This is a genomic window from Mucilaginibacter mali, assembly GCF_013283875.1.
Lineage (GTDB): Bacteria > Bacteroidota > Bacteroidia > Sphingobacteriales > Sphingobacteriaceae > Mucilaginibacter > Mucilaginibacter mali.
On the sequence record NZ_CP054139.1, the window covers coordinates 4,259,948 to 4,317,618 of the forward strand.

At 46.2% G+C, this 57,671-nt stretch carries 53 protein-coding genes and 1 tRNA gene (2 of these 54 running past the window's edge); 28 read left to right on the forward strand and 26 right to left on the reverse strand.

Annotated elements, in window-relative coordinates:
- Positions 1-146, reverse strand: the beginning of a protein-coding gene (gene panB, locus HQ865_RS17850) for a 3-methyl-2-oxobutanoate hydroxymethyltransferase (RefSeq protein ID WP_173416205.1). It extends 670 nt beyond the left edge of the window; the window shows 146 of its 816 coding nt (coding positions 1-146); it begins with the start codon at positions 144-146; the stop codon falls past the left edge of the window.
- A 257-nt stretch (positions 147-403) separates the two neighbouring features.
- On the opposite strand from panB, the gene carA reads away from it, so the two are divergent.
- Positions 404-1,504: a glutamine-hydrolyzing carbamoyl-phosphate synthase small subunit gene (carA, locus tag HQ865_RS17855; protein ID WP_173416206.1), complete on the forward strand. Its 1,101-nt coding sequence runs from the start codon at positions 404-406 to the stop codon at positions 1,502-1,504.
- A gap of 91 nt (positions 1,505-1,595) precedes the next feature.
- Here carA and HQ865_RS17860 read toward each other — a convergent pair whose 3' ends face one another.
- Together HQ865_RS17860 and HQ865_RS17865 are read right to left on the reverse strand one after the other, a co-directional pair.
- A complete protein-coding gene (locus tag HQ865_RS17860) occupies positions 1,596-2,354 on the reverse strand; it encodes a glycosyltransferase family 2 protein (RefSeq protein WP_173416207.1) in 759 nt (252 codons plus the stop codon).
- Positions 2,354-3,616: a glycosyltransferase family 4 protein gene (locus HQ865_RS17865; protein ID WP_173416208.1), complete on the reverse strand. Its 1,263-nt coding sequence runs from the start codon at positions 3,614-3,616 to the stop codon at positions 2,354-2,356. The genes HQ865_RS17860 and HQ865_RS17865 overlap by 1 nt, the downstream gene beginning before the upstream one ends.
- Before the next feature lie 109 nt (positions 3,617-3,725).
- Between HQ865_RS17865 and HQ865_RS17870 the strand changes: the two genes are divergently transcribed.
- The 5 genes from HQ865_RS17870 to HQ865_RS17890 all read left to right on the forward strand — a co-directional run bounded on the left by HQ865_RS17870 (position 3,726) and on the right by HQ865_RS17890 (position 9,824).
- Positions 3,726-4,250, forward strand: coding sequence for a serine acetyltransferase (locus HQ865_RS17870; RefSeq protein ID WP_173416209.1), 525 nt, complete (start codon positions 3,726-3,728; stop codon positions 4,248-4,250).
- A 183-nt stretch (positions 4,251-4,433) separates the two neighbouring features.
- The gene (locus HQ865_RS17875) at positions 4,434-5,177 is read left to right on the forward strand and encodes a class I SAM-dependent methyltransferase (protein WP_173416210.1); all 744 of its coding nucleotides are present in this window, start codon (positions 4,434-4,436) and stop codon (positions 5,175-5,177) included.
- 163 nt (positions 5,178-5,340) lie between these two features.
- Positions 5,341-8,520, forward strand: a complete 3,180-nt coding sequence (locus HQ865_RS17880) for a S41 family peptidase (RefSeq protein ID WP_173416211.1) — start codon at positions 5,341-5,343, stop codon at positions 8,518-8,520.
- Positions 8,521-8,771: 251 nt separating this feature from the next.
- Positions 8,772-9,233: a peptidylprolyl isomerase gene (locus HQ865_RS17885; protein WP_173416212.1), complete on the forward strand. Its 462-nt coding sequence runs from the start codon at positions 8,772-8,774 to the stop codon at positions 9,231-9,233.
- Between the two features lie 78 nt (positions 9,234-9,311).
- Positions 9,312-9,824, forward strand: a complete 513-nt coding sequence (locus tag HQ865_RS17890) for a DUF5606 family protein (RefSeq protein ID WP_173416213.1) — start codon at positions 9,312-9,314, stop codon at positions 9,822-9,824.
- Positions 9,825-10,019: 195 nt separating this feature from the next.
- Here HQ865_RS17890 and HQ865_RS17895 read toward each other — a convergent pair whose 3' ends face one another.
- Positions 10,020-10,946 (reverse strand): cation diffusion facilitator family transporter, encoded by a 927-nt coding sequence (locus HQ865_RS17895; protein ID WP_173416214.1) that lies wholly within the window; start codon positions 10,944-10,946, stop codon positions 10,020-10,022.
- A 113-nt stretch (positions 10,947-11,059) separates the two neighbouring features.
- A complete protein-coding gene (gene rlmH / locus HQ865_RS17900; RefSeq protein ID WP_173416215.1) occupies positions 11,060-11,533 on the reverse strand; it encodes a 23S rRNA (pseudouridine(1915)-N(3))-methyltransferase RlmH in 474 nt (157 codons plus the stop codon).
- Positions 11,534-11,629: 96 nt separating this feature from the next.
- On the opposite strand from rlmH, the gene HQ865_RS17905 reads away from it, so the two are divergent.
- Positions 11,630-13,438, forward strand: coding sequence for a MutS-related protein (locus tag HQ865_RS17905; protein WP_173416216.1), 1,809 nt, complete (start codon positions 11,630-11,632; stop codon positions 13,436-13,438).
- A gap of 440 nt (positions 13,439-13,878) precedes the next feature.
- Here the strand turns inward: HQ865_RS17905 and HQ865_RS17910 are convergent, their stop codons facing one another.
- Complete coding sequence (locus HQ865_RS17910; RefSeq protein ID WP_173416217.1) at positions 13,879-15,135, reverse strand: prephenate dehydrogenase; 1,257 nt, start codon at positions 15,133-15,135, stop codon at positions 13,879-13,881.
- A 116-nt stretch (positions 15,136-15,251) separates the two neighbouring features.
- Here HQ865_RS17910 and HQ865_RS17915 point away from each other — a divergent pair, with 116 nt between their 5' ends.
- Positions 15,252-16,043, forward strand: coding sequence for a hypothetical protein (locus HQ865_RS17915; RefSeq protein ID WP_173416218.1), 792 nt, complete (start codon positions 15,252-15,254; stop codon positions 16,041-16,043).
- A gap of 168 nt (positions 16,044-16,211) precedes the next feature.
- Here HQ865_RS17915 and HQ865_RS17920 read toward each other — a convergent pair whose 3' ends face one another.
- The 9 genes from HQ865_RS17920 to HQ865_RS17960 form a co-directional block, all read right to left on the reverse strand.
- The gene (locus HQ865_RS17920) at positions 16,212-18,263 is read right to left on the reverse strand and encodes a M1 family metallopeptidase (RefSeq protein ID WP_173416219.1); all 2,052 of its coding nucleotides are present in this window, start codon (positions 18,261-18,263) and stop codon (positions 16,212-16,214) included.
- 101 nt (positions 18,264-18,364) lie between these two features.
- Positions 18,365-18,709, reverse strand: a complete 345-nt coding sequence (locus HQ865_RS17925) for a Spx/MgsR family RNA polymerase-binding regulatory protein (RefSeq protein ID WP_173416220.1) — start codon at positions 18,707-18,709, stop codon at positions 18,365-18,367.
- A 12-nt stretch (positions 18,710-18,721) separates the two neighbouring features.
- Positions 18,722-21,118: an outer membrane beta-barrel family protein gene (locus tag HQ865_RS17930; RefSeq protein WP_173416221.1), complete on the reverse strand. Its 2,397-nt coding sequence runs from the start codon at positions 21,116-21,118 to the stop codon at positions 18,722-18,724.
- Between the two features lie 51 nt (positions 21,119-21,169).
- Positions 21,170-21,733: an aminoacyl-tRNA hydrolase gene (pth, locus tag HQ865_RS17935; protein ID WP_173416222.1), complete on the reverse strand. Its 564-nt coding sequence runs from the start codon at positions 21,731-21,733 to the stop codon at positions 21,170-21,172.
- Positions 21,734-21,847: 114 nt separating this feature from the next.
- Positions 21,848-22,495 (reverse strand): DUF4276 family protein, encoded by a 648-nt coding sequence (locus HQ865_RS17940; protein WP_173416223.1) that lies wholly within the window; start codon positions 22,493-22,495, stop codon positions 21,848-21,850.
- Positions 22,492-23,601 (reverse strand): AAA family ATPase, encoded by a 1,110-nt coding sequence (locus HQ865_RS17945; RefSeq protein WP_173416224.1) that lies wholly within the window; start codon positions 23,599-23,601, stop codon positions 22,492-22,494. The genes HQ865_RS17940 and HQ865_RS17945 overlap by 4 nt, the downstream gene beginning before the upstream one ends.
- 178 nt (positions 23,602-23,779) lie before the next feature.
- Positions 23,780-24,364, reverse strand: coding sequence for a 50S ribosomal protein L25/general stress protein Ctc (locus HQ865_RS17950; protein WP_173416225.1), 585 nt, complete (start codon positions 24,362-24,364; stop codon positions 23,780-23,782).
- Positions 24,365-24,499: 135 nt separating this feature from the next.
- Positions 24,500-25,450: a ribose-phosphate pyrophosphokinase gene (locus HQ865_RS17955; RefSeq protein ID WP_173416226.1), complete on the reverse strand. Its 951-nt coding sequence runs from the start codon at positions 25,448-25,450 to the stop codon at positions 24,500-24,502.
- Between the two features lie 138 nt (positions 25,451-25,588).
- Positions 25,589-25,659 (reverse strand) — tRNA-Gln (locus HQ865_RS17960).
- Between the two features lie 659 nt (positions 25,660-26,318).
- Here HQ865_RS17960 and HQ865_RS17965 point away from each other — a divergent pair.
- From HQ865_RS17965 to HQ865_RS17990, 6 genes are all read left to right on the forward strand, one after another.
- A complete protein-coding gene (locus tag HQ865_RS17965) occupies positions 26,319-29,450 on the forward strand; it encodes a glycosyltransferase family 117 protein (RefSeq protein ID WP_173416227.1) in 3,132 nt (1,043 codons plus the stop codon).
- A 485-nt stretch (positions 29,451-29,935) separates the two neighbouring features.
- Positions 29,936-32,356: an ABC transporter permease gene (locus tag HQ865_RS17970; RefSeq protein WP_173416228.1), complete on the forward strand. Its 2,421-nt coding sequence runs from the start codon at positions 29,936-29,938 to the stop codon at positions 32,354-32,356.
- A 305-nt stretch (positions 32,357-32,661) separates the two neighbouring features.
- Entirely contained in the window at positions 32,662-32,874 is a 213-nt protein-coding gene (locus HQ865_RS17975) for a cysteine-rich CWC family protein (RefSeq protein ID WP_173416229.1), read from the forward strand.
- A 19-nt stretch (positions 32,875-32,893) separates the two neighbouring features.
- Complete coding sequence (locus HQ865_RS17980; protein ID WP_173416230.1) at positions 32,894-33,109, forward strand: hypothetical protein; 216 nt, start codon at positions 32,894-32,896, stop codon at positions 33,107-33,109.
- Entirely contained in the window at positions 33,102-33,446 is a 345-nt protein-coding gene (locus HQ865_RS17985; RefSeq protein WP_173416231.1) for an addiction module toxin RelE, read from the forward strand. The genes HQ865_RS17980 and HQ865_RS17985 overlap by 8 nt, the downstream gene beginning before the upstream one ends.
- A gap of 1 nt (position 33,447) precedes the next feature.
- Positions 33,448-33,849 (forward strand): hypothetical protein, encoded by a 402-nt coding sequence (locus HQ865_RS17990; RefSeq protein ID WP_173416232.1) that lies wholly within the window; start codon positions 33,448-33,450, stop codon positions 33,847-33,849.
- 146 nt (positions 33,850-33,995) lie between these two features.
- Here HQ865_RS17990 and trxA read toward each other — a convergent pair whose 3' ends face one another.
- Together trxA and HQ865_RS18000 are read right to left on the reverse strand one after the other, a co-directional pair.
- Complete coding sequence (trxA, locus tag HQ865_RS17995; protein WP_173416233.1) at positions 33,996-34,292, reverse strand: thioredoxin; 297 nt, start codon at positions 34,290-34,292, stop codon at positions 33,996-33,998.
- Between the two features lie 60 nt (positions 34,293-34,352).
- Positions 34,353-35,048 (reverse strand): ComF family protein, encoded by a 696-nt coding sequence (locus HQ865_RS18000; protein ID WP_173416234.1) that lies wholly within the window; start codon positions 35,046-35,048, stop codon positions 34,353-34,355.
- Between the two features lie 52 nt (positions 35,049-35,100).
- On the opposite strand from HQ865_RS18000, the gene HQ865_RS18005 reads away from it, so the two are divergent.
- The gene (locus HQ865_RS18005; protein ID WP_173416235.1) at positions 35,101-35,310 is read left to right on the forward strand and encodes a DUF2683 family protein; all 210 of its coding nucleotides are present in this window, start codon (positions 35,101-35,103) and stop codon (positions 35,308-35,310) included.
- Positions 35,292-35,573, forward strand: a complete 282-nt coding sequence (locus tag HQ865_RS18010; protein ID WP_173416236.1) for a Txe/YoeB family addiction module toxin — start codon at positions 35,292-35,294, stop codon at positions 35,571-35,573. The genes HQ865_RS18005 and HQ865_RS18010 overlap by 19 nt, the downstream gene beginning before the upstream one ends.
- Before the next feature lie 127 nt (positions 35,574-35,700).
- Here the strand turns inward: HQ865_RS18010 and HQ865_RS18015 are convergent, their stop codons facing one another.
- Genes HQ865_RS18015 through upp form a run of 3 tightly spaced genes read right to left on the reverse strand, consistent with a single transcriptional unit; the run spans position 35,701 to position 37,239 of the window.
- Complete coding sequence (locus HQ865_RS18015) at positions 35,701-36,102, reverse strand: hypothetical protein (protein WP_173416237.1); 402 nt, start codon at positions 36,100-36,102, stop codon at positions 35,701-35,703.
- 15 nt (positions 36,103-36,117) lie between these two features.
- Positions 36,118-36,567 (reverse strand): YybH family protein, encoded by a 450-nt coding sequence (locus tag HQ865_RS18020; protein ID WP_173416238.1) that lies wholly within the window; start codon positions 36,565-36,567, stop codon positions 36,118-36,120.
- A gap of 27 nt (positions 36,568-36,594) precedes the next feature.
- Positions 36,595-37,239, reverse strand: coding sequence for a uracil phosphoribosyltransferase (gene upp, locus HQ865_RS18025; protein ID WP_173416239.1), 645 nt, complete (start codon positions 37,237-37,239; stop codon positions 36,595-36,597).
- A gap of 212 nt (positions 37,240-37,451) precedes the next feature.
- On the opposite strand from upp, the gene uvrB reads away from it, so the two are divergent.
- The 4 genes from uvrB (at position 37,452) to HQ865_RS18045 (ending at position 42,766) form a co-directional block, all read left to right on the forward strand.
- Positions 37,452-39,482, forward strand: a complete 2,031-nt coding sequence (gene uvrB / locus HQ865_RS18030) for an excinuclease ABC subunit UvrB (protein WP_173416240.1) — start codon at positions 37,452-37,454, stop codon at positions 39,480-39,482.
- Positions 39,483-39,635: 153 nt separating this feature from the next.
- Positions 39,636-39,899 carry a DUF4834 family protein gene (locus tag HQ865_RS18035; RefSeq protein WP_173416241.1) on the forward strand — a complete coding sequence of 88 codons (264 nt, stop codon included), beginning with the start codon at positions 39,636-39,638 and terminating at the stop codon, positions 39,897-39,899.
- A 9-nt stretch (positions 39,900-39,908) separates the two neighbouring features.
- Positions 39,909-40,199 carry a hypothetical protein gene (locus HQ865_RS18040; protein WP_173416242.1) on the forward strand — a complete coding sequence of 97 codons (291 nt, stop codon included), beginning with the start codon at positions 39,909-39,911 and terminating at the stop codon, positions 40,197-40,199.
- A gap of 89 nt (positions 40,200-40,288) precedes the next feature.
- Positions 40,289-42,766 carry a YfhO family protein gene (locus HQ865_RS18045; protein ID WP_173416243.1) on the forward strand — a complete coding sequence of 826 codons (2,478 nt, stop codon included), beginning with the start codon at positions 40,289-40,291 and terminating at the stop codon, positions 42,764-42,766.
- 132 nt (positions 42,767-42,898) lie between these two features.
- On the opposite strand, the gene HQ865_RS18050 is transcribed toward HQ865_RS18045, so the two are convergent.
- A complete protein-coding gene (locus HQ865_RS18050; protein WP_173416244.1) occupies positions 42,899-43,774 on the reverse strand; it encodes a hypothetical protein in 876 nt (291 codons plus the stop codon).
- 115 nt (positions 43,775-43,889) lie between these two features.
- On the opposite strand from HQ865_RS18050, the gene HQ865_RS18055 reads away from it, so the two are divergent.
- The 4 genes from HQ865_RS18055 to HQ865_RS18070 all read left to right on the forward strand — a co-directional run bounded on the left by HQ865_RS18055 (position 43,890) and on the right by HQ865_RS18070 (position 49,886).
- Positions 43,890-44,171, forward strand: a complete 282-nt coding sequence (locus tag HQ865_RS18055; protein WP_173416245.1) for an ATP-dependent Clp protease adaptor ClpS — start codon at positions 43,890-43,892, stop codon at positions 44,169-44,171.
- Between the two features lie 133 nt (positions 44,172-44,304).
- Positions 44,305-47,079: a TonB-dependent receptor gene (locus HQ865_RS18060; protein WP_173416246.1), complete on the forward strand. Its 2,775-nt coding sequence runs from the start codon at positions 44,305-44,307 to the stop codon at positions 47,077-47,079.
- 22 nt (positions 47,080-47,101) lie between these two features.
- The gene (locus tag HQ865_RS18065; protein WP_173416247.1) at positions 47,102-48,466 is read left to right on the forward strand and encodes a hypothetical protein; all 1,365 of its coding nucleotides are present in this window, start codon (positions 47,102-47,104) and stop codon (positions 48,464-48,466) included.
- Positions 48,467-48,542: 76 nt separating this feature from the next.
- Positions 48,543-49,886, forward strand: coding sequence for a histidine-type phosphatase (locus tag HQ865_RS18070; RefSeq protein ID WP_173416248.1), 1,344 nt, complete (start codon positions 48,543-48,545; stop codon positions 49,884-49,886).
- 39 nt (positions 49,887-49,925) lie between these two features.
- Here the strand turns inward: HQ865_RS18070 and HQ865_RS18075 are convergent, their stop codons facing one another.
- On the reverse strand, positions 49,926-51,098 hold the full coding sequence (locus tag HQ865_RS18075; RefSeq protein WP_173416249.1) for an amidohydrolase family protein: 1,173 nt from the start codon (positions 51,096-51,098) through the stop codon (positions 49,926-49,928).
- A 174-nt stretch (positions 51,099-51,272) separates the two neighbouring features.
- On the opposite strand from HQ865_RS18075, the gene rlmN reads away from it, so the two are divergent.
- From rlmN to HQ865_RS18095, 4 genes are all read left to right on the forward strand, one after another.
- On the forward strand, positions 51,273-52,319 hold the full coding sequence (gene rlmN / locus HQ865_RS18080) for a 23S rRNA (adenine(2503)-C(2))-methyltransferase RlmN (protein WP_173416250.1): 1,047 nt from the start codon (positions 51,273-51,275) through the stop codon (positions 52,317-52,319).
- Positions 52,320-52,537: 218 nt separating this feature from the next.
- Positions 52,538-53,107, forward strand: a complete 570-nt coding sequence (locus tag HQ865_RS18085; RefSeq protein WP_173416251.1) for an RNA polymerase sigma factor — start codon at positions 52,538-52,540, stop codon at positions 53,105-53,107.
- Positions 53,104-53,442 carry a hypothetical protein gene (locus HQ865_RS18090; protein ID WP_173416252.1) on the forward strand — a complete coding sequence of 113 codons (339 nt, stop codon included), beginning with the start codon at positions 53,104-53,106 and terminating at the stop codon, positions 53,440-53,442. The genes HQ865_RS18085 and HQ865_RS18090 overlap by 4 nt, the downstream gene beginning before the upstream one ends.
- Positions 53,443-53,454: 12 nt before the next feature.
- Complete coding sequence (locus HQ865_RS18095) at positions 53,455-54,186, forward strand: periplasmic heavy metal sensor (RefSeq protein WP_173416253.1); 732 nt, start codon at positions 53,455-53,457, stop codon at positions 54,184-54,186.
- 16 nt (positions 54,187-54,202) lie between these two features.
- Here HQ865_RS18095 and HQ865_RS18100 read toward each other — a convergent pair whose 3' ends face one another.
- The 4 genes from HQ865_RS18100 to secA all read right to left on the reverse strand — a co-directional run.
- Positions 54,203-54,697 carry a hypothetical protein gene (locus tag HQ865_RS18100; protein WP_173416254.1) on the reverse strand — a complete coding sequence of 165 codons (495 nt, stop codon included), beginning with the start codon at positions 54,695-54,697 and terminating at the stop codon, positions 54,203-54,205.
- A 21-nt stretch (positions 54,698-54,718) separates the two neighbouring features.
- Positions 54,719-55,903: a M20 metallopeptidase family protein gene (locus HQ865_RS18105; RefSeq protein WP_173416255.1), complete on the reverse strand. Its 1,185-nt coding sequence runs from the start codon at positions 55,901-55,903 to the stop codon at positions 54,719-54,721.
- A complete protein-coding gene (locus HQ865_RS18110) occupies positions 55,900-56,355 on the reverse strand; it encodes an SPOR domain-containing protein (protein ID WP_173416256.1) in 456 nt (151 codons plus the stop codon). Before HQ865_RS18110 ends, HQ865_RS18105 begins: the two co-directional genes overlap by 4 nt.
- 323 nt (positions 56,356-56,678) lie before the next feature.
- Positions 56,679-57,671, reverse strand: partial view of a preprotein translocase subunit SecA gene (gene secA, locus HQ865_RS18115; protein WP_173416257.1) — the 3' portion only. Its footprint extends 2,322 nt past the window's final position; 993 of the gene's 3,315 nt are visible here — the last part of the coding sequence; its start codon lies off the right edge, out of view — the gene reads right to left on this strand; its stop codon occupies positions 56,679-56,681.

Genomic DNA, 57,671 nt, shown 5'->3' on the forward strand with positions numbered 1-57,671 from the left:
ACCAGTATCACGTCGATACCCGCGTCATCCACCACCGTGGCCATCGAATAATCGTAGGCGGTTAGCATAGCTATCTTCTCGCCACGGTTCTTCATTTCCTGTAAAACGTGGGTGGTAATGCGCTTAACTTCCTTGTGTACTGACATAGCGGTAGGGTTTGTTGCTGCAAAGGTGCAATTTTATGTGCAGATGTGCGAATATGCAGATATGCAAATAATTGTTTAGGTATCGTCATATTTAATTATTTGCACATTCGCACATCTGCACACTTGCACATCAAAAACAAAAACCGTACTTTTGCGGCCGTGAAATACGAATTAACAAGTCATACTTCACCTGCCCATTTTACGGAAAGCACTCCAGCCAAACCGGCCCAATATCCATTTTTAAATTTTTTAGCAAAATGACGAATTACACCAAACTTCCGGCTGTATTATTACTTGACGACGGCACCGTTTTTCACGGAAAGGCCGCAGGCAAAATTGGTACCACCACCGGCGAAATTTGTTTTAATACGGGCATGACCGGTTACCAGGAGGTATTTACCGATCCATCGTACTTTGGCCAGATCATGGTTGCCACCAACTCGCACATTGGCAACTACGGTGTTAACCACGACGAGGTGGAGTCTGAAAAAATACAGATAGCCGGCCTGGTTTGTAAAAACTATAATATCGCCTACAGCCGTAAACAGGCCGATGGTTCTATCCAGGATTACTTCCAGCAGCAAAACATCGTATCGATATCTGATATCGATACGCGCGAACTGGTACGCCACATCCGCGATAAAGGTGCCATGAACGCCATCATCTCGTCTGAGATACTGGATATAGATGAGCTTAAGACTAAACTTGCCGAAGTACCTTCAATGGACGGGCTTGAACTATCATCGCAAGTGTCAACTACCGAAACTTATACTTTTGGCGATGAAAGCGCTCCCCTGCGTGTGGCCGTGCTTGACCTTGGTGTAAAGAAAAACATCCTGCGTAACTTTAGCGACCGCGGCGTATACGCCAAAGTATATCCTGCTAAAACTACTTATGCCGAAATGGAGGCCGACCTTGCCCCTAACGGATACTTTATCAGCAACGGCCCCGGCGATCCTGCCGCTATGCCTTATGCTATTGAAACCGTGAAGGAGATCTTAAAAGCCGATAAGCCAATGTTTGGTATTTGCCTTGGCCACCAATTACTGGCTTTGGCTAACGATATCCCAACTCAAAAAATGTTTAATGGCCACCGCGGTTTAAACCACCCGGTAAAAAACATTATTAAAAATCATTGCGAGGTAACATCGCAAAACCATGGTTTTGGTGTGGTGCCTGAAGCTGTTCGCGCATCAGACAAGGTAGAGATCACCCATATTAACCTTAATGACCAATCGATAGAAGGTATCCGTGTGAAAGATAAAAAAGCCTTCTCGGTGCAATATCACCCTGAATCATCTCCGGGCCCTCACGATTCGCGCTACCTGTTTGATGATTTTGTGGAAATGATCAAATAAGGTAAAAGGATAAAGGCGAAAGCTGAAAGGTTTTTGAAAGGCGAAGTGTTTAACATTTCGCCTTTTTGATTGTACACTGGCAGTTACGAAATCAATCGTTAGTTGTTTTATGCCATAATCTATGCCAGGCCAGGTTAAAGGCAATCACTACGTGATTAAACAGCGTAGGTATCAACCCATAATGCCGCTTCATAATATCAAAACGCTCCTGCAAGCTTTGGCGGTGCCGGGCTTTCGACATCCCTCCAACCAGGTATTTGGCTACATAACCATCAACCTTGACAATCTTCCTTGCTTTCTTAGCTGCGCGGATGATCCAGTCGATATCGGAACTTAACTGGTAACGGCGATCGTATGGATCGGCCAGCGAGCGGCGGATATAAATGGCCTGGTGGCTCACGCTCATACCATAATTAAAGCTTCGCCAGGTAAAATTATCGGGCGCTTTATGCCGGCGCTGCCCAAGGCTTTGCAGCTCGTCGTTTATCATTTCGGTCTCGCCATAATAAATATCGGCATTGGGCGCGGTAGCAAAAACGTTGACAACGGTGGTGTTATCGTAAAACTCGTCGCCGCTGTTCATAAATATTACGTAATCGCCGGTGGCGGCAGCAAGGCCCTTGTTCATGGCATCGTAAATACCCTCGTCCTTTTCGCTGATGAGTTTGCTTATTTGATCACGGTATTTGGTTATCACATCCAGCGTGCCATCGTGCGATAAACCATCCACCACAATATATTCCATATGCGGATAGCTTTGGTTAACAACCGAAAGCATCGTGCGTTCGATATCGTGCACGTTGTTGTAAACAATAGTAATAACCGATAAAACAGGATTTGGAACCGCCATTAATATTCGAGTAACGAGCGGTAAAGTTCGGTATATTTTTCGGCAACTATCTCATTGCTGAAGTTTACCAGCACTTTATTACGGGCGTTAGTGGCTAATACCGAAGCCAGGGGATTATCCAGCACAAAGCGGATGCCCGCCGCAAAATCAGCGCCCGATTTATATTCGGCAAGATAGCCGTTTTGCATGTGGTCTACCATATCGGGGATGCCGCCGGTATTAAAGGCAACCACTGGCGTTCCGCAGGATAGTGCCTCCATCACCGTATTGGGCAGGTTATCCTCGATAGCCGGGGTCACGAAAACATCGGCGAGACTGTACAGTTCAGCAATATCCTGTTGTGAGGTAAGGATGCCGATATCGTGAACCTTAAAAGGCAGCATTGCCAAATCGAAACTTTTATTTTTACCAAATACCACGATATCTACTTCATCGCTGTGGGTTTTACGCAGATCGTTAAGCGCTTCCACCAGGTAGGCCATACCCTTGCGGCGGTCCAGGATATTGGCGGCACCGAAAAGGATGATCTTTTTATCAGTACCGACATTCCACTTCACACGCAATGCGTCGTTATCCATCGGCAAAAACATTTCGGTATCGATAGGATTAGGAATGGTCTCTATCCGGTAACCTTGCAGCAGCGAACTGGTGCGTGCCACATCGGCCAGCCAGTGGCTGCAGGTTACAAAAACAACGCTGTCCGGATCGGAAAACAGGTGCATCTTGCGTTGCCAGCCTTTGTTGGATATGTCCTTGGCCTCGGGATCTCTCAACATCCAGCAATGGCCGCACTGGTGCAGGTAATGATCGCAATCGCCGGCATAATGGCAGCCTCCGGTAAAAGTCCACATATCGTGCAGGGTCCATACTACAGGTTTACCCATGCGGCTTAACGCTATCAGGTTATTGATGGATTGAAAGCCCTGGCTGGTCCAATGCAGGTGCAGCAGATCGGCAGCGGTCACCAATTGGTGATCCGATATATCGGTGCCGGTATTGGCGGTAGAGAACGCAAAGCGCACCGCTTTGCTATCGGCATTAAATATGATAAACGGGACGCGCTCGGCATAAAAATTATATTTTGCCTGCAATTTGCTCCATAGGCCCCGGATGGTTGAAGTTACGCGCTCATCGCCGGTTTTTTTATCCTGTACCAGCAAATTAGCATCTACCTTATTTTGCCGCAGGGCTTTTAAAAGGCGCATACAAGCGGCAGGAGCACCACCTCCGGCATCGGATGTATTAATAAGCGTAACTTTCATGCAGACAGGTGTGCTATATTGGCGACAATTATAATAATTATAAAAATGAAAATTTTACTTTTGATGTTTGGTATTTATAATAGTTAAAAAACACAACCACCACGAATAAATGGGCTTTTTTACTTACTTGTTCCAGGACTGGCGCGCTAACCGGGGTAACCCCAAAGGCAAACTGGTGATGCTGATGTTTCGCCTGGTGCAGTATGTAAACCAGTATACGGTGTTAAAGATCATCTTTATCCCTTACCTCATCTGGTACCGTTTTTTTGTAGAATGGTGCCTGTGTATTGAGTTACCGCGCAAACTAACCATAGGCAAAGGGCTGATATTGTATCACGGCCAGGCGCTGGTGGTGAACTTTAAAACCGTAATTGGCGATAATTGCGTGCTGCGTAATTCGGTAACCATTGGCCACAAAAAACTGGCTGACGGCAGCATGAGCGCCGCGCCGCGCATTGGTAACAATGTAGATATTGGGGCTAATGTGTGTATCATCGGCGATATTACTATTGGCGATAACGTGGTGATAGGCGCCGGGAGCGTGGTGGTGAAGGACATACCATCTAACTGTGTGATGGTGGGGAACCCGGCGAGACCCCTCCCCAACCCCTCCCGGGAAGGAGAGGGGCTTTAAGAAGCATTGCGGCCGTAGACTCACCCGATCTACGCTGCGCTGGACCACCCTCTCTTCGCTGCGCGAAAAGAGGGAATAAGATTTCGGATACTGCTCCTGCCCTCTTTCCGCGCAGCGAAGAGAGGGCAGGGGAGTGAAACGATGTCGGGGGTGAGTAGATAGGGTGATAAGTAAATTGAATTGATGCAAAACTTAACAGACCGTAATTTTTGGAAGGCTTTTTGGGAATCGAAAAAAGACCTGATATTCCCTATTAAGCCCGATTACTATTTCGGGGAGATAATGGGCAAGCTGATAGCCGAAAAAGGCGTAAAGAACGCTATTGAACTGGGCGGCTTCCCCGGTTATTATTCCACCTATCTTAAGAAATACCAAAAGCTGGACACTACGCTGTTCGATTATTATATCGACGAGGATATTATTAACCGCTTGCTGGAGCGCAATGGATTGAAACCCGGCGATATCCACATTATCGAATCGGACCTGTTTAATTACAAAGTAGAGCAGCCTTACGATATGGTTTGCTCATTCGGTTTGATAGAACATTTTAGCGATACGAAGGATATCATCAGCCGCCACCTGCAATTTTTAAAACCCGGCGGGGTGCTGTTCATCACCCTACCAAACTTTAAAGGCGTTAACGGTTGGGTGCAGCGCAATTTCGATCGCAGCAATTACGATAAGCACTTTATTGAAAGTATGGATCTGCCGCGCCTTTCTGCCATCTGTAAAGAGTTAGGCCTGAAAGAGGTAGAATCATTCTATCACGGTAAGTTCTCAGTATGGCTGGAGAACCGTGCCGAGCAGAATGCTGTAGTGAAAGGGCTGGTAAAAACCATATGGCTGGCCGGAAAAGTATTCACAAAAGCGGTACCTGTTGAAACAAAGGTGTTTTCGCCATATATTGTATTGAAAGCAATTAAGTAAATTGCGGCGGGACAGTCGCGATTATATCATAATAACCACAAGGCCGTCCGTTAACCAACGGACGGCCTTGTGCGTTTAAAATATTCAGCATCCAGTGTAATAATCGGGCTGCGGGATTGTCTCACTTATATCAAAAAGAAAAAACTTTATTAACTCATTTTCTATGCGAAAATTATACCCGTACCTGTGCGCTTTGCTGCTCCCGGCATTTGTACATGCGCAAAGTAAAGATGTATACTTTACATCAAACCCAACCTTAACCCCCGATGGCAAAACCGTTATCTTCAGTTACGAAGGCGACCTTTGGAAAGCCGACATCGGCACCACAGTAGCTACCCGCATTACCGGCATGCAAGGCGAAGAAAGTAACCCGCACGTATCGCCCGATGGGCAATGGCTGGCCTTCAGCTCTAACCAGTACGGCAATAACGATGTATACGTTATGCCTTTGGCTGGCGGCGATATCAAACAGCTAACCTGGCACGATGCCAGCGACGAGGTAGACTCGTGGAGCTGGGATTCAAAGACCATATATTTCACTTCGGGCCGGTACAACGGTTTTTCTGAATATAAAGTAGGCCGCGATGGCGGCACGCCGGTACGTTTGTTCGGTAACTATTTCAATACCATACATGGTGTGGTCGAGCATCCCAAGACCGGCGAGCTCTTCTTCAGCGATACCTGGGAAAGCTACCGTTTCCCGCAGCGTAAGCATTACAAAGGTTCGTACAACCCGGATATCGCATCGTATAACCCTAAAACCAAAGCCTACAAGCAATATACCGATTGGATAGGTAAAGATTTTTGGACAACTGTTGACCAAAAAGGCAATATCTATTTTGTATCAGACGAAGCAAACGGCGAGTATAACCTGTATACCTTCACTAACGGAAAAAAAACAGCATTGACCAGTTTCCCAACCTCTATCAAGCGCCCTAACGTTAGCGCCAACGGCGAAAAGGTGGTTTTTGAAAAAGGCTACCAGCTATTTGTTTACGATGTGGCCAGCAAACAAACACAGAAACTAAACTTCACCATTTTCCGCAATAATGTATTGCCTAAGGAGCAGGAATTTGAGGTTACCGGTCGCATTGAAGCGATGGATCTCTCTGTTGATGGTAAAAAGATGGCCTTTGTATCGCGCGGCGAACTGTTTGTAAGCGATGCCGATGGCAAATTTATCCGCCAGGTACAGCGCGGCAACAGCGAACGTGTTACCGAGGTGAAGTGGTTACCCGATAACCGCAGTTTAATTTACTGCCGCACGGTTGGTGGCTACCCTAACCTGTTTACCATTGCAGCCGATGGCACCGGTACCGAAAAGCAGCTGACAACCGATAAAGGCAGCGACCGCCTGATGACCACCAATAAAAACCATACGCAAGCCGTTTACCTGAGCGGCCGTAACGAGGTGCGGTTGGTCGACCTGAAAACGCTGGAAAGCAAAACCATTGTGAAGGACGAACTTTGGGGCTTCCAAAACTCGCAGCCGGGCTTCTCGCCTAATGGCGAGTATGTAATATATACAGCCATCCGCAATTTTGAGCAGGATATTTTTGTGTATAAGATCAGCAACGGCAAGATCACTAACCTTACCAACAGCGGCGTTACCGAGAACGAGCCGGTATGGTCGCCGGATGGTAAGTATATCTTCTTTGCCTCATCGTTAACACAGCCGCAATATCCATACGGATCGCGCGATGCGCATATTTACCGCATTTCGCTGCAAAAGTATGATGACTATTATCGTTTGAATAAATTTAACGACCTGTTTACTGAAGTAAAGAAGGACAGCACCCCGGTACAGAAAAAACTGGCCGACCTGAAGCTGGATGATAAAAAGCCATCGGTGCAACCAACACCAAAACCACCTGCCGATATTACCATCGATACCGAAGATATTATGAAGCGTTTGGAGCGCATTAGTCCAGCGTTTGGCCAGCAGCGCTCGGTTGATGTGATACAGAAGGGCGAGAAAACTTTTGTGTACTACGCATCAAACCATGCCGAAGGTCGCAGCGCTATCTATCGTACCACCATCGAGCCTTTCGAGAATAACAAGACCGAGAAGGTAATGGGTGCTGATTTTGGCGGCTTCGATCTGGTGAAAACTGCCGATAAATACTATATGCTGGCCAATGGCGCGGTTTATAAGCTAAACATCGACATGAATAAGGTTGATAAAATAGATATGAACTATCATTTCGACCGCAACCTGGCCGGTGAGTTCGCACAGATGTTTGACGAAAGCTGGGCCGGTTTGGATGAGAATTATTACGACGGCAATTTCCACGGCGCTAACTGGGCCAAGATCCACGATGATTACAAAGCCTACGTACCATACCTGAACAACCGCGCCGACCTGCGCCTGCTGCTGAACGACATGCTGGGCGAGCTGAACTCATCGCACCAGGGCTTCAACTCGGGTGGTACCGAGGAACGCCCTTATCTGCGTTACCGCACTATGGAGACCGGCGTTGTGTTCGATAACGAAGACCCTTACAAAGTGGCATCGATATTAAAGATGAGCAATGCCGACAGGAAAGGTGTAGACATACAAGCCGGTGACCGCCTGAAAGCGGTGAACGGCGTTAAGGTTGACGAAAAGACCGACCGTAACTTCTACTTCACCAAACCATCATTGGATGCCGAACTGGAATTAAGCTTTGATCGTGGCGGCAAGACTGTGAACGTAAAAGTGCACCCTGAAGCATCGGGCCAGTTCAGGAACGATCTGTATGACGACTGGATAGACCAGAACAAAAAAGAGGTAGAGCAGAAAAGCAAGAACCGCATCGCCTATGTGTACATGAAGGATATGACCGGCCCATCGCTGGATAAGTTTATGACCGACATGGTGGATTACGCTTACAGCAAAGACGCATTGATATTAGACCTGCGTTACAACACCGGCGGTAACGTGCACGATGGTGTGCTGCAATTCCTGTCGCAGCGCCCATACCTGCAATGGCAATACCGCGGCGGTGCTAAAACGCAGCAGCCAAATTTTGGGCCTTCGGCAAAACCGATCATCCTGCTGGTGAACGAGCAAACCCTGAGCGACGGAGAGATGACCGCTACCGGCTTTAAAGCTTTAAAACTGGGCAAGATCATCGGCACCGAAACCTACCGCTGGATCATCTTTACCAGCGCCAAAGGTTTGGTTGATGGCTCCAGCTACCGCGTACCGGCCTGGGGTTGTTTCACGCTGGATGGACAGGATATCGAAAAGAACGGTGTAACCCCGGATATCAATATCAAAACCGGCTTTACCGACCGCCTGAACAATAACGACCCGCAGTTGGATAAAGCCATCAGCGAGATTATGGGAGTTTTGAAGTAAATCCGGAAGTCGGAAAGACGGAAAGTCCGGAAGATATTAAGCAGAAGGCGAGGGCGAAAGCTCCTCGCCTTCTGCTTTTAGCACCCCGTCATTCTGAGCGATAGCGAAGAATCCCAAACTATGCATAACCACTCTGCTTATCGGGGCTCCTTCGCTATCGCTCCAGGATGACGTATCAGTATGGGTATGTATTTCACCTTTCCTCATTCGCCATTCTTTTACTACCTTTGCTGTCCTTTAAAATTGATAAAATGAGTAAAGCAATAATTAAAACCGCCAAAGGCGATATGACCGTAGAGTTTTACGATCAGGACGCGCCGAACACCGTAGCCAACTTTAAAAAATTAGCTAAAGAAGGTTTTTACGATGGTGTTACCTTTCACCGTGTTATCCCTGATTTTGTGATACAAGGCGGTTGCCCATTCTCTAAAGATGCAGCTACCGCTTACCGCGCAGGTTCGGGTGGCCCGGGTTACCACATTGATTGTGAGCTGACCGGCGGTAACCAATATCACGATCGCGGTGTGCTTTCTATGGCGCATGCCGGCCGTAATACCGGTGGTTCGCAGTTTTTTATTTGCCACAGCCGTAACAACACCGCTCACTTAGACCGTAACCACACCTGCTTTGGTAAAGTGATCGAAAATGTTGATCTGGTTGACGATATCCGCCAGGGCGATAAAATTTTAGGTATCGAAGTAATTGAAGGATAGTGATTAGTGAGCAGTTGATTAGTGAGTGGTTCTTAACTTAATCAACCGCTCATCTATTCAACTTAATAAACTTAAAACATGAATTTACAAGGAATAGTAGCGGTATCGGGCAAACCGGGTTTATGGAAGGCGCTTACGCAAAACAAAACCGGTTTTGTTTTGGAAAGCCTTGACGAGAAGCGCACCAAAATGGTAGCCAATATATCTACCGCTAAACTGGCAGCGCTTGATGAGATCACCATTTTTGGCGACGACGAAGATATCCGCCTGAAAGATGTTTTTGAACGCATGAAAACCGCTGGCGCTGCGCCGGATGCCAAAGCCGATGGCAATAAACTGCGTACCTTTTTCCGCGAAGTAGCACCAGGCCACGACGAAGAGAAAGTTTACGCTTCAGATATGAAGAAGATCGTTAGCTGGTTTGGCATTTTAAAAGATATGCCACTATTTAACGAAGCTGACCCGGCTGAAGCATCTGCTACTGAAGAGGCTGCTCCGGTTGTTGTTGAAGAAACAACCGCGGTTGAAGATAATGTAGAAGAAAAAACTACGGCTAAAAAGAAGGCTGCGGCCAAAAAGCCGGCTAAGTAACAGATGTGCAGATGTGAAAATCTGCAGATATGCAAATGATAAAAGGCGCTTCGGGAAAACCGAAGCGCCTTTCGCTTTTATTACCGCCGCGTCATTGCGAGGTACGAAGCAATCTCTGCACACTAAGGTCTACTTTGCAAGGTGCTCTTCATACGTAGAGATTGCTTCGTACCTCGCAATGACGTAGTGGTTAGGTTAAGCGCACTCCACCTGCTCACACTTCTCTGTAACAAGCTCCGGTTCAAAGGTGCAATGCGTAATTTCCATATGCAGCAGGCGGTGGCGCAGATCGTGCTTAATTTTATCAAAAGTGCTTAACTCATCCTGTTTAACTACAATGTGTGCTGTTAAAGCCGTTTCGGTGGTACTGAGCGCCCAAACATGCATGTGGTGTACATCTACTACGCCGGGGGCCTTCAGTAATTCGGCCTTTATTTTTGACAGTTCAATTTCGGCAGGCACACCATCCATTTCCAGGCGCAGGCTGTGTTTCAAAAGGCTCCATGTGCCGCCGATGATGACCACAACAATGATCAAACTCACGGCGCTATCCATCCAGTACCACTTGGTAAAGTAAATGATCAGGCCCGATATCACCACCCCCAATGATACAATAGCGTCAACCGCCATGTGCAGGTAGGCGCCTTTTACGTTCAGGTCGGTATCCTTATCTTTTACAAACAGCCAGGCGGTAAAACCATTAATACCAATACCCACAAAGGCTACCCAGGCAATGGTGCCACCGGCAATCACCTCGGGATGGATGAAGCGCATCACGGCCTCGTAAGCGATAAAGCCTACCGCCACAAATAATATCAGCGCGTTGAAAAACGACACGATAATGGTAGAGCGCTTATAACCGTAAGTATAATTCTTATTAGATTTTACCTTGGCCAGTTTAAAGGCCAGCAAAGCCAGGGCAAGACTGGCCACATCGCTCAGGTTATGGCCCGCATCGGTAAGCAGGGAAAGCGAATGGCTTACAAAACCCATCACCGCTTCGATAATAACAAAGGCCGAATTTAGAACGATACCCCAAATAAAAGCCGCGTTCAGGTGATCAAGCTTGGGGGCATGATCGTGATGATGGTGGCCATGGCCATGTGAATGATCGTGAGACATATGGCAAAATTAGGGTTTTATGATGATGTTATGGTGAAGATATCTTGGTCATTACGCTACATTTGTCATTAGTGTGTTTCTGCAATAAATGCCGCAGACATTTTGACCAATGACTATTCATGATGATAAGGCTCTCCTTTAATAATAGTATGCGCCCTGTACAACTGCTCCACAAAAAACAGGCGCACCATTTGATGGCTGAAGGTCATTCGCGAGAGGGATAGTTTATCGTTGGCGCGCTGGTAAACCGAAGTGTCGAACCCATATGGACCACCGATCACAAAAACTATACTGGCCGTGGAGGAAATGTTTTTCTTATCGATATAGGCTGCAAACTGACTTGATGACAATTCCATGCCCTTTTCATCAAGCAGGATCACGTGGTCGGTGTTGGTTATCTTCTTCAACAGCAGTTCGGCTTCCTTGCTTTTTTGTTGATCCTGGGTTAAAGCTTTGGTGTTTTTCAGTTCGGGCAGATCAACCAGTTCCAGTTTGGTATAATGCTTCAGTCGCTTCAGGTATTTATCAATACCCTCTTTAATATAAGCGTCCTCGGTTTTACCAATGCTGAGTAAGGTGATCTTCATGATACAAAATAACAATTAATAGTCGGAAAGTCGGCAAGACAGGGAAGTCCAAAAGATAATAGTACTATCCAAAAGAAATAATAGCTTTACCGTGTAATGAACGATAAAGTAATAACGGGCTACCAACTACGCGTTGAAGAGGCGCAACAGCAGATAGATAAATACAGTAAACTCATCAACACCTACTCGTTTATGCGGCTGGGGATCTTCGCATTGCTGGCGGCGGCCATTTGGCTTTCGGTAAAAGCGGTGGGCTTTGGTTTGCTGGTAGCGCTGTTCATCATCCTGTTATTTGCCTTTGCATGGCTGGTATCGCGGCAAAGTTTCTTTGAAGAGCAGCGTCAATATTTCATCAACCTGAAAAAGGTTAACGAGAACGAGATAGCCAGTATGACCACCCGCGGCAATATCTATGATGACGGCAGTCGCTTTACCGACGATAAACACCCTTATACGTCCGACCTGGATATCTTCGGCAGGGCATCGCTATATCAACTAGCCAACCGCGCAGCCACCTATCCCGGCAGGGAAATATTGGCCAATTGGCTGTCGTCGCCATCGCAAAAGCAAACCATCCTAAACCGACAGGAAGCGGTAAAGGAACTGGCAGCAAAACCAACATGGAAACTTGACCTGCAGGCACGCCTCTTGTTTGCAAACAGTGCCAATGCCGGGCAGTTAGATGCCTTGTTTCATTATCTCAAACTCCCCCTGCATCTGCCGGGCGAAAGCTGGTTACGGCCATATATTAAAATAGCGCCATACCTGTTATTGGCAGCTATCATTGGCGGGCAATTTTTCCCTATCGTAAACCTGTTAGCTATCCTGGTAGCAATTTTCAATATGGGGATACTGGTATCAAAAGGCAGCTATATGGCCAAATCGGGCTTTGTAGCCGATAAGATTGGCGAGGTACTGAACCACTACGCCAATGTATTTAAACGTGTAGAAGCCGAACAATGGCAATCGGCAGGTTGCAAGGCGCTGGCTAAGCAGTTGTTAGCGGGCGGCACATCAAAAAAAATAGCGCAGCTTTCAAGGCTGATCAATAAGTTGAGTTATAGCCTCATTATGATCGTCGGTTTTATCCTGAACGTATTTTTTCTTTGGGCACTGAAGCAGATCATCGCTATTGAAGACTGGAAGCGCGAGAACAAGGATGGCATCGGCGAAGCTTTTCAAATTATAGGTGAGATGGAGGCTTTGTTAAGCCTGTCCGGATTACATCATAACTATCCAGAATGGACTTTCCCGGCAATTGCCGATGGCAATGGCTATACTATTAAAGCTAAAACGCTGGCCCATCCGCTTATTAATAACGCGATCCGCGTTGCTAACGATTTTGAACTGGAAGATGCCTTTAAAATAGATATCATCACCGGCAGCAATATGGCCGGCAAAAGCACCTTTTTGCGCACGGTGGGCATCAACGCGGTGCTGGGCCTTTGCGGCGCGCCGGTTTGTGCCGATAGTATGGAATTATCGGTTATCCGCATTGTTACCTATATGCGCATCAAAGATTCGCTGAACGAAAGCACCTCAACCTTTAAGGCCGAACTTGACCGCCTGCAAATGCTGCTGGCCGCGGTTGAGCAGGAAGAGAAAGTTTACTTCCTGATAGATGAAATGCTGCGGGGCACTAACTCGGTTGATAAGTACCTGGGATCTAAAGCAGTCATCAAACAACTTATCCTGAAAAACGGTGTCGGACAGGTAGCCACGCACGATCTGCAAATTGCCCGGCTGGAAGATGAATACCCGGATTATGTACGCAATTACTACTTCGATATACAGGTGGTGGATGGCGAAATGCTGTTTGATTATAAGATCAAACATGGCGAGTGCAAAACCTTTAACGCCTCGCTGCTGCTGCAAAGGATAGGGATAGACGTAGAGGCTTCTTAATAGCCCCCAATAAAAAAGCAAGGCCTTACGGGGCCTTGCTTTTTGCTATATATGATATGATAGAAGCCTGTTATACAAAGTGCAACACATGGATGGCGGCATAAATTTTTAGCAGGATGGTTGCTATTAAGTAAAGAACCGGGATGCTTAATAATGTGCTCATGGTGTGTGTTGGTTTTTTGTTGTTTGTATAATTAGCTGATTGTTTTCTGTTTGTTTGTTGATTCAAATTTGCATCAAAAACCAGCTTTTGCCCAGCACAATTAGGTAAACAGCGGCGAAATGTCGGTGAATGGAGGAATGGGTAGGATGAAAGCAGTGGAGCAGGGTATAAGACCCGTCATTGAGGCACGAAGTAATCTCTAAGCTTTGCAAGTCAGCTTGCACTACCGACCTTAATGCGTAGAGATTACTTCGTACCGCAATGATGAGGTGCTCGATTACGCCATTAATCGCCTGATCAGCTCGGCGCTTTGGGTTTTGCCTTCTTCCAGTCTGTCGGCAAAAAAGGCCTGCACTTCGTTAAAGTGTTTTTTGTAGCCTTCCATATCGCCGTAACCAATAATAGCCGACCATTCCCTCACGGCCGAGTGAAACTCCAGGTCGTCGCCACGGATGGTTTTATCGTACAGGGCGGTTTCTATCGATTCTTCCAACAGTTCATCATCTTTAAACAGATACTCGGCAATACCCAAACGCAGGCGGAAGGGCGGGGTCTGGCAGATCAGGTTATCATAGGGGTTAACGCCAAGGTGGTACCAGGCGTCAACCATGCTTAATATGCTCAGGTGCGAATTGGGTTTGCGCTGATGTTCTTTATCCGCCAGCGAGAACTCGCGCATTACACTATCATTCAACATAATGGGCTTACGGCTTTCATGAAAAACGAAATCGCGGGCTTTATACAATCGCTGCCTGAATTCGTCTGCCTCCTCCTTTATCATCAGCTTAAACAGTTCTGATTCTGATTTGGCGTACTGCCTTACCTGCTGGCGGGCGTAAGGATTTAAAATGGCTAAACCCGCGTATACGTGGGCCTTGTAGCCAAATATGCGCAGTGTAGTTAAGATCTTTACATTATCAATACCACCCACATAGCTGGCATTTTCCCAGGGGAAAAAACCGGCGGCTTTCCAGGCGGTGCCCATACTTTCAAACCCTACGTGGGTTACGGCCTGGGTATCGGCCACAATTTTATCGTGTTCGTGATAATCGGTAATTTCAACAACATCGCAGCCAACCGCGTTAAATAGATCTAACATGCGACCATGGGCCTCCTTATCAGCGCGGTGCGGTATCAGGATCAGCTTTTGCCCTTTAGGTTCAAAACCCGGGCCGTGCATAGCATGGAAGGTGATGATCTGCGCGTCATCCGGCAGGTATTTTTCAAATACAGCTATCTCTGGGTGTTTTACCGATGTTTGCCCGGCTACAATAGCCCCGGCTTTGGTAGCTATGGCGCATTCGGCCACTACTTTTTCCATGCTGTCGGCCTCTACCGAATAGATGATCAGGTCGCTGATGCGGGATACATCGCGGCCATTATCTTTTATGGTGATCCCCAGCGGAATCAGTTCCAGTTCCAGCTTTTCACGATTGGCAGGCAGGTCGCATCCGTATACCTTATACCCCGCTTTGGCAAAGGCTTTGGCATACAGCCGGCCCATATCACCCAGTCCGATAAATCCGATATTCATGCCGCTAATATAACTATCCTGCCAAAAATCTGTTATGAAACCTTATATTCGCCCCTATTAGGCCACACACACACACAAACTGTTGATAACATCTTTTGTTAACCTTTAATACAAAAATGATGAAGAAGCTATTTTTAGTACGATCCTTATTTTTTGCGATGTGCATTTTAGGCAGCACAACGCTTACTTACGCGCAAGACAGTACCAAAGCTAAAATCATAAAACCGGTTGTAAAACCACAGACCGTTCAACCCGGCGCTGTAAAAAATCAGGGGCATCCTTATGCGGGCAAACCATATCAAACTAAACCGGTTAATGCCCAGCCGCCGGGTACTGCACCGGCTACAGCTACTACGCCAACATCCGCCGCGCCCGCAAATCCGTATGCACCAACCCCGGCAAGTACCGATAAAAGCCTGAACGGCCAATATCAATATGTGCTTACCAAAACCTATCGTTATCAGCAACCCATGATAGCGGCCTTGTGGAAAAACATTAACGACACGCTTGCCGCCGCGAAAAAACAGCTGAAAGATACCCAGGCGAAACTATCGGCACAAAACCAGTCGATCAGCAGCCTGCAAAATGATGTTAAAAGTAAAGATCAGGCGATTAACGAAACCACTTCGCGCCAAAACGATATCAGTCTGCTGGGTATTTATATGTCTAAAACCGCCTACAACCTGTTAATGTGGGGTTTAGTGGCCGGATTGGGACTGGCATTAATGATTGTGATATTACGCACAGCCGGCAATGTGCGCGAAGCTAAATATCGCACCAAACTATACGAAGAACTGAACGAAGAGTTTGTAGCCTACAAAGCCAAAGCAAACGATAAGGAAAAGAAACTGGCCCGCGAGTTACAGACTGAACGCAATAAAAATGATGAGTTGATGGGGAGGGGATAGTACCCCCTACCCCCCTAAAGGGGGAATGAATGTGCAAATGAGAAAATGTGCAGATATGCAAATGATAAAGCGTTAAAAACGAATAAGGCCCCGGATATCCTATCCGGGGCCTTATTCGTTTTTATAGAATTTGCTTCCTGTTCCCCCTTTAGGGGGTTAGGGGGTAAATTATTTCTTAGTCCAAACGTTGTTGTTATAGTTTGAATCCGGTAATTTATGATCAGGATCTATAGTAACCGATTGGATCTCTTCGGTAGACGGGTAGATGAACGAGAAGCTAACGTTGCGCTCCCAAATTTCGGCAGTGTAGTTAACCCGTTCGGTTTTGCCGCTAACGGTCTTGATCTCGATAACAAGTGGCATCGCCATTTTTTCAAGGTTATCAATGGTGATGATAGCGCCATTTTTAGCATCGCCGCCTTTGTAGCGTACGCCACGTACAGCCTGGTCAAGCTGCCAGTTGTTTACAAACCAGCCTCTCCAGAACCAGGCCAGGCTTTCGCCCGCCGCTGCATCCATTGTACGGAAGAAATCGTCTGGTGCAGGGTGTTTAAATGCCCAGCGATGAACGTAAGTACGGAAGGCAAAGTCAAAACGTTCCGGGCCTAGGATCTGTTCGCGCAGCATCACTAAACCGGCGCTTGGTTTGCTGTATAATAAAGTACCGTTGTTAGCTTCCTTCAGGTTGTCTGGGTTACTCATGATAGGCTCAAGGCTGGCACGGGTGAACGCGTTAGCTGTAGGGCCCTGAGAACCACGGTAGAACTCGCCTTTTAACGAATAAGCAGTTGACAGGGTATTGATGAAAGTATTGAAACCCTCGTCCATCCAGCCGTAAAGACGTTCGTTAGAACCAACGATCATCGGGAACCAGGTGTGGCCAAACTCGTGGTCGATCACCCCCCAGCCGCCGTTACCAACAAACACAATGCCCGGATACTCCATACCACCGGCTACACCAACAGCGCAGGTAGCAGCAGGATAAGGGTATTCGAACCATTTTTTAGAGTTGTATTCGATAGAAGCTTTAGTATATTCGGTAGCGCGGGCATTGCCGGTAGCCACTGAAACCGAGTAAGCCGAGATAGCCATTGATTTTTTGCCGCTTGGCAGGTTCATTTTAGCAGCATCAATAACAAATGCACCCGCGGTTGACCACGAAGCATCACGAGCGTTCTTGATCTGGAAGTGCCAGGTTAATTCAGGTTTGCCTGTTGGGCGTGAGCCTGCTTTTTTAACCTCTTCAGGTTTGATAATGAATACGGTTTTATCGCTGGTAGCTGCTTGTGCCCAACGTTTTACCTGCTCTGGTGTGTAAACTTCGGTAGGGTTCAATAATTCGCCGGATGCTACTACCACGTTAGATGACGGAGCGGTGATCTTCAGGTCGAAATCGCCATATTCCAGGTAAAATTCGCTTTCACCGGTGTATGGCAGGGTGTTCCAGCCTTGCAGGTCGTCGTAAACACACATGCGCGGGTACCATTGCGCCATCTGGAATACTTTACCAGCCGGGTAATACCTGATACCCATACGGTCTGAACCGTAATCAGGCGAGATAAACGACCAGTCGATCTTAAACTGGATCTTACCGCCGTTAGGGGCAATACCCTGCGGAACGAATACCTGCATACGGGTATCGTTTATTAATATTTTAGCTTCGGTAGTAGTTGTTTTACCATTGGCTGTAGCCAGTATCTTAACCGATTTTACTTTATCGCCGGCATCAAATGCCTGGCCTTTGCCCCAGTTACGGCTGGCTTGCACATCCTGGTTGTTCAGCATTACCTGCTTGTTACCGCGCGAATCCAGCTTGAACAGGTTCTGATCCAGGTACATCCAAACAAAATCCAGTTTTTGCGGGCTGTTATTGGTATAAGTGATGGTTTCCGAACCGGTTACCTCGTTTTTTGCCGTATCAATACGGGCGGCAATCTGGTAATCGGCGCGGTTTTGCCAGTACTTAGGGCCTTGCTGGCCATCGGCTGCACGATACTCGCCACCGTTTTTGGTGTAGAAGAATGGCTTCCACAACTCGTGGTAATCGTAATTGGTAGCAGGTGCGTTAGGGTCGGCCGGAGGGGTTAAGTTACCGCGTCCGCCGCCGCGGGTTTGGGCGGGTGCGTTTGTTGGAGGTGTTTGCGGCGTAGTTTGCGCATCGGCCACATAGCCACCTGCCAGTAATGCCAGCGATAGACCGGCAACCAGGGTGAGTTTCATTTGAATATAGCTTTTAGTTAATAGTACTACAAGTATATACTAAATGAAGCTGTTATGTGAAAGCGTAAAACGATTGTTACCAACTTAATAGTCTATAGATTTTATAGGAAATGCTTTTTGTAAACCTCCCCATCAAATCCAAAAAACAGGAAGCCCTTATCCTCGATAACCGGGCGCTTGATCATGCTGGTTTTTTCCTGCAAAACCTTCAGTGCCGATGCGCTGTCGGTAATACCGGCTTTTTCTTCGGGCGAAAGGTTTTTATAGGTAAGCCCCTTTTTGTTCATCACGGTTTCGTAACCAGCTTTCGTATCCCATTCGGCCAGTTTTTCGGGCGTTACGCCCAGCTTTTTAAAGTCGTGAAACTCGTAGGGTACATTGTTGGCCTTTAGCCATACCAGCGCCTTTTTTACTGTATCGCAATTGGTAATTCCGTAAACTTTCATGCGGCAAATCTACTAATTTCTGCCGCCACCGCTGGTATCATCATTATTAATACCCCGCTGATTTTTCTTGATCTCACTGTTCAGCTTGCCAAAGCGGTAATTAAAGTTAATACCTGCCATGCGGAACAACATATAGTTGTTGGCCATGGTGGTAAAATCGTTGGTGCGGGTTAAATAATCAAGCTGGATAAACCGCTTGAACGGGTTCCGGATCATGATACCGATATTGCCCTTACCTTTAAACAGGTCCTTAGATACGTTGGCACCACCGCCCAACCAGTAGTTATCAATCCCTTGCAGCAATACGTAGCGGCTATCGAAATCAAGATTAAGGCCTGCACGATAGCCCTTATCAAACCGATAGCCCACGTAGGTGAACATATGGCCCTGGTAACCTTTGTTTTTGTAAAGCTGCCCATTGTAGGCACCCTCCAGCCAAATGTGCAACACCTCGGCGTTTACATTTACGTTTAGCCTGTTGGTAAAAGGATAATTAATATTAGCATCCAACCCCAACTGCTTCTTTTTACCCACATTGGCAAAGCTTTGGGTGGTGACGTTGCCACTCACGCTGCTCACATTCTCGATAGTATTATTAGCAAAAGAGTAGCTGGCGCTCAGGTTTACCGATCCTTTGCGCGACGAGCCGTAACTCAACTCGAAGTTATTATTTACCGCCGGCCTTAAGTTAGGGTTGCCAACGCTGATATAAAGCGGGTTGGCCTGGTTGGTAAAAGGATTAAGCTGGTTGATATTAGGCCGCTGGATCCGCTGTGTAAAACCAAAGTTAACGCTGCTCACGTTGTTTATAACACGCTGCGCCGAAATAGACGGCACCACATTGATATAATACTGGCTAAACACCCCGCCTGCCGATGTGGCAAAATTGGCATCGATATTGGTACGCTCGAAACGCAGGCCCCCTTTAACCACCCATTGGGTAAACTTCAGGGTGTACGAGTTATACAGCGCGTATACGTTTTGATGGTAGGTGAAATTATTGGTTTGCTTTGGATCGGTATGGTAGCCGGTATTGCTCAGCGTATCCTTATTAAAATTACTGAAGTTATTGCGCAGTATCATTTTACCCCCAGCTTCAAAGGTGAGCACTTTTAACGGATGGATATAATCCAGCTGGGTAGTATACTCCTTAGCGCCCGAACTATTATACTGGCGATAGTTAGCCTGACCGGGTTGTGTGGTCAGCACATCATTAAACTGGTTATTATCGGCATTACTGTATTTGTACGATGCTGTTAGCAACTGGTTTTTGTTATGCTTAAAACCCAGTTGATAATTAATACCCGCGTCTATCCCCTTGCCGCCGCCATTCCCATTGCTGATGTCACTATAAAACGCGGCCGGCGCATTAGCGGCATTAAACAACCGTGTGTACTGATCGGCCCCCTGAATACCCGCGTTATCAAAGTAGTTAACCGTACCGGCTATCAGGTTCAGCGTATCTATCTCGTAGCTTAATTCGGCGTTGGTATAATAGTTATGATTACCATTCACCCTATCGCCAAATTGGTACAGCGATGTTTTAGATTGCGTGAACGAGGTAGTATTATCAAACGGCGCAGCCATTTCGGGGCGTTTTTGGTAGCCGGTAAAAAAGTTTAAGCCAAATTTCCCCTGCTTAACTGTTGTATTTAAATTGAAGCGATAGCCATTCACCGTGTTGTAATTACTGTTAACAGAGCCATTATACCCCTGCGCCCCATTTTTTACGGTAATGATGTTGATGATACCCGCCAAACCCTCTGCCTCGTATTTAGCCGGTGGCGATGTGATCACCTCTATTTTCACAATGTTGCTGGCCGGCATGGCCTTTAATATATCCGATGGGCTACGGGCCATCAAAGCCGATTCCTTACCATTCAGCAGTATCTTATAACTCCCGCTGCCGCGTAACTTGATCTCGTCCGACGCGTCGACCGATAGCAGCGGCACTTTGCGCATCATATCCAGCGCGGTAATGGCCTTACTTTCTGGGTCGGCCTGCACATCATAGCTCAGGCGGTCTACCTCCTGCTTCATCAGCGGTTTTACGGCAGTTACGGCAACTTCCTTCAGCTGACTGTTAGATGGCGCCAGGCGTGTATTAGCCATAAAATCATCAGTACCGGTAACTGCTTGTTGTTTGGTTTGATAACCAACGCAGATAAAGGAAATGGTATAGGGTTTGGGGGCAAGGCCGTTTATTTTAAACGTACCGTCGTCTTTGGTAAGGGTGCTTTTTACCGGCTTTTTGGTGGTGGCATCTATAAGGGCAATGGTGGCAAAGCCTATGGGCTTATTAGTAACAGAATCGGCCACCATTCCCGCTATTACAATAGTTTTGGCAGGTACCTGCGCGCTAACCCGCAGCGCAAAGCTGCACAGCAGGATAAGTAAAAGTTTCTTCATTTATACCTACAAGACGCGCTTAACGGCAATTCGTTACAGGAAAACTGATAATTATTTATTGTTGAATTTGGTCATCGTCAGTTCGGTGCCGATGGTAGCGAAGCTTTTAATGATCTCTATAGACTTATCGATCATACCCGGGATCTCGGGTAATTCGTCGTCGTCAAAACCGCTCAAAACGTAATCAACCTGGCGGCCCTTGGGGTAATTATCGCCAACACCAAAACGCAGCCGGGCGTACTGATCGGTGCCTAATGCCAGTTCTATATTCTTCAATCCGTTATGGCCGGCTGCGCTGCCCTTGGGCTTCAGGCGTAGCTTGCCAAATGGCAGCGCTATCTCATCTACTATCACCAGCACATTTTCGATAGGGATCTTCAGCTCTTTCATCCAATGATTAACGGCCTTGCCGCTCAGGTTCATGTAGGTGGTAGGTTTTATCAGGTGCAGCATGCGGCCCTTATACTTAAGCTCGGTATAATAGGCCAGGCGCATATTGTAAAAATGCAGGCTTTCCTCCTTAGCCAACTGATCCAGCACCATAAAGCCCGCGTTGTGGCGCGTATCGGCATATTCCTGGCCGATGTTTCCTAAACCTACTATTAAGTATTTCATACCCCCTAACCCCCTAAAGGGGGAATTTTTATTTTTTGCAATTATACAAAAAAAGCGATGAGGGTGAACTCATCGCTTTTATGTGCCCTCAATAACAATAAGTGGATTAATATTTCAATATCCTTGAGAAGCTACTTTTGCTTCAAGCTTGTCCAACCACGCTTTGAATCGTGGACATTTATTTATGATGGATTCTAATCCATTATCTAATGCTATGTACGCTCCATATAGTGGTTTTTTATACCCTTCTATAATTTTTAATCTTTTCGACGGCGCTGTATTGGCACCATCATTTATTAATTCTGGGTTTGGATATTGATCTATTATTGATTTTAATTCTGCTACTATTTTTTTGTCACAGCCTGGTATATCACTAAACCCTTTTATATCGGTAAATAACAACGCCTCAAACTCATGTAACTGAATGTACGGTACAAACCTACTATTGTTAATGTTTTCGCTTATTTGCTCCTCAATAAATGCTACTTTTTGCTCATTCCCATTAAGTCGATGAGATTCACTATAGCCAGGAAAATTATTAGGTAATCTATAATAGTCGATCAGGCTTGTCACAATTATATCGTGTTCTTTATTTAAGAATGTTATAACATCATATTTATATCTATCGTAACTATTAGACCCACCCATATCAAAACCCCGTATATCATATATTCCTCTGTCAGCAAAATAACGACGTAAGCAATTCTCAATAAACTCAACTTCAGTAGCTCCCTCAGCAATGAAATAGATAGCCCTTATCATGGTCTACCCCCTAACACATTTTTTTTCCATAATTCGCCCAATGTGTAATTATCAAGCCATTCACCTAAGGTGCTTTTACTTAGACGTTTAAAAATCGTTTGATCATTCTCTCTATCAACAACAATTATATCTTCAGGCTTAAAATTGTCTAACAAGTTAATAGACTGGGTAGAAACAATTATCTGAGAGTGCACCGATGCACTTTGTATCATCGCACCTAATTTTATAATAGCAGCAGGATGCAGGCCTAATTCAGGTTCATCTATTATAATCGTATTAGGTGGATCTGGCTGTAGTAATAATGTGCAAAGACAAATAAATCTTAACGTCCCATCCGAAAGTGAATATGCATTAAAAAGGTTATCATATCCTTTTTCTTTCCATCTTAATTCTATCTGATTTGGATTTAACTGGTCTGGCTGCAAATACAAACTATCTATAAATGGTGCAATAGACTTTACCGTAAATTCAAGGATCTTAAAATTCTTTGGAGCCAACTCTTTCATTTTATATAAAAATGCAGGCAGATTACTTCCATCTTCAATCAAATATTCATAATCCGTTGTATTACAAAAGCCTTTTAATTTTGAAGAATCGCTTGTATCATGAAAATGAAAGACCTTGAATGACTTAAAAAAATCTCTTAAAAATTGAGAACGGACAGAGCCATCATCCTGTAACCTACTTTCAGACGGGCCTCCAGAATTTATTTTCTTTAGACTCCATGAGATCTCGTCATTTGAAGTTTTGGTCTTCATATTGTAATCGCTGTATTCTTCGCTAAAAAATAAGCTGTTTGATTGGTCTGGCTCCATTTTAAAACTATAGCGGTTGCTTATTCTGTTATCTTCATTGGTAAAAATAATTTCTCCACCAATGAATTTTGACCGCCTCCCGAAATACATAAAGCCATCTGCCCGGCCTTTCCTTGAAATATGATTTTGCAATTGCTGCTCGAAAAGCATATTTAAAAACTTGAAAAAGCCTATAAAATTACTTTTCCCGGCACCATTGGAACCGATCAAAATATTAAGCGGATTGATACGTATTGGGCCACTATCCCTTATAGATTTAAAGTTTCTTATGTGTATTGAGTAAATACTCATTTGGTGGTATTATTATGGGTAATAACAAAAGTGTTCTGTATGAATGGTGATGTTATTTTCAAACTTAACAATTATCAGTTACATCACGTTACATCCAACAAAAAAAGCGATGAGCCTAAACTCATCGCTTTTTAGATCTGTGTAATCTCTAATTAAATCGGTGAAATCACCAATAGAATTATTTCTTACCGCTTTTCTCTTCCTGCTCAGCCTGGCGTAATGCACGCGAGGTAGTGATAGAAAGGATAGTATCTTCCGGAGTGTTGGTGATAACCAGGTTTGGAACGCTGATCTCACGTACACGTACCGATTTACCTACTTCCAGGCCTTCGATGCTTACTTCGATGGTATCCAGGTGGTCTTTAGGTAAAGCTTTAACACGCAGTTTACGCAGCTTCTGTACCAGTTTACCACCCATTTTAACACCTGGCGAAGTACCGGTTAAACGGATAGGAATTTCGATAGTTACAGGTTTTGCTTCGTCCAGTAACAAAAAGTCAACGTGCAGCATCTGCTCAGTCAACGGATGGAACTGCATGTCTTTAATGATAGCCTGCGATTTTGTGCCGGCAATGTCAAGATCGATGAAATGAACGTGCGGCGTATAAACCGCAGGCTTCAAATCAGCTGCAGACACTGAAAAGTGGGTCTGTGTAGCACCACCATAAAGAACCGCCGGGATCAAACCCTGGTAGCGCAGCTCTTTAGCGTCCCTTTTCCCTACGTTCTCTCTTGGAGAACCGCTAATAGCAATTGATTTCATTTTTTGTTATTTATTTATGTTAGTGACCTCTCCCCAACCCCTCTCCGAGGGAGAGGGGCTTAAGGAAATTATCTTTATTCCGTTTTTTACCTTTCTTCAAGTCCTCTCCTTTGGAGAGGATTTAGGAGAGGTGTTTTAGTCCACCTTAAACAACTGGCTGATCGACCCGTGCTCATTAACATTCATAATGGCGCTGGCAAACAGGCTGGCTGTTGAAAGTTGTTTTATTTTATCGCACACTTCCTGTTCCTTCAGCGGGATGGTGTCGGTTACGATCAGTTCGGTCAGTACCGAGTTTTGGATGGTTTCGTAAGCCTTGCCCGATAATACCGCGTGGGTACAAACGGCGCGAACGCTGGCAGCCCCCTTCTCCATGATCAGCGCGGCGGCTTTTGACAACGTACCGGCTGTATCGCAAATATCGTCTATCAGTACAATGTCCTGCCCGGTTACGTCACCTATCACCGTCATCGATTCAATTTCATTGGCGCGTTTACGGCGTTTATCGCAAATTACCACTTCGGCATTGAAGAATTTGGCAAAGGTACGCGCCCTGTACGAGCCACCCATATCAGGCGACGCGATGGTCAGGTTTGGCAGCTTCAGGCTTTTAATGTACGGTACAAATATTACCGAGGCATCCAGGTGATCTACCGGGATATCAAAAAAGCCCTGGATCTGCGCGGCGTGCAGGTCCATGGTCATCACCCGGTTAACGCCTGCTGCAACCAGCAGGTTGGCAACCAGTTTAGAACCAATGGCTACACGAGGTTTATCCTTTCTGTCCTGCCTGGCCAAACCGAAGTAAGGGATAACGGCGGTTACATAATGTGCTGATGCGCGGCGTGCGGCATCGGTCATCATCAGTAACTCCAGCAACTGATCGGCCGGCGGGTTGGTTGATTGTATCAAAAACACATCGCAACCACGTACCGACTCGTTAAAATGCGGCTGAAATTCGCCATCGCTAAAACGTGAAAGAACAACGTCGCCTAAATTGTGTCCATACTTTTCAGCTATTTTGCCCGCAAGCACTTTTGAGCCTGAACCTGCAAATAATTTTACCGTGTTGAACTGTAAAGGCATTTTGTATATCTGGTATTTTCTGTTTCGGATCTGTTAGCAGTATCTTCAGTTTCAAAACCTGAATAAACGACTTCGGATTTCAAATGTCCAGTTTCAAAATAAATCCGAAATTGAACATCCGAAATCCGAAGCTTATTGTTGCCCGACCTGGATTCGAACCAAGACAAACGGTACCAAAAACCGTCGTACTACCATTATACTATCAGGCAATTCCCCCGTAACAAAAGTACCTTTTGAAACGGACTGCAAATATAAGACGATAATTTTAATCTCAAAACCTAAATTTCAAAAAAATTATAAGGGGGTGATTTATAGGGAAAATCGCTTTTTGCAAGGTACCGGAGACCCTTTATTTGGGCGTTGCCTGCGCCCGGGCTATCCACTTCAAGTCCTCGCCGTGGCCGGCCCGCAACCCACCGGCTGCTGTGGGCTTTCCATTCCTATCCCTAACGCGGAAAGCTATTGGGCTAAAGCCCTCTCACTTTTACACTCTGTATCCGTCCCTTAAAAGGGACGGCAATGAAATTCATTCCCGGATTAAAATATAATTACGGCGGGTTCATTGCCGTTGGCTTTAGCCAACGGTTGTGGTGAATTACAAGCAGGGGCTTTAGCCCAACAGCTTCCCGCGTTAGAAGCCCCGCACATACGGGGGCTTGTGGCTAGGGCTTGTGCAGTATGAGCGTATAACCCGGCCACCGGCAACGCCAAAACCGGCCACATATTATATTGCGGTCATAATAAACCGCATAGCGTAGGCCGCGCAGCCTATACCCTGCATGGTTAAAATATGTTAAACTATACCACCGCATCAAGTTTTTAACTACTTTCGTCCAATCTAAATCAGCACCTATTGTAACACGTTGACATGAATTATAACAGAACCAATAACATTTTCGGCTGGCTGGCTTTCATCATTGCCTCGCTTACCTACATTTTAACGCTGGAACCATCGGCCAGTTTTTGGGATTGCGGCGAGTTCATCGCCTGTATCTTCCGCCTGCAGGTGGCCCACCAGCCCGGCGCGCCATTATTTACCATGATCGGCAAGGTATTCTCCCTGCTATCAATGGGCAATAACCACAAGGTGGCTTACTGGACCAACATCGCTTCGGCACTGGCCAGCGGTGCTACCATTTTGTTCCTGTTTTGGAGCATCACCGCGCTTGCCAAAAAGGTACTAATTAAAAAAGAGGGCGATCTTAACCTTACCAATATCATCCTGATAATGGGTGCCGGTTTGGTTGGCGCACTGGCTTATACCTGGTCTGATACATTCTGGTTCTCAGCTGTCGAGTCGGAGGTTTACGCGCAATCGTCGCTGTGTACCGCTATCGTGTTTTGGGCCATCCTTAAGTGGGATGCGCACGCCGACGAGCCTCATGCCGACCGCTGGCTGATCTTTATCGCCTACATCATGGGTTTATCCATCGGTGTGCACTTATTGAACTTGCTGGTTATCCCGGCTATAGCGGTGCTGATCTATTTCCGTCGCACTAAGCAAACTACCAGCAAAGGTACTATCGGCGCGTTTATGCTGGGCATTGTAGCCCTGGGTATTGTACTTTGGGGCGTGATACAATACACCGTCAAGGGTGCTGCTTATTTCGACCTGTTCTTTGTCAATACGCTTAAGATGGGCTTCGGCAGTGGCGCGGTAACGTTCTTCCTGCTACTAATTGCCGCCATTGTTTTAGGTATTTACTATACTGTTAAACCTGTTTCATCATACATTATAGCTGCAGCCGTTATCCTGATGGTGTTGTTCACCATTGGTGGCGGCATTGTTGGCTTTATAGTTGGCGCTGTTATTTTAGCTGTTTTAGAGTACGTGGTTAAGGTGCGCCGCAAGCGCTATATCCTTAATATGGCGTTGATCAGCATCCTGTTCATTTTGTTTGGTTACAGTTCGTTCGTGATGCTGGTGATCCGCGCTAAGGCCGGCACCAACCTAAACAACAGCGATCCTGAGGATGCCTTTACTTTGAGCAGCTACCTGAATCGCGACCAGTACGGCGATACACCTTTACTGTATGGCCAGTACTTTGATGCCAAAGCTACCGACCAAACCGATGGCGCGCCTATTTACCGCCGTGGTAAAACCCAATACGAGATTGCCGGTCATAAACAAAACACCGTTTACGATCATAATACCATCTTCCCGCGAATGCACAAAAACGACAAACAGGACGCCGTTCAGTTTTATCGCGATTGGATGCAGATGGGCCCCCAGGATAGCCCTAACTTTGCCACCAACCTGGGCTTCTTCCTCAGCTGGCAGGTGAACCAAATGTACACCCGCTACTTCCTGTGGAATTTTGTGGGCCGCACCAACGAAATGGATGGCCAGAATAACAGCAACGGTATTGATGGTAACTGGACCAACCCGCTGAAGCCAAACAAGGCTTACCCATATTCGGTTACCAAAAGTAAATCGTACAACCGCATGTATGCCCTGCCGCTTATTATTGGTTTAATTGGCGCGGTATATCATTTTATGCGTAAGCAAAAGGATGCCGGTATTGTGGGCCTGCTGTTCTTCTTTACCGGTTTGGCCATTGTGCTTTACCTTAACCAGGACCCACTACAGCCACGTGAGCGTGATTATGCCTACGCCGGCTCGTTCTACGCCTTTGCCATTTGGATAGGTTTGGGTGTATTGGCCATCGGCGAGTTTTTAGGTAAAAAAATGAACCCGAAAGTGGGCGCCATGATCGCTACCGCCGCCTGCTTGTTAGCCGCGCCGGTACTAATGGCCAGCCAGGAATGGGACGACCACGACCGCTCGACCAAAACTACGCCGCGCGATATGGCGACCAACTACCTTGAATCGTGCGCGCCAAACGCCATTTTATTCAGCTATGGCGACAATGATACCTACCCGCTGTGGTATGCGCAGGAAGTTGAGGGCATCCGCCCCGACGTGCGCATCGTTAACCTAAGCTTACTGGGTACCGACTGGTACATCCGCCAGATGAAGCAGAAGATGAACGATTCGGAACCATTGCCTATCAGCATGCCGAACGAAAAGTTTGAAGCCGGTGTGCGCGATGTGGTTTATGTAAGCGACCGTAAAATTGCAGGCGCTACAGAATTGAAAGATGTTTTCGACTTTATCACATCTGATGATGCCGCAGCGCAGGAACAACTGTTTGAGAACAGCCCGAAGATGAACTACATGCCAACCAAAGATCTGAAGATGACCATCAATGCAGATCAACTGGTGAAAGATGGCGTAGTTCCGGCTGCTGATAAGGATAAGATCATGCCTGAAATGACATGGAAATACCCATCAAACTATGTAACCAAGGATAACCTGGCCATGATGGATATATTGGCGCATAACAACTGGAAGCGCCCCGTTTACTTCACCATTACCGTTGGCACCGAAAATATGCTGGGTATGGACAAGTATATGTTTAACGAGGGTTTTGCTTACCGCCTGTTGCCTGTAAAAACCGATACGGCTACTACCCAGCCACTGGAGGCTGCTAATACCATGATCATGTATAACAACATGATGACCAAGTTTAAATGGGGCAACATGAAGAATGCCAAATACCTGGATCATGAGTCGATCGTGATGTTCTACCCTATCATCCTGAAACAATTCCTGTTGCTGGCCGATCACCTGATGAAAGAAGGCAAGCCTGAACTGGTGCGCAACGTTTTACAACGTTACGATGATGTGCAGCCAAACCTGGTACCTTATATTGATGTGCTGCTGCGCAAATACTATATGGTGGAATATGCCTATAAACTGGGAATGACGCAACTGGGCAATAAGTGGACCAATGAGATAGACGATTATATAACCAACCTGATCGACTATAACATTAACACTACCGGCGACGTGGGCAGCCGCGATATGCAGGCCAGTATGTCGTTACTGAATGGTTTGGAAACGCTTACCAAAGATTTCCACCAGGATGCATTACATAAAAAGATAGAAGGCCAATACAAAGGGTATGTTGGCAGGCTTGGCGGCGCTGCGAAGTAAAAAACTGCACAACCCTGCTTAATCAAAAAAACCGGCCTGTTATACAGGCTGGTTTTTTTGTGCCCGTAAATTTGAGGACATAAAAAAACAGGTGCCTGTAACCGCAAGCACCTGTTATCAGAAACACTTATGAAAAAACAGTCCCTACATCACATCATCAAAACTAAAACCAATATGGGCTTTGTGATATAGTGATATAAAGATGCAAACTATACGCGCGGGGCTGAAGCAAGTATCGGTGAACGGGCATTTTGTATGGATGAATGACCGCTGATGAGGTTCGTCTGAACCGCTGATCGAGAATGATTTTTTGATTACGCTGAATCTTTATAAAACGAAAGAGATTTACGAAGTTTTAAAACGGCGAAGCCCTCAATAAGACCTTAAAAATAATAATGCAACGAGTTAAACTTCGTAAGCCTGATTGCAGCATAATCTAAACTCAGCGCCCAATTAACTAATAAATTAGTTAATTAATTTGAAATATGTATATTGTTTGCGGAATAACATCGCAATTAAACATCGGCATGAACAACATCAACTTTAAGATAGCCCTGCGTACTTTTCTGAAAGGCAAGTGGTATAACTTTTTAAATATCACCGGGCTGGCCCTGGGTTTGGCCGGCTTTATCTTTGTTACCTTATATATCGATAACGAAACCGGTTACGATGCCTGGAACAAAAACAGCAACCGCATTTACCTGGTGGAGCGGGAGATGCCCAACGGGTCATCGCCCTATACCCCGGGCAAACTGGCCGCGTCCATTAAAAGCCAATGCCCCGAAGTGGAGGAGACCGGGCGTACCAATACCGCCTTGTTTCAATTACCGTTTTACACGCCATCGGGCAGGTTTTTGGTGAAGCAATGGCTGGGTGCCGATTACGCCATCGCTAAAATATTAGGCATTAAACCTAAGGGCTTTGAACTGAACGCCAACAGCGCTACACCAACAATTTTACTATCTAAAAACATGGCGCGGGTACTTTTTCCGCGCGATAGTTCTGTACAGAACAAAACGGTGAATATGATGTCGGCAAATGGCGCGCCGATGCCTATTGCCGGTGTGGCCGGCGATCTTCCCGGGAATACCAATTTAAGTTTTGATTGCATTGGCTTTAGTAAGGATATTACCGAGGGCAAAGATCAGAGCTATGCCAACCGAATTTATAAAACCTACCTGCTGGTAAAACCCGGTGCAGATATCGCCCGGCTATCGAAAAAAATAGATAAAATTTACAAAGATGCCGCCATGGCCGATAGCAGCCTGGTAGCTAAGGAAGCTTTAAGTTCATCGGCCGGGCCGGTAATTTATTTAGATCCGTTAAAAAACCTGCACCTGAAGCCCCATTACGGTTCAAAGGTGAACGACCAGGTGGTAAAAGGTTTGGCCATACTGGCCATTATTATATTAGTGATCACCGGGGTTAACTTCACCAACCTCTACATTTCGCAAGCTCACAGGCGTGCTAAGGAGGTGGGCGTAAAAAAGGTGAACGGCATTACCAAACGGCAGATCATCCTGCAGTTTCTGGCCGAAATTTTTATGCAATGCCTGTTTGCCTTAGTGTTTGCTTTAGTTGTGGTTTACATCGGCCTGCCCTATTTTAACAGGCTATTGGGGGTTGATCTGCTGCTATCGGGCATCAATTTTAAAATAATAGCGCAACTGGCCGGCACACTTATCGTACTCACCTTGCTGGCGGGTGTTTACCCATCGATAGTGATGGCCGGCTTTAAACCGGCCGAGGTATTGCGCGGCAGTCAGTTTACTAAAGGTGATACCTTCGCCTGGATACGGGGCGGCATCACCGTATTGCAGTTTACCTTTGCCATTGCCTTTGTAATTACGCTGATCGTTATCGGCCGGCAGGTTGATTTTATGCACTCGGAAGATCCGGGCTTTACGGCCAGGCAGGTGGTTTATATCGATAATATGGGCATCTATAATGATCCGCAAAAGTTTGCACTTGTAAGCGACCGGATAAAAACTATTCCGGGAGTGCGCGACGTTTCCGTTGCCAGTAATGTGCCGGGCGGCCTTATACCCGCCACGCAGGAATATGCTGTTGAGGGCAAATCTTATGCCATGCAAACCATTGGCATTGGCTACGGCTATTTTGAAACGCTGAACATCGGGCTAAAAGATGGGAAAGTATTTTCAGTCGCCGCGGCCGATCCGGCGAGCGCCGTCATCAATCAAACTGCCGCTAAGGCCATGGCCCTGGCAAACCCCATTGGAGCGACGATAAAAGGCTGTGGAGGCGCTTATAAAATAATTGGCGTAGTTAACGATGTAAAAGCCAACGGCTTTGAAGAGAAAGTTAAGCCAACCATCTATTTAACTAAAAATGTGTGCGGCATAAACGCTACCCAGATCATGATCAGCGCCGAAGCCAAGGCTATCCCCACTCTGCTGACCACGCTAAATCACCAATGGAAGGATATCAACAAGTTGGACGGCGATAACTTCAACTATCACTTTCTTGACGAGACCTACGGCCTGCTCTTTAAAAAGCAGGAGCAACTGCAATCGGTACTGGCCTGCTTTTCGGCATTGGCTATATTTATCTCATCGCTGGGCATCTTCGCTTCGGCAGCGCAGGCCATCAGGTTGCGCACAAAGGAAATTGCCATCCGCAAGGTTTTCGGCGCGCAGGCACGGCAGTTACTGGTAATCTTAAGCAAGCCTTTCTTTTATATTGTTTTAATGGCCAATGCCATTGCCTGGCCCCTGGCGTTTGTTATTGCCGGCAAATGGCTGCAAACCTTTGCCTACCGCATACCGGTTTCTTATGTGCCGTTTGTTATCGCGTTAGCAGTTTCGATAGTTATTGTGGCGCTTACCGTTTGCCTGCAAACTTTAAGAGCGGTGAGGTTTAACCCGGCCGTGAAATTGAAGGTGTGATATCTCCGAAAACAAAAAGACTTACGGAGTTTTAAAATTTCGTAAGTCCCTATCGCTCCTTATTTCGCCATTGCAATGTGCGTAGCGATGAGGCCGTGGAAACTAACCAAGGTTAAGACTCGCCCGGTCGTGGCTACGCCCGACCCCCTCTCTCCGTTGCGCGGAAAGATGGAATGGTTATTCGATACTACTCCCGCCATCTTTCCATACAGCAAAGAGAGGGCCGACAAACAAGTCCGGCTGTGTATAAACAATTGACAATCCCCTAACCATAAATCTCCCCGCCATTTACCACCTTTGCACAAATGACCAAACACGAAATAGTATATTGCGACCGCTGCCGGGCCACATTTGAGTGTAAAGCCAATGCCTACACTAAATGCCAGTGCAACACCGTACAGCTTACGCTGAACGAGGTGCAATACGTAAGCGAACTGTTTGATGGCTGCCTGTGCGCAAACTGCCTGCTGGAATTGCAACAGGAATACCGGGTAGAAAATGGGTTGACGAAAGGTTAAATATTAATTATCTTTGAATATGACCACAATAACAATCAAGGTTCCGGAAAAGGCGCAGGAGAAACTATCAGCTCTGGTAAAAGAGCTCGGCGGCGAGGTCATATCTATTTCAACAGCTAAAGCTTCGAAAAAAAACAAGCTTTTAGAAGAAATCCGGACAGGCTTAAAAGAAGTCAAGGAAATCGAAGAGGGGAAATCGAAATTCTATACCATGTCCGATCTTTTCGATGAATAATATTCGTTTAACAGCTTACTTTTTAAAAAAAGCCAAGCGTCTTCTAAAAAAATATCATACACTACAAACCAGTTTAAAGCAACTCGAAAAGGAGCTATTACTTGATCCCAAAATTGGGGATAGTTATGGTTTTAATATCTACAAAATACGCCTTGCCGATGAATCTAAAGGCAAGGGTAAAAGCGGAGGATTTAGAGTTGTTACTTATCTTATTGAACAAACGAGCGACACAACCAATATTTATTTGATTACCATATTTGATAAATCTGAAGAATCGTCTATTGACAAAGATGATATAAAGAAAATCCTACGTGCAGAAGGGTTGTTAAAAAACTGATATGTCCCAATTTTTACAGCAAATTACCTGCGAATTTGACGAGAATTATTCTGTTTTAATAGAAGACGATGGCCGTGTAGCTTATGCCTACCTGTTGGAATATGGCGATGTGATAGGAGACGTTTGGTTATATAACCAGGATGCAGCACCGGGCGACAGCAATTGGGTGAATCAGCAAACGCCTTATCTTAACCCCGCTGAATACCTTGCTCCCCATGCCAACATCGCCCCCGTCAAAAAAGAAAGTGAAATACGCTGCGAGTGGACCGAATCGCCGAACGATAGTTTAATAGAAGCGGCCATCTGGATACGCGATAAATTCATCGCGCAGGTGGTATCGGGTTCAAAACCGGGCTGGTCTACACTGGTAGTGAAGGATGGGCCGCTGGCTTTGGTGTATTGATTAATTTAAAACGGTTTGTCATTTCGACCAACGGGAGAAATCTTATACGAGCAGCCGTTGTTAGTGTAGAAGATTTCTCAGTCGCGCCATCCCGCTAATCCCAGTCTCTGCTTCTTCGAAATGACAATGGAAAGGACTTCCCGACTTTACTTATACTGCTCTACCACCTGCTTCAAAGCAGCTGCCTGTACCACGCCACTTTGGCGCCATTTTAACTGACCATCTTTAAACAGGATAAGCGTTGGTACGCCCTGCACATTATAAGCACTGGCGGCGGCGGGATTTTTATCTACATCTATTTTAATGATCTTCAGGTCGTCGCCGGTCATATCTTTCAGTTGCTTCAATATCGGGGCCATCATTTTACAGGGGCCGCACCACTCGGCCGAGAAGTCGATCAGGATGGGTTTGTCGGATTTTATCAGGTCAGCAAAAGTTGCCATAACGTTTCTTTTATGTAGTTAACAATTGGGGATAGATAATGGTTTGCATCAACAAGCTTATCACTCTGCATATGCAATAGTAGCTATGCTTAATTTTAATCCGGGCACGGTGAGTAGTACAGCAGCGCAGGCTTCAAGCGTAGCGCCGGTGGTAACCACATCGTCAACCAGCAATACGCGTTTATCTATTAAGCTATCGGGATCAGCAACAGCAAACACATCCTGCATATTCGCCGCCCGGTCAAACCGCGATTTTTTGGTTTGGGTGGCGGTAGCTACGGTGCGGATAAGATTATTGATCACTACTTTGGTTTGCAGCGCCTGGGCTATGCCCTCGGCAAAACCGGCGCTTTGGTTATAACCACGTTTGCGTAATTTACTTTTATGCAGCGGCACAGGTATAACGGCATCAAAAATTTTTAAGTGATCTGTTTGCCGTAATTGTGCCCCGGCCATATTGCCCAGCTTGTTGCCCATAAGCGGCGTGTTTTTATACTTGAGGCTGTGAATGAGTTGCTGCGTTTTGCCGCCTTTATTAAAATATAACAGTGCATAAGCGGCATCAAGTTTTACCTTACCCCAAAACTGCCGGGCTACGATATTATCAGCTTGCTGATGGAAATTAGTATAAGGCAGATCATAAATACACCGCGTGCAGATAAGCTCTTCACCCCCTATTAAACTTTCTCCGCAAGCATGGCAAAGATCGGGAAATATGAGGGAGATAAAGTCGGTTAGGTAGGCGCGCAGGTTCATGGGATTTAAGGTAAAGATAATATTTATACCCTGATAATTGTTATATTTGAATATGGAAACACTAATCATGCATCCTGAAAATAAAGAGCAGCTAACGGCGCTAAAGGCATTTGCTAAAGCAATGAAAGTTAAATTTGAAACAAATAAAAGTCCTTACAGTGATGAGTTTGTTGCGAAGATAAAGGAAAGTGAAAGGCAAATTAAGGAAGGCCAGTTCATTGTACTTGATCCCAATAAATCGATATGGGAAAATATCGAGTAGTCTTATCGAAGGATGCTGTCAAAGACATCTCCTATATAAAAAGATCAGGCGATACCGCTTCAATGAAAAAAGTTGATATTATCATCTCAGAATTACATATACATCCCGAAACCGGTACAGGAAAGCCGGAAAGATTAAAGTTCGATTACGCTGGATATTGGTCAAGAAGGATAAATAAAAAAGACAGATTGGTTTATCGAATAGACGATGAAATAATAACCGTTAACATTGTTTCAGCCATTGGCCATTACGGTGATAAATAATAACTCCTGTTTTTTCTCCAACCTCAAATACCCATTCATATCCAAACGCCCTCACATACATCGCAAAAGATCAAAAAAGATGAGGGCGATAAAGTCGGTTAGGTATGCGCGCAGGTTCATAAGGCGGTTAAGGTAATATTACCGGGACTGGTTTCCCGGCGTATTGAACAAAGTAAACGATAACCACCATTACTGGTATTAAAAAAGGTAACCAAAAAGAAAACCAATAACCTTTTTTGTATAGACTGATGCGAAACCCCTCCGAATTAGTTGTGTTATACTGCTTATCAATAGCGTATCCCAAATTGTAGAACAGGTTAGCCACACCCATCATAAACAAATAGCCTATACCCTGAAATACTATGGTGAACAGCGTGATCTCGAAATCAAAATCATACGGTGCGATAAGCAGGGAACCTAAAATGGCGTATAACATAAACGCTGTAATACCAGCAATTACAAGTCCTTTATTATAGTGAAACCTGCGTTTTCGCCACCACTGTTTTTTCTCAATATCAATTGCTTCCATTCAGAAATATGTTATCTACTTCCACTCTGTCCACATTATCCGGCTGATCTTCCATTCCTTACCTTGTTTTTTCAAGGTCATCAGGTAATTACCTTTTGCCCTATTGGTTTTATGGGTATGGGCATCAATTAAGGTTTCGTTATAGCTGCCGCCATCCCAGGCTATCGGTCCGCAAACATCAAGCCCGGTACTTTGCAAATTGCACTTACTGGTAAACTGGCGCATTACCTGCTGATATAAGGCTTGTATCGCCTTTTTACCGGCTACAGCCTTTTGTCCCGGCGAATAAAAGATGGCATCGTCCGTGTAAAGGTCCATCGTTTTTTGCAATTGCTTGTTTTGCAATGACGAAGTCCAGTTGCTCCGAAGGTCTGCAATGAGTTGACGGTCGGTTTTATTGACCCCTTTCTGCGCGAAGCTATTAAAGCTTATTATCAGCAGGCCAAACAATATAGTTTTTTTCATCGCATCTGTTTTAAGTGCATTCGTAATCTATACCTTCTCCCCAAAAGCCAGATCGCCCGCATCGCCCAAACCAGGGACAATATAGGCCTTGGTGGTCATTTCCTCATCAACCGCACATACCCAAATATTGGCTTTCGGCAGGTGAGCGCGCACATGCTCAATCCCCTCGGTACTTGCAATTACGGCGGCTATGTGCAGGGTTTTAATTTCGTAGGTGGCCAGCAATTCCTTGCAAACTTCAACAATACTTTGGCCGGTGGCCAGCATGGTATCGCAAAGTATAAATGTGGTATCATCCAGATTGGGCGTACTGATATGGTCTATCTTGATCACAAAATCGCCGCTACGCTTTACTTTGCGGTAGGCAGTGATAAACGCGGCGGGAGACTGATCGAAAAAGTTCATAAAACCCTGCTGAAAAGGCAGGCCTGCCCGCAGGATAGTGCCGATAACCGGATGTTCGGTAGGCAGGTTAACATTGGCCAGACCAAGTGGGGTTTGCACTTCAACCTCGGTATAGGGTAGTTTCTTGCTGATCTCGTAAGCCAGTATCTCGCCCAGGCGCTCCTGGTTGCGCTTAAAGCGAAGGCGGTCTTGTTGGGTGTCTTCATCGCGCAATTCGGCCAGGTATTTGTTGGCGATGGAGTTGGTTTTGTTCAGGATGAAAAGCATTGGGTCGGTGATCAGTGAGTAGTTAATTAGTGATTAGTTTACAACGTAAATATAACATTCCTGCCGGCTTAATGTTCAATGTTAATGCAGCGCAGCAGTTTGATGTTGACATAGGGTTGTCACTTCAGGTTGTTTAATTTGCGTTATTGCAATGTAAACTAATCCCTAATCACTGATTAACTAATCACTAAAACAGTATTTTTGTTTAATCCATGGATTTTAATCTCACATCATTATACAAACCCACCGGCGACCAGCCCGAGGCTATCCGTCAGCTGGTAGAAGGTGTTAACAATGGCGATCCGTTCCAAACCCTGCTGGGGGTAACCGGTTCGGGTAAAACGTTTACGGTGGCCAACGTGATACAGCAAACGCAGCGGCCCACGCTGATATTAAGCCATAACAAAACCCTGGCCGCCCAGCTTTACGGCGAAATGAAGCAATTTTTCCCCGAAAACGCGGTGAACTACTTTGTATCGTATTACGATTATTATCAGCCCGAGGCCTTCATCCCCAGCAGCAATACTTATATAGAGAAAGACCTGCAGATAAACCAGGAGATAGAAAAACTGCGTTTGCGTACCACCTCGGCGCTGATGTCGGGCCGCAGGGATGTAATCGTGGTATCGTCTATATCGTGCATTTATGGTATGGGGAACCCCGAGGATTTTGCCAACTCGGTATTCAAATTCGCGGTGGGTACGCGCATTAGCCGTAACTCGTTCCTGCACCGCCTGGTAGAGATCTTATACGCCCGCACCACGGTAGAGTTTAAGCGCGGTACCTTCCGGGTAAAAGGCGATAACGTGGAAATTTTCCCGGCCTATCTGGATTATGCCTACCGCATTACCTTTTTTGGCGATGATATTGAGGAACTAAGCACCTTCGACCCGGCCACCGGCAAAACGGTAGAGAAAATGACCCACATGGTGGTTTACCCCGCCAACCTTTACGTTGCCCCGCGCGATAGGTTCCTGAAATCTATCTGGGCCATCCAGGAAGAGTTGGAGATGCGCAAAAAGCAATTTATTGCCGATGGCCGTTTCCTGGAAGCTAAACGTTTGGAAGAACGCACCAATTACGATCTGGAGATGATCCGCGAGCTGGGATATTGCTCGGGGATTGAGAATTACTCCCGCTTTTTTGATGGCCGCGAGCCGGGGGCAAGGCCATTCTGCCTGTTGGATTATTTCCCTGATGATTACTTGATGGTGATTGATGAAAGCCACGTTACCGTCGGGCAGATCCGTGCCATGTACGGTGGCGACCGCTCGCGCAAGATCTCGCTGGTTGATTACGGATTCCGCCTGCCTGCCGCGCTGGATAACCGCCCGCTTAATTTCCAGGAGTTTGAGCGACTGGCTCCGCAAACGCTGTATGTAAGTGCTACCCCGGGCGATTATGAACTCGAAAAATCACAAGGTGTGGTGGTGGAACAGGTGATACGCCCTACCGGCCTGCTTGATCCTGTAATTGATGTGCGCCCGGTAATCAACCAGGTGGACGATCTGCTGGACGAAGTTGACAAAACCATTAAAATGGGCGACCGTGTGCTGGTAACCACCCTTACCAAACGCATGGCCGAAGAACTGGCTAAATACATGGACCGCTTGGGCATCAAGTGCCGCTACATCCACTCGGAGGTAAAAACCTTGCAGCGTGTAGAGATATTACGCGGCCTGCGTTTAGGTGAATTTGACGTATTGATCGGTATTAACTTACTCCGCGAGGGTTTGGACTTACCTGAAGTTTCGCTGGTAGCAATTTTGGATGCGGATAAGGAGGGTTTCTTAAGATCAGAGCGTTCGCTGATACAAACTATAGGTCGCGCCGCGCGTAATGACAGGGGCCGGGTGATTATGTATGCCGATACCATCACCGATTCGATGCGGATAACCATCGACGAAACCAACCGCCGCCGTGATAAGCAGATGGCTTACAACGCCGAGCATGGCATAACGCCTCAAACGGTAGGCAAATCTAAAGAAGCTATCATCGAACAGACATCGGTAATGGACTTCATCGGCGGGGTGCAGAAAGCTTATGTAGAAGCCGAGACGGTAACAAACGCTTTAGCCGCCGATCCGATCGTTCAATACATGAGCAAAAAAGATCTGCAAAAGTCTATCGATAATACCAAGAAAGAAATGATGGCTGCCGCCAAGGATATGGACTTTTTAACAGCCGCCAAGCTTCGCGACGAAATGTTCGCGCTGGAGAAAATGATGCTGGAGAAGTTTTAGCGAATGTGCAGATGTGCGGATATGCAAATGTGCAGATACCTGCATAGTTTTTCATTTGCACATCTGCATATCCGCACATTTACACATTCACTTCATCACAAAATCATAATTCATTCGTTATTACTTATATTTGCAAGCTAAAACTGAATTGAGATGATCAGGTTTCTTATCGAAATTATCTGCGTATTATATTTGATCCGTGTTATCGCGCGTTTCCTGTTCCCATTTTTGTTTCAAAGCGCGGTTAAAAGCGCTATGAATAACGCGCAGCAACAGTACCAGCAAAACTATACCCAGCAACAGCAAACACGTAAAGAGGGTACTATCAAAATAGACCATATCCCCGAACAAAATAAAAAGAAGGGTTCCGTACCCGATTCTGAAGGTGATTTTGTAGATTACGAGGAAATTAAATAAACCTTAGCCATGTTACCCGAAGAACTGTATAAACGCAAACATTTCGGCACGCCCGAATCGCTGATACTTATTGTAGTGAACTACGTTGTGGTAGCCTTCGCTATAGAATTGTTTGCCATGTGCACCAAAATAAACTGGATGTTTTGGGTATCACTGGGCCTGCTGGCCTTATACAATGTCTATACTATCCGCCGTAACCGCGAGGAATACGGCAAAAATAACATCATTGGTTATATTGTCAGCCTTGCCGGCCTGATACTGATGTTCGTCCTTTTCCGCATGAAGGCGCAGCCTTGTTAATAAAATCTCCGCATTAACTATTATAATTCCTAATCTCACTCAAATTTCTATTTTTGAGGATTATATTTTTATTTCAACAATTCAAAACAATGAATAATTGGTTCAAGCAAAATGGTATCCATTTGGCCATTATCGGGATCTTTTTAGGGATCTGCTTCTTTTATTTTACCCCGTCCTTTAATGGCAAAACGCTTGGACAAAGCGATGTGATCGGCGCCCAATCAACCCAAAAGGAAATTAACGATTACCGGGCCAAAGGCGAAACCATCCTGTGGACCAATCAAATATTTGGCGGTATGCCTGCTTATCAGGTTTGGGCACCATACAGCGCCAGCATAGCTACATGGATATTGAAAGCCGGGCAGGCTGTATTCCCAAATCCGGTTGATGTAGTGTTGATATTGATGCTGGGATCGTACCTGCTGTTTTCGGTTTTACGTATGAACCCATGGCTGGCAGCAGCAGGGGCCATCGCGTTCACGTTCTCATCATATAATATTATTTATTTGGTGGCAGGTCACGCTAACCAGGTTTATGCCATAGCTTACTTCGCGCCTATTTTGGCGGGTATTATACTTACGTTGCGCGGCAAATATCTTACCGGTGGTGCCTTAACCGCTTTGTTTTTGGCGATGGAGATCAAATCGAACCACTTGCAAATGACTTACTACTTGCTGCTGGCTTTGATCATTTTGATCTGCATCGAACTTTTCCATGCCATCAAAAGCAAAACCATGCCGGCTTTTTTAAAGTCGATGGCTTATTTGGGCGGCGCGTTGGTGCTGGCTTTAATGGTAAATGCTGCAGTACTATGGAGCACCGGCGAGTATGCTAAAGACAGCTACCGCGGCCCATCTAACCTTACGCATAACAGCAAAGAGCCAAAGAACGGCCTGGCCAAAACTTATGCGTACGAGTGGAGCCAAAGCGTAGGCGAGTGCTTCACCTTCCTGGTTCCTAACGCTTATGGCGGCGGCACCGGTACCGAAGTATTAGATAAGGATTCGGAAACGGCAAAGGTGTTTATCGCCAAAGGCCAGTCCGAAGAGCAATCGGTACAGTACGCGCAGCAAATATCAAACAGCCAGGGCTTCGCGCTGTATTGGGGTAACAAACCCATGACTTCCGGCCCATGGTACTTTGGCGCAGTGATCTGCTTCCTGTTCATCTTTGGTTTATTAATAGTTAAAAACCGCCTGAAATGGTGGGTATTGGGTACCGTGGTATTAACCATGTTGTTATCGTTCGGCCGTAACTTCCCTTACGTGTCCGATCTGTTCTTTAACTACTTCCCGCTGTATAATAAGTTCCGCGCCGTTGAATCTATTTTAGCCATAACCAGCCTGTGCTTCCCGATACTGGCATTTTTAGCCATACAGGAAGTGATAGACGCTAAGGATAAAACCGATATTTTTAAAAAGCTGAAGCTAGCCGGCTATATTACCGGCGGCCTTTTACTGATCCTGATCGCTATCCCTGATACCATTTTAGATTTCAAATCAGCCGACCAAGCCGCTGCTGTTTCAGGCCTAACCAACGCTTTGCAGGGCGACAGTGCCTTTGCATCAAGCATAGCTAATGCATTAGTAAAAGACAGGATAGCTTTAGAACGTGCCGACGCCATCCGTTCATTAATATTTGTAGCCCTGGCCTTTGGTATTGTTTTGGCATTTGTAAAAGAAAAGATCAACCTGACCATTGTTTCGGTAGCAATACTGGCCCTGGTGCTGATAGATATGTGGCAAATTGATAAACGCTACCTGAAAGAAAGCAGCTACCAGGATAAAGTAGAGGTTGACCAGGTAGTGAAACCCCGCGAGGTAGATCAGTTTATCCAGCGCGACAGCGACCCTGATTTTAGGGTGTTTGATGCTTCGGCAGGTTTAAAGAACGATACTTACAATCCGTTCTTCCATAAATCGGTTGGCGGTTATTCGGCCGCACGCTTAAAGCGTTTCGACGAGCTGATCGATAACCAATTTAGCGCCGGTGTTAACCAGGATGTATTGGATATGCTGAACACCAAATACATTGTTACAACCGACCCTAAAACCGGTACTGCCAGCATGCATGTTAGCTCTACCGCCTGTGGCCATGCCTGGTTTGTTAAAAAGATAAGCTTTGCAGAAAATGCCGACCAGGAGATGCAGGCGATCAGCGCGTTTGCTCCTAAAGATGAGGCAATGGTTGATAAACGCTATAAAAGCCTTATTGATGAGAAAAAACTTGATGTTGATCCAAACGCCACCATTACGCTGACCAAATATCACCCGGATCACATGGAGTATCAAAGCGGCTCTACCGCGTCGATGATCGCCGTTTTTTCGGAGATATACTATGACAAAGGCTGGAAGATGCTGATTGACGGTGTGGAGAAACCATATTTCCGTGCCAACTATGTATTGCGTGCCGCGCAGATACCGGTGGGTAACCACAAAATTGAGTTTGTGTTCCACCCGGCATCCTATTATGTTGGCGAGAAGATTTCCTTTGCTGGTTCTATCTTGCTGGTGCTGGCTTTAGGTGGCGCTGCTTATAGTGGGATTAAGCGGAAGGAGAAGAAGTAATACTCACCACCCGTCATTGAGGTACGAAGTTTAGATAAACGAAGGAGGCCCCGATAAATCGGGGCCTCCTTCGTTTATTAAAGCAATACTGGCTTCAGTTTATAACTGAAGCCAGTGTTTTGGCCTTCTCGTTTATATATTCAAATAAAACTTCTCCCAAAAATCAACCGATTTAAATAACTCGGTCCGGTCCGCAGCGGCTGATTCGCCACCACCCGGGGCACCGCCCCCTCCGCGCATGCCACCACCGCCACGGCGGCCTCCGCCCATACCGCCACCACGCATACCGCCGCCGCCCATGCCTCCTCCCATTCCACCCATACCGGGGCTGCCGCCACGTTGACCGCCGCCATTTTCGGGTTTGCTTAATCCATTAATTTTAAAGTTAAAGGCCCATTGGTCTTTATCAGCTTTATACTCGCCAAAAAACTTTAGCGGTACCGAGGCTTCATAAACAAGATAGCCGTTGGCATCGTAATTAATAGCTGCTTTTATACCGTAAGTATTGGTGGTGGTAATCACATCGCCTTCGATATCTTTAAAACCCACCACCTTAATTTCGCGCAGTTTGGTTAGGCGTGCGCGCATCAGTGCGTCGCGGTCTTCCTGGGTAACGTTCTCTTCGCCAGGCTTGCGCATCATTTGCATGTTTGGCTTTTCGCCTGCTTCGGCCATGGGAAAGGTAAGGCTGTAGCTGGCCTTCTTCTTGCCTTTTGTGTCGATACTTACGGTAAGTCCGGCGCCCAACACCCGTGCTTGTTCAGTGCGGTCGTTAAGCCTAAAGGCGATATAAAGGTTATCCTTATCGTTGGCCAGGGTGTAGTTTAGCTTTTTCTCCTCGTTAAAATAGCGCAGGCTGTCGGCCCATTCCTTCAGGTCGCCGTCAACTTTTACATCGGCAGGCGGTGGTTGCAGGATATTTGTTTTTGATTTGGGTTGAGCCGATACTGTGGCAACCGTTAAAAGCAAAGCACATGTAGTGCAGGCAAAAGGCAGGTATTTGTTCATTTAGCAGGGGTATTTAATAAAATATATAAAACAGGGCAAAACAACGTTTATGCGCTGTATAAACCTAATTTTAACATTTTTATTGCAGCTTTTTTAAGTAAATTTGCCTTTACATATGCCAACAGAGGTACAAGAAGAAACATTTACGCTCGAGGAGCTGCTTGCAGGTTTAAAAGAAATGCACCGCCTGATATTGTGGAATGATGACCATAATACGTTCGACCATGTGATCCATTGCATGATGAAATACCTCGATTATTCTGAACCACAAGCCCAAAAAATTGCCTGGAAGGTACATAACGAAGGAAAATGCGCCATCCTTGAAGGCTCGTTTACCGAGGTAGAGGTGTACCGCAAAATATTGCAGCAGGAAGGTCTTACCGTATCCGTAGAGTAAATTTCGCCACCATAATTAACTTACTGTTAAAAACTTAAGTTAACTTTTAAAATTCACTTAACAATATCTTAATTACTATTTGATATTGTGCTTATACTGTTAGTGTTCCTTTGCGGGAACATTTCAACAGTATATGAAGAGAACCCTTACCCTATTTTTCTTACTGACCCTTATTACCGGTTTTGCCTTCGCGAACGGAATTATTAAAGGTACAGTTACCGACAAGAAAACCGCCGAGCCCCTGATCGGCGCCACAGTCCACATCAAAAGCAAAAAAACAGATTTTAAGCAATCCATCAGCACAGGGCTTGATGGCAGCTACACCTTTAAAAATGTACCAGCCGGCGAATACGAGGTTGAAGCTAAGTACATCTCGTACAAAGACGAGGACAAAAACATCACCTTAAAAGATGGCGACGTTGCCATTGTAAGGCTGCAATTAGAAGCTAAAGGCAGCGAGTTAAAGGAAGTTGTAGTTGGCGCCAAAGCGGCAGGCGGCTCAGACCAAACCGCGCGTCGCATTGAGCAACGCTCGGACCAGGTGCTGAACGCCGTATCGGCCAAAACCATCGAGATATCTCCGGACATTACCGTTGCTAACGTAATGCAGCGTGTATCTGGCGTATCGGTTGAGCGCAGCAGCAATGGTGAAGCGCAATACCCCATCATCCGTGGTATGGAAAAACGTTATATCAGCACACTTATTAATGGTGTTAAGATACCAAGCCCTGATAATAAAAACCGTTATGTACCGCTGGATATTTTCCCTGCCGATATTATAGACCGCCTGGAGGTTTATAAATCACTTACGCCAAGCATGGAAGCCGACGCGATTGGTGGTGCGGTTAACCTGGTATTAAAAGATGCACCCGATGACTTTACCGTTAATGCCAACCTGGCTGCGGGTTATTCACAAATATTTTTCGACCGTGATTTCGTTTCGTTTAACCATTCATCGGCAAATTCATCGCCACGTATCATGAATGGTAACGATTACCTGGCCACCAATGCCGATTTTAGCAACAACCGTTTTAAAACCAATACAAGCAAACCGGTATCAAGCGTGTTTGGCCTTACCATAGGTGGCCGTACTGCCGATAAAAAACTGGGGGTATTGGGCGCATTAAGCTATCAAAACACTTACCGTGGTAATAACAGCGTATATTTTGGCACCGATGTTGACCGCAATAATAACGAGCCTGTTGTTTCTGATGTTGAATCGCGTACGTACAATATCCAGCAGCAGCGTACTGGCGTACACACCAAAGCCGACTACAAGTTTGACAGCAATAACAAAATAGACCTGTACGCGGCCTATCTGAACCTTACCCAAAACCAATACCGCCTTGCATCGGATACCGACCTGGTGCTTGGCCGTACCGGCATGGGGGTTGGCCGTGTTAAAATTAACCAGCGCAGTTCACGCATTGTTCAACAGATCTACAATACCACTTTAAAAGGGAACCACCGCATCACCGATAAATTCCGTACAGACTGGTCGTTGGTTTACTCTAAAGCAGAAGCGAACGAGCCCGACCGCGCTACACTGGACATTTCGACAGGTGTATTACCAAGCGGGCAGGTAATAGCCCCAACTTTCGACGCGCTTAACGGGCAGCAGCATGTTTGGGCTAAAAACTCGGACAGGGACAAGGCAGCTTACCTGAATTTCGCCTATACACCAAAAATCTTAAGCACCGATGTGGAGTTTACCTTCGGTGGTATGTACCGCGATAAAGACCGTACCAGCATTTACGATAGCTATAGCTTAAGGCCGGTACCATCAACACAAACCGTAGCCCCTGCTATTGAAAGCAATACTTTCCAGATATTTAACACCCAGGGTACATCAGACGATGCGCTTAACTATGTGTTTAACGAAAAAGTAGGCGCTTACTACGGCCAGTTTAAATTTAACATCGGCAAGGTGCAAACCATTGGCGGTATCCGCACCGAGTATACCCGCCAGGGCTGGCAAACCGGTGCTTCGCAAAAACTGGCAGGCACTACCGGCCATATCGAATACTATGATGTATTGCCAAGCCTTGCCTTTAAATATAAAATCAGCGATAAACAAAACCTGCGCGCCAGCTACTATTCGGGCATCAGCCGCCCGGGTTTTTACGAACTGGTACCGCACACCGGCGGCGACCCGGATGCCGATTACACCGAAATTGGTAACCCTAACCTTAAACGCGTAACTGCCGATAACTACGACCTGCGTTACGAGTTTTTCCCTAAAGCACTTGATCAGTTATTAGTTGGCGCGTTCTACAAGCAGATCAACAACCCTATCGAGTTTGCTATTACCAACAACACCGGCGGCGCTACCGGCTACTCGTTACAGGCCAGCAACTTTGGCACTGGTACCAACTATGGTTTCGAGCTTGATTTTACCAAGTACATACACAACTTCGGTATCCGCGCCAACTATACTTATACCGACTCGAAGATCACCACATCTAAATACGTGCGTTACCGCGATGCCGGCGGCTTCTTAACTCAGCGCCCCGAAATGCAAACCCGTCCGCTGCAGGGCCAGTCTAAAAACATAGGTAATGTTTCATTACTTTATAAGAGCGCCAAAACCGGTTTAGACGCGCAGATAGCGCTGGTATACACCGGCTCGCGTATCAATTCGGTATCGCCATACCTTGATAACGATATCTGGCAAAAAGCATCAACCCAGTTAGATGTTTCGGTTGAGAAAAAGCTGTTCAGGCATTTCTACGGATATGTTAAGGCTGCTAACTTATTAAATACCCCTTTCGAACTGGAATTACACCGCCCGTATAACCCGGCATCAACCGTATTACCGGTGGAATATGAAACTCCGGGTAAAAATGTATTTGTACGCCGCGACAGGTATGAGCAAACCTACCTGATTGGCTTACGCTTTAAATTGTAAACATTGATCAATTAGCTGATATATGAAAAGAATTATTCAACTGGCAGTTATTACAGGTAGCATGTATATGCTATCGGCCTGCCATCAAAAAGAAATTGTAAGCATCTCAAAACCTACCGTTGAAGCCGGCGCCGCCATCACTTCAGACACGTTGAAAGGGAGTGTTAAAGGCACCATGGTTAGCGGTAAAACATATTATTTTAAAAGCGATGTTACCGTAAACAACGGCGATACGCTTTTAATGCAAAGCGGTGTTAAGCTGATCGCCCTTGGCGACGGCTCATCGGCCGCTAAAAGCCCGCAATTAACCATCTATGGTACATTTATAAGCCTGGGTACACAGGAGGCCCCAAACTGGATAACCGTTCCGGATGCGCAACGCGTACAGGCTAATGCATTTGCAGGCATATGGGGCGGTATAGTTTGCGCTCCGGCCCCGGCACCAGACCCAAACGCGCCTAACCCTTACAAAGGCGGCGACCTGATATTGAAATGGACGCACGTTGAGTTTGCCGGAGGCCCATCGGGCATTGGTAACCCGCCTTACGCGCAGGGCGACCCACGCTACCTGATCCTGTTTGCTAACCTGAACAAGAACTTTATTATGGAAGATTGCTGGATTTACGGCAGTAAGGATGATGCCATCCGTACTACCGGTGGTAATATCAGCATTATGCGTAATACATTTGAATCGTGCGGGCAAGCCGGTGGCGAGTTCTTTAACATGAAGAGTGGTACCGTAGGCGATTTGGCTTATAACGTGCTGATAGGCGCGGCCACCAACTCGCTTAAAGCGGCAAATACCAGCACAACCACTATACAGTGTAACGTTAACATGTATAACAATACCATGATCAACGGCGGCTGGCGCCAAACCAAAACAGGCCGTGGCGGCTCTATCGATTATGAGCAGGGCGCGCGTGGCTTATGCTACAATAACCTGATGGTAAACTGCCGTTTTGGCCTGCGTGTAACTACCGATGCCGACATCCCTAACATTGCCTACAACAATAACTATGATTATGGTAATTCAGCAGGTATTGTTGCCCAGTTTATAGCTACCGATGGTGTTGCCTCGTTTAAGGACAAAGACATCCACGGAACAGCCAAACAAAATAACCCTATGTTTTATGGTTTTGATGTAGATAAGTTTGACTACAGCACACAAACCGGGGCGGTATCATATACCGCGCAGCCTTTATACCTGTTAACTGTCGGCACATCAAACTTCCGCCTGTTGCCAGGTTCGCCTGCTATTGGCAAAGGTAAAACCGATTTCTCTCCGTTAAAAGCGGTAACAGCTACCGGCACATTGGGTGCAAACGTAATGGCGCCGGGTAAAGATATCGGCGCTTACCAAAGCGATGGTACCGGTAACCAACACTAATCAATATTCATTTCATTCAATTAAAATAAACTCAGGATAGCTCAGCTATTCTGAGTTTATTTGCATTATGGCACCAATGAAAAACCTTAGAACAACAGCCTTGCTAATAGCGCTTTCAATTCCCTTTTTCGGCAAAGCGCAAAAATGCAATTACAATTACTTAGGCACTAAAACGCTTTATGCTGCGCCTTCAGGCAAAAACAAATCGGCTCCGGTTGGTTATCAGCCTGTATTTATTAACCATGTTGGCCGTCACGGCGCAAGGCACCTAACCAAAGAGGTAAATACCTCGTTCGGTTACCGGCTAATTATGCGGGCCGATAGCGTCAACGGCTTAACATCGGCCGGTAAAAAGCTAAAGCAAATGATACTGGCGCTGGATAAGGTAGAACGCGGCCAGGTAAAATCGATATCAGCAGAAGGCAAGGATGAGTTACAGGGCATTGGCCAACGTATGTATAAATGGTATCCGCAGGTATTCGGCAGCACGCCTAAACTTAATGTAGCCATTACAAAAGAGGTACGCACCAAGCAAAGTGCCGACGCCTTCCTGATTGGCTTAAAAGCCGGGTTTAAAGAAGAACCGAAGATCAAAGAATATAATGATGATACCGACCTGCGTTTTTACGATGCTTCACCCGCATATGTGGCATTTGAGGAGAACGGCAACTGGCAGGCTGATATGAAGCAGTTGCAAAACCGTTTAAACCATGTGCGCATGTACAATAAAATTGCCGATGACTGGCTTAACAAGGCATTTATGAAGACCTTAAAACCGGATGAAGCAGAGAAGCTGGTAAGCGATGTTTTTGGCTTCGCTACTATCGTTCCATCGTTAAAAACCGAGATAGAAAAAGCGGGGGTAAAGCCGTCTGAAGTTGATTTCGACAACCTGATCGGCTGTAGCGATCTGATATCGCTGAGCCGGATTGACATGCTGGACGATTATCTGAAGAAGGGCCCGGGATCGGATGTTAACGGCATACAGGTGCGCATAGCCGTGCCGCTGCTGGTTAACTTCATTAATACTACCGATGATTTTATAAAAAGCGGCCAGGTGAACGCCGATCTGCGTTTTGCCCATGCCGAAACTATATCGCCCTTTGCCACCCTGCTGGGTATTAGCGGTGCTGATAAGGTAGCGCCCGATATGACCAATGTTGGAGAGACCTGGTGGTCGTCGCAGGTGATACCGCTGAGCTCCAATATTCAATGGGTATTTTACCGTAAGGATGGCGGCAACGACCTGCTGGTAAAGGTATTACTGAATGAAAAGGAAGCGAAGATAACCGGCATGGATAACCGTAATTACCCTTACTATCCATGGGCTGCCCTGCGTGCCCTTTATATGGCAAAGTTAAGCAAGCTAAACGTTGGCCTTAATGATGATATGGTGAAATACCTGAAAGAAGTAAAATAGGTATAATTAAAGTCATTATATAACAAGGTGGTGAACTGCTTAAGCCAGCTTCACCACCTTGCTGTTTTCGGTCAGTTTTAATCCGTCGGTATTGGTAATTAAGTTAAGGCCGGGGGTTTTGCCGGGTTCAAGGCTCCCCTTATCCTTATCAATACCCAAAAATTTGGCGCCGTTCAGCGTAGCCCATTTTATCAGCCTGCCGGTATCCAGCGCCGGGAAGTTTTGCTGTAGGGTAAGCATCTCGGTAAGGATACACAATATACCATTTGATGCCAGGCTATCGGTGCCAAGCGTAATATTATTTCCCTGGTCAAGGAACAGATCTATTTTAGGTAGTCTTTTTTCGATATACAAGTTAGCGCCCGGGCAAAAACACCAATTGATCTTTTTATCAAAGCGCTTGATAAAGTAAATGTCTTTTAGGTTGGTGCAGGTATTATGCACCATTAATATCGGTTGTTTACTACTAAGCAGTGGCAATACCGATTGCAGAGAGTTACGGGCCTGCGGCTTAAAAAAGCTGATATCCATCCCGAAGAACTGGTACAGATCTACAAAGCCGCCCAGTTTGTAACGGTAAAATTTATTCTCGTCGTCGCACTCCTGGTTATGGATGCTTAGCAGATTGTCGTCGTGGGTATCCGCGTAGTTTTTGATCAGCCTGAATAATTCCTTCGATACCGAATAGGGCGCATGCGGTGTAATGGATGACGGTTGCGGCCTGAATTGCGCTAACAGATCGACAGCTTTATCAAATACCTCCTGCGCACGTTCGGGCAAAAAGCTAAAGGTTTCTACAAAGGTATGGTAATACATTTTGCTTCCGGCCTTTATAGAAGCAGTAAGGGCATTGTTTGATATATCGCCAACGGCAACAATGCCACGGTTATACATATCCGCATCGGCCTGGGTGGCTGCGGCTATAATATCGGTTTCACTGGCATGGCGAAAGCCTTGTATGCCCTTAATAAAATCGATCATACCGGTTCCCCGGGCAATCTTATCTTTAAGGTGCGATAGTTCTAAATGGCAATGGGTATTAATAAATCCGGGGCAAATTATCCCATCCAGCTTTTCAACATGGGGGGTGTGGTGGTCTGCGGGATTGTCAGACACTGAAATAATTTTACCGGTGTCATCAACGGTAACTATTCCATTTTTAACGGGATCGGCATAAACAGGAAAAACGTAATCGGCTCTAAAACTTTTCATTGATATCTTTACTTAGCTCATCCCAATCCTCCAAAAACTACCTGAAAACCTAATCATAACTTACGTTTCTATATTAGCAAATTACAATTAACTTTTAGTTGTTGTTTTTTAATTTTACAATTAAAAAAGATTGTTCTCAAAATATGATCTTTAAATTTAAGTACCTTTGTATCTGTGAATAATACGAAAGGGAAAATAGATATCCGCAGCCTTAGCTTGCCGCAACTGCAGGAGCATTTTATCCAAATGGATGAAAAGGCCTTCAGGGCAAAGCAGGTATTTGAATGGCTCTGGAAGAAATCATGTGTTTCTTTCGATGAGATGAGCAACATTTCTAAAGAACTTCGTACCAAGCTGGATGAAACTTTTACCATCAATAATGTAAAAATTCATAACTCACAGTTTAGTGCTGATAAAACTATAAAAAATTCTTTTATTTTACACGATAGCCATCTAATTGAGGGCGTTTTAATTCCGGCCCCCGAAAGGATGACGGCCTGTGTATCATCGCAGGTGGGTTGCAGTTTAACCTGCAAATTTTGCGCAACCGGTTACATGGAGCGTAAACGCAACCTCAATCCCGACGAAATTTACGACCAGGTGGTGCTTATTCATCAGCAAGCCGTGCAAAATTATGGCCTGCCCCTAAGCAATATTGTATACATGGGCATGGGCGAACCGCTGCTGAATTACGCCAATGTGTTGAAATCTATCGAAAAAATTACATCGGAAGAGGGGCTGAACATGTCGCCCAAGCGCATTACCGTGTCAACCGCGGGCATTGCCAAGATGATCCGCAAACTGGGTGATGACGGCGTGAAGTTTAATCTGGCATTGAGCCTACACGCCGCTAACGACGAGAAGCGCAATACCATTATGCCCATTAACGAGCAAAACTCGCTAAAAGCGCTGGCCGACGCCCTGAAATACTTCTACGCCAAAACCAAAAACCCGGTAACCTACGAGTATATCGTCTTCAATGATTTTAACGATAATATTGAGGATGCCGCCGAACTGGCCAAATTTTGCAAGCACCTGCCATGCAAAGTAAATATCATCGAATATAATCCTATATCGTTCGCCGCCTTCACCAATGCCGATGTGGATAAGATAGAAGCCTTTGCCGAATACCTGCGCAAGCAAGGCATCATAACCAACGTACGTCGCAGCCGTGGTAAGGATATTGACGCGGCCTGCGGGCAATTGGCGATTAAAGGCTAAGCCCCCCGGCCCCCTAAAGGGGGAGTTAATGTGCAGATGTGCGAATATGCAGATGTGCAAACGCTATCCAGGCTTTTCATTTGCACATCCGCACACCTGCATATTTGCACATCCCCATCATCTGCATATTTGCACATCCGCACATTAGCGCATTTTTTCCTAACTTCCACCGAAGGAATACTAACCAAACACCGTCTAACCCATATTGATAACCCGGATTGACCGAGCACGAACTAATAGCCGGACTGCTTAAAGGCGACGAAAGCGCTTTTAAGGCGGTAGTGGATACCTATAAACATATGGTATACAACACGGTATTGGGTTTTGTGCAGGATACGGATGATGCCGACGATGTTACCCAGGAGGTTTTTATTAAGGTTTACGAAAACATTGGCAGCTTTAAACAGCAGGCCAAACTAAGCACCTGGATATACCGCATCAGCATTACGCAGGCTATGGATTTGGTGCGTTACCGTAACCGTAAAAAGCGCGGGGGATTTATCCTCAGCTTGTTTGGCGCCAACCAGGAATTGATATACGAACCGGCCGATTTTGTGCACCCGGGTGTACTGGCCGAGAATAAAGAGCAGTCGGCTATTTTATTTAAGGCGATTAACCGGTTGCCTGAAAATCAAAAGACGGCTTTTATCCTGCAAAAGGTGCAGGATAAAGGTCAGCGGGAGATAGCCGAAATTATGCAAATGAGCGAGGGCGCTATCGAGTCGTTGCTGTCGCGGGCTAAGGCCAACTTAAAGAAACAATTGTTTAACTATTATCAGTCGTTATGAAAACACAGCAGGAAATAAAACAGTTAACCGAAAATACGCTTAACAGCCTGGATGGCTTGAAGCAACTGGAGGCCAACCCTTACCTGTATGCCAAAATACTTAACCGAATGGGGCAGGTGCGCCAGGCTACGGCCAAACATGCCCGGCTGATGTTCAGGCTATCGATGGCTTTGTTACTGATCCTGTTTATCAATATCGGCAGCTTTTTTATGCTGAATAAGTTTCAACAGCAGCCGGTACCTCATATCAGCAGTAAGGGCAAGATGAAACCAACAACAGGCATATCGACTGTTGGCGAGGAATTTTTCCCTAAGGCACAATCATACAGTTATTAAATAACCGTAAGCATGAAGAATTTTAAAACATTAGTCATCATCGTTATCCTGCTCATCAGCGTCAATTGCGTGCTGATCGGGATGCTGTGGTACAACAATTACCAGCGCCAGCATCAAAAGCCGCCGGTACGCGAGCAACCCCTGCCGGGTGGACAGGCATTTGAGTACCTGACCAAAACGCTGAAGCTTAACCCGGCGCAGGTAAAATTGTACGATACCCTGCGGCAGCAACACATGCGCTTTACCCGCAAAGCCGGCGAAGAGATGCGCCTGCAACGCGATTCATTTTTTGATAACCTGAAGAATCCAGCGGCTAACCCGGCCACGGTGAACGCTTTAGAAAAACGCATACTGGCCAACCAGGGCAAACTGGATTCGGCTACTTTTTATCATTTTCGCAAATTCAGGGCGATACTGGATACCGCGCAGGCGCGCAAGTTTGATGGGATAATAAACCAGGTATTGCACATGATGTCCGGTCCCCGGCCTGGTGGACCTAATGGCCCGCAGGGAGGGCCGCCGGGAAGATGGAGGCAAGGCCCTCCAAATGGCCGGCCAATGTACGGCCCGCCGCGGGACAGTTTGCATAGGCAAGGCCCAGGTCAGCAGGGGCACAGGCCTCCACCGCCGGGAGGACGACCACCATATGGGCCTCCACCCTATGGCCCGCCGCCGGGACAAGGACCGCCGCCAAATGGTGGGCCGCCACCCAATGGGGGACCGCCGCTGGAGCAACCTAAATGAATATTATGTATGACTTTTAGTTTATAGATGGTGGGCCATCCTCTGTAACAAAACGACCGTTTTGGTACAAATAATGCCAAACATCAAAGTCACGTGGTGTTTTCGATGATACAGATCCTAACTTATATACAGTATCTAACGTTATGGATTGGGATGTTTTAGTGATAAGGTCAGAGAAGTCGCTATTGGTCCAAACAATAATATCATACTTCCTATACTTGAAGCAACCCATATCAAGCCTGCCTATCCGTTGATTGACCATGATATTAATGTCTGCTTTGTCAATTTTTTTTACCTGGTAGGCATACGAGCCATCATTGCCTTTAAATAATTCGAGTATATATGAAGTATTCTGATCAACGGCTTTTTTTGCCCCTAATATAATATCCATTAACTTATCGACTTTTGGATCTTCTTTTAGAACAGGAATAGCTATTTTTTCTATTGTTTGGCCATACCCGGCACTAAAAATGGTAAAGATCAATAAACAAAGTGTTACTAATTTTTTCATGAAGGTTTCGCTGATGATATTTTAATCTTCTAATTGTTTCACCGCAATATACGCCATCAAACCTGTACTTAATTCAAGCGCTGATTCTTCCACATCAAAGGTTGGCGTATGTACTGATGAAGTGATACCGCGGGCTTCGTTACGGGTACCTAAGCGATAAAAGCAGCTATCGGCTACCTGCGAGTAGTAGGCAAAATCCTCGGCAGCCATCCAGATATCCAGATCGACCACGTTTTCCTTGCCCAGGTATTCTTCGGCGCTTGTGCGGGCAGCGGCGGTAAGTACAGGTTCGTTAATAAGGAAAGGGTAGCCGTGCATAATATTAAAATCGCAACTGCCGCCCATACTCTCGGCAATGCCTTCAGCCATTTTTTTCATTTTGATGTGGGCCTCTTTACGCCAGGCTTCATCCATGGTGCGGAAGGTACCTTCAAGGTAAACCTCGTTGGGGATCACATTAGTAGCACCGTTAGCGATCACTTTACCGAACGACAGTACCGAAGGGCTTTTAGGGTCGGCAAAGCGGCTTACTACCTGTTGCAGGGCGGTAAGGATATGCGCGGTGATGATCACCGGGTCGATATTTTGCTGGGGCTGCGCGCCGTGGCCGCCTTTACCCTTTACGGTAACATAAAGCTCATCGGTGCTGGCCATATACTTGCCCGAACGGAAACCTACCTTGCCGGCATCTATCAGCGGCATTACGTGCTGGCCAATCACGGCCTGTGGCTTTGGATTTTCCAGTACCCCCTCTTTTATCATCAGACTGGCGCCGCCCGGCAGCTTCTCTTCAGCCGGTTGAAAGATCAGTTTTACCGTTCCGCCAAACTCATCTTTCAGCGAATTTAAGATGGTTGCCGTGCCCAGCAGAGATGATGTGTGTACATCATGACCGCAGGCATGCATCACCCCTACATTTTGCGATTTGTAGGGTACATCATTAGCTTCGGTAATCGGCAGCGCGTCCATATCGCCGCGAAGGGCTACTACCTTATTGCCGGGCTTGTTGCCCTGTATCAGGCCCACCAGGCCGTTGTCGGCCATGCGCTGGTAGGGTATGCCCAAGGCATCCAGTTTTGCAGCTACATAGGCCGATGTTTCTACCTCCTGAAAGCTTAACTCGGGATGACTGTGCAGGTGGCGGCGATTAGCTACAACATCGCTGAATATATTTTTGGCAAGCTGTTGGATCTGCTCTTTTATCATTTTTCTGGGGGATTGATCTTTTCGGATATAATGAACAGGCTGGTGAACTTACCACGCAGTTCCTGCATCAGTTTGGCGGCTTCCATACGGGTGCGGAAATCGCCGGCGTGTACTTTAAAGCTGGGTTCGCGATAGCTGACGTAGGTACGGATATCAGGATACTTTTGCCTGAAGCGCTCCTGCGCGGCATAAGCATCATCACGGCTGGAGCCGCTGAAGAATTGCACCCGGTAGCCATCGGTAGAAATACCGCTGTAGCCTGTTGAAGCGACGCTTCCGGCTGAACTACCTTTTTCCAGTTTACGGGCAGCGAGGGTGTCGATGCGCGGGTCTTTATCTACTTCTACCTTGCCGCGGGTTTGTGCTTTGGTGGTTGTAGCCAGCAGTGTAAAAAGCAAACAGCACCCTATTATCTTGCTTAAAGCCTGGTAATATGATGCTGTTTGTTTCATGGTGATCACCCCTCCAACCTCCCCGAGGGGGAGGCTTTTTTAATATTAAAATTAAAGGTGCCTGTGAGGACACAGGCACCGATTTTATACCCGTGGTCTGTGTCTCCACAGACCACCATGCTTTTTGTAAGACTTACGAAGTTTTAAAAACTTCGTAAGTCTGGTTATTCTGTTTACGCTACCTGCTCAACCGAAACCCGATTAGAGCGGATACCAGCCCTGTGGCTAAGGCCTGCAGGCGGCCATTGCCGCGTCGCTACGCTACTCGCAATGACAATTACATCATTTGCATATCCGCATATCCACGCATTTGCACATCCGGCTTACGCCTGGCCTACGCCGTGGCAGTTTTTGTATTTCTTACCGCTACCGCATGGGCAAGGGTCGTTACGGCCGATCTTTTGCTCGGCTTTTACGGGCATTTGCTTTTGTGGTTCGCGGGTATCGAAGTCGTCCATCGGCATACCGCTTTCGCTTACCATTTCTGGTTTTGAGGTGCGCATTTTACGCATATCAATGCTTGGTGGTTGCGGAACGGCCTCGCGCACTTCGTCAGGCGCCTGTTGTACCGGGATCACGCCACGGAACAGGAAGCTTACCAGTTCTTTGTTAACATTGGTCAACATCTGGCGGAATAGTTCGAACGCTTCGAATTTATAAACCAGTAAGGGGTCTTTTTGTTCGTAAACTGCGTTCTGTACCGATTGCTTCAGTTCGTCCATTTCGCGCAGGTGCTCTTTCCATGCGTCGTCTATCAGGTACAGCGTTACGTTTTTCTCGAACGATTTAAATACCTCGGCACCGCGATTTTCTACCGCCTTCCTTAGCGGAACAACTACCTGTATGCCGTGGATACCATCGGTAAACGGAACAATGATATCTTCTACCATATCGCCACGGGTGGCTAAAACATCCTTTAATACCGGGTAAGCCTGGGCGGCAATGCCTTCGGCTTTGCGCTTGTAGAACTCATTCACCAGGGCAAATGTCTGATCGACCAGTTGGTTAGCAGACATGCCTGCAAATTCTTCCTGCGAGCTATCCACATCTACCGAGAACACACGGATCATTTCGATATGGAAGCCTTCGTAATTATTTTGCTCCTTGTATTCGGTTACGATATCTTCAACCACATCAAAAATGGTATTGTTGATATCTACATCCAGCCTATCGCCAAACAGCGCGTTTTTACGTTTTGCATAAATAACGGTACGCTGCGAGTTCATTACGTCATCATACTCCAGCAAACGCTTACGGATACCGAAGTTGTTCTCTTCTACCTTCTTCTGGGCACGTTCGATAGATTTCGAGATCAT

Excerpts from the sequence above, each read along its gene's own strand:
- carA (WP_173416206.1), top strand. The coding sequence starts at position 404 with ATGACGAATTACACCAAACTTCCGGCTGTATTATTACTTGACGACGGC.
- HQ865_RS17860 (WP_173416207.1), bottom strand. The coding sequence starts at position 2,354 with ATGGCGGTTCCAAATCCTGTTTTATCGGTTATTACTATTGTTTACAAC.
- HQ865_RS17865 (WP_173416208.1), bottom strand. The coding sequence starts at position 3,616 with ATGAAAGTTACGCTTATTAATACATCCGATGCCGGAGGTGGTGCTCCT.
- HQ865_RS17870 (WP_173416209.1), top strand. The coding sequence starts at position 3,726 with ATGGGCTTTTTTACTTACTTGTTCCAGGACTGGCGCGCTAACCGGGGT.
- HQ865_RS17875 (WP_173416210.1), top strand. The coding sequence starts at position 4,434 with ATGCAAAACTTAACAGACCGTAATTTTTGGAAGGCTTTTTGGGAATCG.
- HQ865_RS17880 (WP_173416211.1), top strand. The coding sequence starts at position 5,341 with ATGCGAAAATTATACCCGTACCTGTGCGCTTTGCTGCTCCCGGCATTT.
- HQ865_RS17885 (WP_173416212.1), top strand. The coding sequence starts at position 8,772 with ATGAGTAAAGCAATAATTAAAACCGCCAAAGGCGATATGACCGTAGAG.
- HQ865_RS17890 (WP_173416213.1), top strand. The coding sequence starts at position 9,312 with ATGAATTTACAAGGAATAGTAGCGGTATCGGGCAAACCGGGTTTATGG.
- HQ865_RS17895 (WP_173416214.1), bottom strand. The coding sequence starts at position 10,946 with ATGTCTCACGATCATTCACATGGCCATGGCCACCATCATCACGATCAT.
- rlmH (WP_173416215.1), bottom strand. The coding sequence starts at position 11,533 with ATGAAGATCACCTTACTCAGCATTGGTAAAACCGAGGACGCTTATATT.
- HQ865_RS17905 (WP_173416216.1), top strand. The coding sequence starts at position 11,630 with ATGAACGATAAAGTAATAACGGGCTACCAACTACGCGTTGAAGAGGCG.
- HQ865_RS17910 (WP_173416217.1), bottom strand. The coding sequence starts at position 15,135 with ATGAATATCGGATTTATCGGACTGGGTGATATGGGCCGGCTGTATGCC.
- HQ865_RS17915 (WP_173416218.1), top strand. The coding sequence starts at position 15,252 with ATGATGAAGAAGCTATTTTTAGTACGATCCTTATTTTTTGCGATGTGC.
- HQ865_RS17920 (WP_173416219.1), bottom strand. The coding sequence starts at position 18,263 with ATGAAACTCACCCTGGTTGCCGGTCTATCGCTGGCATTACTGGCAGGT.
- HQ865_RS17925 (WP_173416220.1), bottom strand. The coding sequence starts at position 18,709 with ATGAAAGTTTACGGAATTACCAATTGCGATACAGTAAAAAAGGCGCTG.
- HQ865_RS17930 (WP_173416221.1), bottom strand. The coding sequence starts at position 21,118 with ATGAAGAAACTTTTACTTATCCTGCTGTGCAGCTTTGCGCTGCGGGTT.
- pth (WP_173416222.1), bottom strand. The coding sequence starts at position 21,733 with ATGAAATACTTAATAGTAGGTTTAGGAAACATCGGCCAGGAATATGCC.
- HQ865_RS17940 (WP_173416223.1), bottom strand. The coding sequence starts at position 22,495 with ATGATAAGGGCTATCTATTTCATTGCTGAGGGAGCTACTGAAGTTGAG.
- HQ865_RS17945 (WP_173416224.1), bottom strand. The coding sequence starts at position 23,601 with ATGAGTATTTACTCAATACACATAAGAAACTTTAAATCTATAAGGGAT.
- HQ865_RS17950 (WP_173416225.1), bottom strand. The coding sequence starts at position 24,364 with ATGAAATCAATTGCTATTAGCGGTTCTCCAAGAGAGAACGTAGGGAAA.
- HQ865_RS17955 (WP_173416226.1), bottom strand. The coding sequence starts at position 25,450 with ATGCCTTTACAGTTCAACACGGTAAAATTATTTGCAGGTTCAGGCTCA.
- HQ865_RS17965 (WP_173416227.1), top strand. The coding sequence starts at position 26,319 with ATGAATTATAACAGAACCAATAACATTTTCGGCTGGCTGGCTTTCATC.
- HQ865_RS17970 (WP_173416228.1), top strand. The coding sequence starts at position 29,936 with ATGTATATTGTTTGCGGAATAACATCGCAATTAAACATCGGCATGAAC.
- HQ865_RS17975 (WP_173416229.1), top strand. The coding sequence starts at position 32,662 with ATGACCAAACACGAAATAGTATATTGCGACCGCTGCCGGGCCACATTT.
- HQ865_RS17980 (WP_173416230.1), top strand. The coding sequence starts at position 32,894 with ATGACCACAATAACAATCAAGGTTCCGGAAAAGGCGCAGGAGAAACTA.
- HQ865_RS17985 (WP_173416231.1), top strand. The coding sequence starts at position 33,102 with ATGAATAATATTCGTTTAACAGCTTACTTTTTAAAAAAAGCCAAGCGT.
- HQ865_RS17990 (WP_173416232.1), top strand. The coding sequence starts at position 33,448 with ATGTCCCAATTTTTACAGCAAATTACCTGCGAATTTGACGAGAATTAT.
- trxA (WP_173416233.1), bottom strand. The coding sequence starts at position 34,292 with ATGGCAACTTTTGCTGACCTGATAAAATCCGACAAACCCATCCTGATC.
- HQ865_RS18000 (WP_173416234.1), bottom strand. The coding sequence starts at position 35,048 with ATGAACCTGCGCGCCTACCTAACCGACTTTATCTCCCTCATATTTCCC.
- HQ865_RS18005 (WP_173416235.1), top strand. The coding sequence starts at position 35,101 with ATGGAAACACTAATCATGCATCCTGAAAATAAAGAGCAGCTAACGGCG.
- HQ865_RS18010 (WP_173416236.1), top strand. The coding sequence starts at position 35,292 with ATGGGAAAATATCGAGTAGTCTTATCGAAGGATGCTGTCAAAGACATC.
- HQ865_RS18015 (WP_173416237.1), bottom strand. The coding sequence starts at position 36,102 with ATGGAAGCAATTGATATTGAGAAAAAACAGTGGTGGCGAAAACGCAGG.
- HQ865_RS18020 (WP_173416238.1), bottom strand. The coding sequence starts at position 36,567 with ATGAAAAAAACTATATTGTTTGGCCTGCTGATAATAAGCTTTAATAGC.
- upp (WP_173416239.1), bottom strand. The coding sequence starts at position 37,239 with ATGCTTTTCATCCTGAACAAAACCAACTCCATCGCCAACAAATACCTG.
- uvrB (WP_173416240.1), top strand. The coding sequence starts at position 37,452 with ATGGATTTTAATCTCACATCATTATACAAACCCACCGGCGACCAGCCC.
- HQ865_RS18035 (WP_173416241.1), top strand. The coding sequence starts at position 39,636 with ATGATCAGGTTTCTTATCGAAATTATCTGCGTATTATATTTGATCCGT.
- HQ865_RS18040 (WP_173416242.1), top strand. The coding sequence starts at position 39,909 with ATGTTACCCGAAGAACTGTATAAACGCAAACATTTCGGCACGCCCGAA.
- HQ865_RS18045 (WP_173416243.1), top strand. The coding sequence starts at position 40,289 with ATGAATAATTGGTTCAAGCAAAATGGTATCCATTTGGCCATTATCGGG.
- HQ865_RS18050 (WP_173416244.1), bottom strand. The coding sequence starts at position 43,774 with ATGAACAAATACCTGCCTTTTGCCTGCACTACATGTGCTTTGCTTTTA.
- HQ865_RS18055 (WP_173416245.1), top strand. The coding sequence starts at position 43,890 with ATGCCAACAGAGGTACAAGAAGAAACATTTACGCTCGAGGAGCTGCTT.
- HQ865_RS18060 (WP_173416246.1), top strand. The coding sequence starts at position 44,305 with ATGAAGAGAACCCTTACCCTATTTTTCTTACTGACCCTTATTACCGGT.
- HQ865_RS18065 (WP_173416247.1), top strand. The coding sequence starts at position 47,102 with ATGAAAAGAATTATTCAACTGGCAGTTATTACAGGTAGCATGTATATG.
- HQ865_RS18070 (WP_173416248.1), top strand. The coding sequence starts at position 48,543 with ATGAAAAACCTTAGAACAACAGCCTTGCTAATAGCGCTTTCAATTCCC.
- HQ865_RS18075 (WP_173416249.1), bottom strand. The coding sequence starts at position 51,098 with ATGAAAAGTTTTAGAGCCGATTACGTTTTTCCTGTTTATGCCGATCCC.
- HQ865_RS18090 (WP_173416252.1), top strand. The coding sequence starts at position 53,104 with ATGAAAACACAGCAGGAAATAAAACAGTTAACCGAAAATACGCTTAAC.
- HQ865_RS18095 (WP_173416253.1), top strand. The coding sequence starts at position 53,455 with ATGAAGAATTTTAAAACATTAGTCATCATCGTTATCCTGCTCATCAGC.
- HQ865_RS18100 (WP_173416254.1), bottom strand. The coding sequence starts at position 54,697 with ATGAAAAAATTAGTAACACTTTGTTTATTGATCTTTACCATTTTTAGT.
- HQ865_RS18105 (WP_173416255.1), bottom strand. The coding sequence starts at position 55,903 with ATGATAAAAGAGCAGATCCAACAGCTTGCCAAAAATATATTCAGCGAT.
- HQ865_RS18110 (WP_173416256.1), bottom strand. The coding sequence starts at position 56,355 with ATGAAACAAACAGCATCATATTACCAGGCTTTAAGCAAGATAATAGGG.